This is a genomic window from Luteimonas yanweni, from assembly GCF_039548475.1.
GTDB lineage: Bacteria > Pseudomonadota > Gammaproteobacteria > Xanthomonadales > Xanthomonadaceae > Luteimonas.
In genome coordinates this window covers 56,093-113,763 of record NZ_JBCLVC010000013.1, presented here as the reverse complement: position 1 = coordinate 113,763, position 57,671 = coordinate 56,093, and the positions used below count along the sequence as shown (strand labels likewise).

45 protein-coding genes and 1 tRNA gene (2 of these 46 running past the window's edge) are annotated in these 57,671 nt (G+C 65.2%); 20 read left to right on the top strand and 26 right to left on the bottom strand.

The window, feature by feature from the left end; genetic code table 11:
• Positions 1-590, top strand: the 3' portion of a protein-coding gene (locus WCE39_RS08915) for a porin (RefSeq protein WP_343276332.1). The gene continues 583 nt to the left of window position 1, outside the view; the window shows 590 of its 1,173 coding nt (coding positions 584-1,173); its start codon lies off the left edge, out of view; the stop codon is at positions 588-590.
• Positions 591-625: 35 nt separating this feature from the next.
• Entirely contained in the window at positions 626-1,975 is a 1,350-nt protein-coding gene (locus WCE39_RS08910) for a ferredoxin reductase family protein (RefSeq protein ID WP_343276331.1), read from the top strand.
• A gap of 198 nt (positions 1,976-2,173) precedes the next feature.
• Here the strand turns inward: WCE39_RS08910 and WCE39_RS08905 are convergent, their stop codons facing one another.
• A complete protein-coding gene (locus WCE39_RS08905) occupies positions 2,174-2,716 on the bottom strand; it encodes a DUF924 family protein (RefSeq protein WP_343276330.1) in 543 nt (180 codons plus the stop codon).
• Positions 2,717-2,721: 5 nt separating this feature from the next.
• A complete protein-coding gene (locus WCE39_RS08900; protein ID WP_343276329.1) occupies positions 2,722-4,968 on the bottom strand; it encodes a TonB-dependent hemoglobin/transferrin/lactoferrin family receptor in 2,247 nt (748 codons plus the stop codon).
• Positions 4,969-5,157: 189 nt separating this feature from the next.
• On the opposite strand from WCE39_RS08900, the gene WCE39_RS08895 reads away from it, so the two are divergent.
• Complete coding sequence (locus tag WCE39_RS08895; protein WP_343276328.1) at positions 5,158-7,254, top strand: cytochrome D1 domain-containing protein; 2,097 nt, start codon at positions 5,158-5,160, stop codon at positions 7,252-7,254.
• 51 nt (positions 7,255-7,305) lie between these two features.
• Here WCE39_RS08895 and mnmG read toward each other — a convergent pair whose 3' ends face one another.
• Positions 7,306-9,219 (bottom strand): tRNA uridine-5-carboxymethylaminomethyl(34) synthesis enzyme MnmG, encoded by a 1,914-nt coding sequence (gene mnmG / locus WCE39_RS08890; protein ID WP_343276327.1) that lies wholly within the window; start codon positions 9,217-9,219, stop codon positions 7,306-7,308.
• Between the two features lie 409 nt (positions 9,220-9,628).
• Positions 9,629-10,438 carry a hypothetical protein gene (locus WCE39_RS08885; RefSeq protein ID WP_343276326.1) on the bottom strand — a complete coding sequence of 270 codons (810 nt, stop codon included), beginning with the start codon at positions 10,436-10,438 and terminating at the stop codon, positions 9,629-9,631.
• 126 nt (positions 10,439-10,564) lie between these two features.
• On the opposite strand from WCE39_RS08885, the gene WCE39_RS08880 reads away from it, so the two are divergent.
• Positions 10,565-11,521, top strand: coding sequence for a pyridoxal-phosphate dependent enzyme (locus WCE39_RS08880; protein ID WP_343276325.1), 957 nt, complete (start codon positions 10,565-10,567; stop codon positions 11,519-11,521).
• Complete coding sequence (locus tag WCE39_RS08875) at positions 11,518-12,141, top strand: YdcF family protein (RefSeq protein WP_343276324.1); 624 nt, start codon at positions 11,518-11,520, stop codon at positions 12,139-12,141. Before WCE39_RS08880 ends, WCE39_RS08875 begins: the two co-directional genes overlap by 4 nt.
• 5 nt (positions 12,142-12,146) lie before the next feature.
• Here WCE39_RS08875 and WCE39_RS08870 read toward each other — a convergent pair whose 3' ends face one another.
• From WCE39_RS08870 to bioB, 6 genes are all read right to left on the bottom strand, one after another.
• The gene (locus tag WCE39_RS08870; RefSeq protein ID WP_343276323.1) at positions 12,147-12,743 is read right to left on the bottom strand and encodes a hypothetical protein; all 597 of its coding nucleotides are present in this window, start codon (positions 12,741-12,743) and stop codon (positions 12,147-12,149) included.
• A gap of 203 nt (positions 12,744-12,946) precedes the next feature.
• The gene (bioC, locus tag WCE39_RS08865) at positions 12,947-13,843 is read right to left on the bottom strand and encodes a malonyl-ACP O-methyltransferase BioC (RefSeq protein WP_343276322.1); all 897 of its coding nucleotides are present in this window, start codon (positions 13,841-13,843) and stop codon (positions 12,947-12,949) included.
• Positions 13,840-14,736, bottom strand: coding sequence for an alpha/beta fold hydrolase (locus tag WCE39_RS08860; RefSeq protein WP_343276552.1), 897 nt, complete (start codon positions 14,734-14,736; stop codon positions 13,840-13,842). The genes bioC and WCE39_RS08860 overlap by 4 nt, the downstream gene beginning before the upstream one ends.
• Before the next feature lie 186 nt (positions 14,737-14,922).
• Positions 14,923-15,933, bottom strand: a complete 1,011-nt coding sequence (locus WCE39_RS08855; protein ID WP_343276321.1) for a multidrug resistance efflux transporter family protein — start codon at positions 15,931-15,933, stop codon at positions 14,923-14,925.
• A gap of 25 nt (positions 15,934-15,958) precedes the next feature.
• Positions 15,959-17,155, bottom strand: a complete 1,197-nt coding sequence (gene bioF / locus WCE39_RS08850; protein ID WP_343276320.1) for an 8-amino-7-oxononanoate synthase — start codon at positions 17,153-17,155, stop codon at positions 15,959-15,961.
• 9 nt (positions 17,156-17,164) lie between these two features.
• Positions 17,165-18,229, bottom strand: a complete 1,065-nt coding sequence (gene bioB / locus WCE39_RS08845; protein ID WP_343276319.1) for a biotin synthase BioB — start codon at positions 18,227-18,229, stop codon at positions 17,165-17,167.
• A gap of 49 nt (positions 18,230-18,278) precedes the next feature.
• Between bioB and WCE39_RS14295 the strand changes: the two genes are divergently transcribed.
• Complete coding sequence (locus WCE39_RS14295; RefSeq protein WP_452299574.1) at positions 18,279-19,142, top strand: double zinc ribbon domain-containing protein; 864 nt, start codon at positions 18,279-18,281, stop codon at positions 19,140-19,142.
• A 40-nt stretch (positions 19,143-19,182) separates the two neighbouring features.
• Here the strand turns inward: WCE39_RS14295 and WCE39_RS08830 are convergent, their stop codons facing one another.
• Both WCE39_RS08830 and ubiA read right to left on the bottom strand, forming a co-directional pair.
• Positions 19,183-20,877, bottom strand: a complete 1,695-nt coding sequence (locus WCE39_RS08830) for an MFS transporter (protein ID WP_343276318.1) — start codon at positions 20,875-20,877, stop codon at positions 19,183-19,185.
• A 114-nt stretch (positions 20,878-20,991) separates the two neighbouring features.
• The gene (gene ubiA, locus WCE39_RS08825) at positions 20,992-21,903 is read right to left on the bottom strand and encodes a 4-hydroxybenzoate octaprenyltransferase (protein ID WP_343276551.1); all 912 of its coding nucleotides are present in this window, start codon (positions 21,901-21,903) and stop codon (positions 20,992-20,994) included.
• 253 nt (positions 21,904-22,156) lie between these two features.
• Here ubiA and WCE39_RS08820 point away from each other — a divergent pair.
• The 5 genes from WCE39_RS08820 to WCE39_RS08800 all read left to right on the top strand — a co-directional run bounded on the left by WCE39_RS08820 (position 22,157) and on the right by WCE39_RS08800 (position 26,095).
• Positions 22,157-22,233 (top strand) — tRNA-Arg (locus WCE39_RS08820).
• 242 nt (positions 22,234-22,475) lie between these two features.
• On the top strand, positions 22,476-23,399 hold the full coding sequence (locus WCE39_RS08815; protein ID WP_343276317.1) for a hypothetical protein: 924 nt from the start codon (positions 22,476-22,478) through the stop codon (positions 23,397-23,399).
• Positions 23,400-23,432: 33 nt separating this feature from the next.
• Positions 23,433-24,212 (top strand): uracil-DNA glycosylase family protein, encoded by a 780-nt coding sequence (locus WCE39_RS08810; protein ID WP_343276316.1) that lies wholly within the window; start codon positions 23,433-23,435, stop codon positions 24,210-24,212.
• A 24-nt stretch (positions 24,213-24,236) separates the two neighbouring features.
• A complete protein-coding gene (locus tag WCE39_RS08805) occupies positions 24,237-24,893 on the top strand; it encodes a hypothetical protein (protein WP_343276315.1) in 657 nt (218 codons plus the stop codon).
• A 191-nt stretch (positions 24,894-25,084) separates the two neighbouring features.
• Entirely contained in the window at positions 25,085-26,095 is a 1,011-nt protein-coding gene (locus WCE39_RS08800; protein WP_343276314.1) for a DUF4365 domain-containing protein, read from the top strand.
• A 545-nt stretch (positions 26,096-26,640) separates the two neighbouring features.
• On the opposite strand, the gene WCE39_RS08795 is transcribed toward WCE39_RS08800, so the two are convergent.
• The 5 genes from WCE39_RS08795 to WCE39_RS08775 are packed head-to-tail and all read right to left on the bottom strand — an operon-like array spanning position 26,641 to position 35,473.
• Entirely contained in the window at positions 26,641-28,680 is a 2,040-nt protein-coding gene (locus WCE39_RS08795) for an AIPR family protein (RefSeq protein ID WP_343276313.1), read from the bottom strand.
• Between the two features lie 13 nt (positions 28,681-28,693).
• A complete protein-coding gene (locus WCE39_RS08790) occupies positions 28,694-29,674 on the bottom strand; it encodes a PD-(D/E)XK motif protein (RefSeq protein WP_343276312.1) in 981 nt (326 codons plus the stop codon).
• On the bottom strand, positions 29,649-32,342 hold the full coding sequence (locus WCE39_RS08785; protein WP_343276311.1) for a Z1 domain-containing protein: 2,694 nt from the start codon (positions 32,340-32,342) through the stop codon (positions 29,649-29,651). The genes WCE39_RS08790 and WCE39_RS08785 overlap by 26 nt, the downstream gene beginning before the upstream one ends.
• Before the next feature lie 46 nt (positions 32,343-32,388).
• Positions 32,389-33,894, bottom strand: coding sequence for an ATP-binding protein (locus WCE39_RS08780; RefSeq protein ID WP_343276310.1), 1,506 nt, complete (start codon positions 33,892-33,894; stop codon positions 32,389-32,391).
• Complete coding sequence (locus tag WCE39_RS08775) at positions 33,875-35,473, bottom strand: DNA cytosine methyltransferase (protein WP_343276309.1); 1,599 nt, start codon at positions 35,471-35,473, stop codon at positions 33,875-33,877. Before WCE39_RS08775 ends, WCE39_RS08780 begins: the two co-directional genes overlap by 20 nt.
• A gap of 55 nt (positions 35,474-35,528) precedes the next feature.
• Here WCE39_RS08775 and WCE39_RS08770 point away from each other — a divergent pair, with 55 nt between their 5' ends.
• A complete protein-coding gene (locus WCE39_RS08770; protein ID WP_343276308.1) occupies positions 35,529-36,020 on the top strand; it encodes a very short patch repair endonuclease in 492 nt (163 codons plus the stop codon).
• Positions 36,021-36,079: 59 nt separating this feature from the next.
• On the opposite strand, the gene WCE39_RS08765 is transcribed toward WCE39_RS08770, so the two are convergent.
• On the bottom strand, positions 36,080-36,361 hold the full coding sequence (locus WCE39_RS08765; RefSeq protein WP_343276307.1) for a helix-turn-helix domain-containing protein: 282 nt from the start codon (positions 36,359-36,361) through the stop codon (positions 36,080-36,082).
• A gap of 95 nt (positions 36,362-36,456) precedes the next feature.
• Between WCE39_RS08765 and WCE39_RS08760 the strand changes: the two genes are divergently transcribed.
• The 3 genes from WCE39_RS08760 to WCE39_RS08750 are packed head-to-tail and all read left to right on the top strand — an operon-like array spanning position 36,457 to position 38,921.
• Positions 36,457-36,693: a hypothetical protein gene (locus WCE39_RS08760; protein WP_343276306.1), complete on the top strand. Its 237-nt coding sequence runs from the start codon at positions 36,457-36,459 to the stop codon at positions 36,691-36,693.
• Positions 36,686-38,011, top strand: coding sequence for an Arm DNA-binding domain-containing protein (locus tag WCE39_RS08755; protein ID WP_343276305.1), 1,326 nt, complete (start codon positions 36,686-36,688; stop codon positions 38,009-38,011). Before WCE39_RS08760 ends, WCE39_RS08755 begins: the two co-directional genes overlap by 8 nt.
• A complete protein-coding gene (locus WCE39_RS08750; RefSeq protein WP_343276304.1) occupies positions 38,001-38,921 on the top strand; it encodes an HD domain-containing protein in 921 nt (306 codons plus the stop codon). The genes WCE39_RS08755 and WCE39_RS08750 overlap by 11 nt, the downstream gene beginning before the upstream one ends.
• Here the strand turns inward: WCE39_RS08750 and WCE39_RS08745 are convergent, their stop codons facing one another.
• Positions 38,922-39,149 (bottom strand): helix-turn-helix domain-containing protein, encoded by a 228-nt coding sequence (locus WCE39_RS08745; protein WP_343276303.1) that lies wholly within the window; start codon positions 39,147-39,149, stop codon positions 38,922-38,924.
• A gap of 113 nt (positions 39,150-39,262) precedes the next feature.
• On the opposite strand from WCE39_RS08745, the gene WCE39_RS08740 reads away from it, so the two are divergent.
• On the top strand, positions 39,263-39,871 hold the full coding sequence (locus WCE39_RS08740) for a hypothetical protein (RefSeq protein ID WP_343276302.1): 609 nt from the start codon (positions 39,263-39,265) through the stop codon (positions 39,869-39,871).
• 103 nt (positions 39,872-39,974) lie between these two features.
• Positions 39,975-40,277: a hypothetical protein gene (locus WCE39_RS08735; protein WP_343276301.1), complete on the top strand. Its 303-nt coding sequence runs from the start codon at positions 39,975-39,977 to the stop codon at positions 40,275-40,277.
• A 128-nt stretch (positions 40,278-40,405) separates the two neighbouring features.
• Here the strand turns inward: WCE39_RS08735 and WCE39_RS08730 are convergent, their stop codons facing one another.
• From WCE39_RS08730 to WCE39_RS08710, 5 genes are all read right to left on the bottom strand, one after another.
• Entirely contained in the window at positions 40,406-42,676 is a 2,271-nt protein-coding gene (locus WCE39_RS08730) for a PcfJ domain-containing protein (protein ID WP_343276300.1), read from the bottom strand.
• A gap of 133 nt (positions 42,677-42,809) precedes the next feature.
• Positions 42,810-43,844 carry a metallophosphoesterase gene (locus tag WCE39_RS08725; protein ID WP_343276299.1) on the bottom strand — a complete coding sequence of 345 codons (1,035 nt, stop codon included), beginning with the start codon at positions 43,842-43,844 and terminating at the stop codon, positions 42,810-42,812.
• Between the two features lie 12 nt (positions 43,845-43,856).
• The gene (locus WCE39_RS08720; RefSeq protein WP_343276298.1) at positions 43,857-44,069 is read right to left on the bottom strand and encodes a hypothetical protein; all 213 of its coding nucleotides are present in this window, start codon (positions 44,067-44,069) and stop codon (positions 43,857-43,859) included.
• 428 nt (positions 44,070-44,497) lie between these two features.
• Positions 44,498-45,850: a S1C family serine protease gene (locus WCE39_RS08715; RefSeq protein WP_343276297.1), complete on the bottom strand. Its 1,353-nt coding sequence runs from the start codon at positions 45,848-45,850 to the stop codon at positions 44,498-44,500.
• A gap of 382 nt (positions 45,851-46,232) precedes the next feature.
• The gene (locus tag WCE39_RS08710; RefSeq protein WP_343276296.1) at positions 46,233-52,484 is read right to left on the bottom strand and encodes a site-specific integrase; all 6,252 of its coding nucleotides are present in this window, start codon (positions 52,482-52,484) and stop codon (positions 46,233-46,235) included.
• Between the two features lie 635 nt (positions 52,485-53,119).
• On the opposite strand from WCE39_RS08710, the gene WCE39_RS08705 reads away from it, so the two are divergent.
• Together WCE39_RS08705 and WCE39_RS08700 are read left to right on the top strand one after the other, a co-directional pair.
• Complete coding sequence (locus tag WCE39_RS08705; protein WP_343276295.1) at positions 53,120-54,412, top strand: caspase family protein; 1,293 nt, start codon at positions 53,120-53,122, stop codon at positions 54,410-54,412.
• Positions 54,409-55,077: a hypothetical protein gene (locus tag WCE39_RS08700; protein ID WP_343276294.1), complete on the top strand. Its 669-nt coding sequence runs from the start codon at positions 54,409-54,411 to the stop codon at positions 55,075-55,077. The genes WCE39_RS08705 and WCE39_RS08700 overlap by 4 nt, the downstream gene beginning before the upstream one ends.
• A 26-nt stretch (positions 55,078-55,103) precedes the next feature.
• Here WCE39_RS08700 and WCE39_RS08695 read toward each other — a convergent pair whose 3' ends face one another.
• Both WCE39_RS08695 and WCE39_RS08690 read right to left on the bottom strand, forming a co-directional pair.
• Entirely contained in the window at positions 55,104-55,235 is a 132-nt protein-coding gene (locus tag WCE39_RS08695; RefSeq protein WP_343276293.1) for a putative transporter small subunit, read from the bottom strand.
• The gene (locus tag WCE39_RS08690; RefSeq protein WP_343276292.1) at positions 55,232-56,932 is read right to left on the bottom strand and encodes a sodium:solute symporter family protein; all 1,701 of its coding nucleotides are present in this window, start codon (positions 56,930-56,932) and stop codon (positions 55,232-55,234) included. The genes WCE39_RS08695 and WCE39_RS08690 overlap by 4 nt, the downstream gene beginning before the upstream one ends.
• Positions 56,933-57,227: 295 nt before the next feature.
• Between WCE39_RS08690 and WCE39_RS08685 the strand changes: the two genes are divergently transcribed.
• A protein-coding gene (locus WCE39_RS08685; protein WP_343276291.1) for a c-type cytochrome crosses the window boundary here: on the top strand, positions 57,228-57,671 show its 5' portion. Its footprint extends 72 nt past the window's final position; 444 of the gene's 516 nt are visible here — the first part of the coding sequence; it begins with the start codon at positions 57,228-57,230; its stop codon lies beyond the right edge, outside the window.

Below are 57,671 nucleotides of genomic sequence, written 5' to 3'. Positions count from 1 at the left end.
CCACCGGCACGCTGCGGCGCCCGCTGGACTTCGCCGACAGCGGCTCGCGCGCCGGCCTGTTCGTGGCGGCGGAATCGAAAACCGCCATCGGCCCCGTGGTGCAGCGCATGGTCACCATGACCTGGCTGCCCTCGGCGCTGCGCACGAACGGCCTCGCCGACCCGGCGCTCGAGGACTACCTGGCGGTGACCGCCAAGGCCGCCGCCGAGTGGCCGCTGGGCGAGGGCGGCACGAAGTTCCGCCTCGGCGGCGAGATCGGCTGGGCGGCCGACACCCCGCGCAGGCAGGCGATGAACACCGGCACCGGCGACGCCGACGCGCTGTCCTGGCAGGCCTCCTTCAGCCTCATGGACGTGCTGACCGACCATGACGTCGGCATCGTCTACGGCCGCGTCGCCGACGGCTGGCTGCTGTCGAGCGACTTCCGGCCCAACGACGAACTGCTGGAAGCGCGCTGGGTGTGGCAGGCGAGCAAGGCCTGGCAGCTCGACGCGCGCATCCGCCGACGCGAGGAACTCGACCTGCCCGCGAGCGCCGTCCGCCCGCGTCGCGATGACGACCTGTATGTGCGCGCGACCTGGAAATTCTGAGCGGAGTGCGGCATGAACCGTCGCCGGAGCAAGACATGCGCAACCTGAGACGCGCGCTGTGGGGAACGCTTGTTGTGCTGGTGGTCGCCTGGCTCGCGGCCGAGCCCACGGTCTTCCGACCCGGCGGCTTCTTCGCGCTGCGCGGCGCGATGGTGCAGCTGACCGGCGTGGTCGCGATCGGCTGCATGGGCCTGTGCATGGTGCTGGCGCTGCGTCCGCTGTGGCCGCAGGCCTGGCTGGGCGGTCTCGACAAGATGTACCGCCTGCACAAGTGGCTGGGCATCGCCGCGCTGGTGGCCGGCATCCTCCACTGGCTGTGGGCGACCGGGCCGAAGTGGGCGGTGGGCTGGGGCTGGCTTACGCGGCCGGCGCGCGGGCCGCGGGCCGTGCCCGGCGGCCCGGTCGCAGCCTGGCTGTCGGACCAGCGAGGGCTTGCAGAAAGCATTGGCGAATGGACCTTCTACGCCGTCGTGGTGCTGATTGCGCTGGCGCTGATCCAGCGCTTCCCGTATCGCCTGTTCCACAAGACGCACCGCCTGCTGGCCATCACCTGGCTGCTGCTGGCCTTCCATACCGTCGTGCTGATGCGGTCGGGTTACTGGCTGTCGCCGGTGGGCTGGCTGGTCGCGGCGCTGCTCGCCGCTGGCACCTGGGCCGCGCTGGTGGTGCTGGCGCGGCGCGTCGGCGCCCGCAGGAAAGTGCCGGGACAGGTCGACGCCATGCACTGGTTCGACGACGTGCACTCGCTTGAAGTCGAGGTCCGGGTGCGCGACTGGCCCGGCCACAAGCCGGGGCAGTACGCCTTCGTGACCGTGGACGCCTCGGAGGGCGCGCATCCCTACACGATCACGTCCAGCTGGAACCCGGCCCGGCCGGTCATCTCCTTCGGCATCCGCGAGCTGGGCGACCACACCCGTGGCCTCCGCGACCGGCTCGGCATCGGGCAGGCGGTGAAGGTCGAAGGGCCGTATGGCTGCTTCACCTTCGACAACGGACCGGCGCGCCAGATCTGGATCGGCGGCGGCGTCGGGGTCACGCCGTTCGTCGCCCGCATGAAGCACCTGGCGCGCGAACAGAGCGGGCACGGCGCGCCGGCCGACCGGCAGATCGACCTCTTCCACACGACCACCGACTCCGACCAGGAAGTGTTCGAGCGACTGAACGCCGACGCCCGCCAGGCCGGGGTGCGACTGCACATCCTGGTGGACGCACGCGATGGCCTGCTGACCGGCGAACGGCTGCGGGCCACCGTGCCCGACTGGCGCGACGCGGGCATCTGGTTCTGCGGACCCGCCGGGTTTGGCGAGGCGCTCAAGCGCGACCTGGCCGCGCACGGGTTCCCGGTGGAGAAGCAGTTCCACCAGGAGCTGTTCGCGATGCGTTGATCCGGCGAGGGCCGCCGATCGGGCACCCGATTGCACCCATTGGGCCGAAGAAGCGCGACGAATTGTCTGCGCTGGAGACGCCCGACGGGATGCCGCGTGCACGAGCCTGGGACCGGATACGCGCGCTGACTGGACGTGCGCTCGCCGCCGCTTGCCGTCGCAGCGCCGGCGTTCCGCAACAACCGGGCGCCGGCGGACTCAGCCGGCAAACCCGCCGTCGGCGATGAACGCGGCTTCCGCAGCGGTATCCTCGCGGCCCAGGACCCGGTTGCGGTGCGGGAAGCGTCCGAAGCGCTGGACGATGTCGTGGTGTCCCCGCATCCGCTCCACCTGCCGCGGCCCGATGCGCGCAGCCAGCTCCAACGAGTACGCCTGGTCGGCGGCGTCCTCGGAATGGGTGGACGGAAACACGAAGAACACGCGATACGCAGGCTCCACGCCCTCCATATGGCCGCGACGCACCGCTTCGCGCGCATGCAAGCGCGCCAGTCCATCGGTGGCATACATGTGCGCGGTGCCGCGGAAGGCGTTGCGCGGGAACTGGTCGAGCAGGACCATCAGCGCCAGCGCGCCGTCCGCGGTGTCGATCCAGTGGTCGCAGCGGCGCGCGGCCGCCTCCGTGTGCAGGTCGAGGAAGCGTTCGCGGAAGTCGCGGTCGAAGCCGGGATCCCTGGCCATCCACAGGCCCTCGGCGACCACGCGCGCCCAGAACGAAACAACCTCGCCGACTCCTGCATCCATCGTGTTCACCAGTCCAGCGAAATGTTCACCGCGGCGCTGCGTCCCGGCCGCGTGTGGAAGCCGATATTGTCCTCGTCGGCCGCCAGGCCGCGCACGCCGCTCCAGTTCCAGTAGCGGCGGTCGCCCAGGTTGAGCAGGCCGGCGTTGATGCGGATGCCGGGCCGTGGCTCCATCCACGCGTAGAGGTCGACGCGCGCGTAGCCGGGCGGCTCGAACAGTTCGCCGGCGCCGTGGTCGACGCGGTCCTGGCCACGCACGGCCACCATCGCGCCCTCGACGCCCCATTGCCCACCCGATGCCTCGTAGCGCAGGCCGAGCGTGGCGCGCGGCGGGTCGATACTGTTGAGCGGAACATCGCGACGGGTGTCGTCGCCCCGCGACCATGCCATCGCGCCGCGCAGCTGCCAGCCGCCGGGCAGCGCCTGATCGGTCCACGGCAGGTTCCACAGCAGGTCGCCCTCGATGCCGCGGATGCGCGCGCGGTCGCGGTTGACCGACTGGAACACCAGCGCGCGCGTGACCGGGTCGATCCCGAGGTTGGCGCGCGAGTCGATCAGGTCGCGGTAGCGGTTCTCGTACACCGACAGGCTCGCGCGCGCGGCTTCGCCCACGAAGCGCCAGCCAAGCTCCAGGCCCTCGCTGCGTTCCGGGCGCAGGTCCGGATTGGCGCGCACCTCGTAGTTGAACACCGGCAGCAGCAGGCCGATGTTGACGTCGCCGAAGGGCGGCGCGCGGAAGCCGCGGGCGTACTGCGCGAACAGGCTGTGGCCACCGTCCAGGCTCCAGCGCAGGGCCAGCCGCGGCGTCACCTGGTCGGTGTCGACGTCGACCGGCATGCTGTCCGGGAAGTCCTCCAGGTAGATCGCATCCGGATGCGCGCGCAGGCGGTTCCACTCCGCCCGCAGCCCCGGGATCACCGCGAAGCGTTCGCCGAAGGAGATCTCGTCCTGCCAGAACAGGGCCAGGCTGGTATTGCGCGAGTCGGGGAAGTCGCGCACCGGCAGCGGCTCGCCAAGGATCACGCTGCTGGTCGCGCCGGTGGCCAGGTTGGTCTCGACGCCGTCGCGCAGGCCGCGGTAGTCCTGGCGCGCGACGTCGATGCCGAAGACCTGCCAGTGGCTGCCGAAGCGGCCGGCGTGCCGCGACTGGCCAAGCAGGCCAAGGCCCAGGGCATTGCTTTCGTAGTTGAAACGGCGCCAGCGCCGGGATTCAAAGGGCGTGGCGGCATCCGGCAGCCGGTACTGGTCGCTGTCCTGCCGGACTTCGGTGTCCTGGTGGTAGAGCTGCGCCTGCAGCGACTGCAGCCAGCGCCAGCCGGGCTGCCATTCGCTGGCGATGCTCGCGCGCAGGCGCTGCTGGCGGTCGTCGGCGTCGAGCCGGTAGGTGGTGGCGTAGCGGCCGCTGCCGAAGCGCAGCGAATTGACCGAGGTCTGGCGCGACTCGCGGGTCCCGTCCAGGGTGACGACATGGCGACCCGCCGCGCCCGCGTCGCGCACCAGCTTGGCGAGCACGCTTTCGCGAACGAAGTCGAGCGGATTGGGATCATCCTCCGCACGCCAGGCGCGGTTGCCGGCCTCGTGCCCGCGGCGCTGCGCCGCGATCGCCATCGCCTGCCAGCCGTCGGCGCGGCCGCCGGCCCAACTGGCGGACAGCAGGCGACTGTCGTCGACGCTGTCATGGCCGATGCGAACGCCACGGTGCCGGTCGCCATCGGCGCGCTGCAGCAGCGCATCGGGATCGAGCGTGCGGAAGGCGACCACCCCGGCCAGCGCGTCGCTTCCATACAGCGTGGACGCCGGGCCGCGCTGCACTTCCACCCGCTCCACCGCCTCCATGTCGACCAGGTCGCGGCCGGCCGAGGCGAACTGGCCGATGCTGTAGTCGTCGGCCAGGGGGATACCGTCAACCACGATCCGCACCCGATTGCCGTCCAGGCCGCGGATCGAGAAGCCGCGGGTGCCGAAGCGGTTGCCCTCCGACACCACCTCCACGCCGGGCACGTAGCGCACCAGGCTTTCGGGATCGCGCACCAGGCGCCGGTCGAGGTCTTCGCGCTCCACAGCGGCCACGCTCGAGACCACCTGGCTGATCGGTTCGGCCACGCGACTGGAGACCACCACCATGGTGTCCAGGGTGGTGACGCGCTCGCCGTCGCCTGGCGAGTCGCCGGGTGCGGGATCTCCGACGGCCGCGGCTGCGGCGGATGCCAGCAGCAGGGAGGTCAGCGCAAGCAGGGGCACGGGCTTGGCCACGAATCGGCTCCGGAAAGGCGTGGATGCGAATGCGCCGCATTGTCGCGGCGACAGGACGGCCTCCGCATGACCTGCGTCAAGACGGGCATGTGTGAATTGATCCAGATCAATTACGCCGCTCGCGGCAACAGGCACGGTTCAGATTGGAACGTCCACTGATCGCACCCGCTGTCCGCCAGGAGCACGCTGATGAAACGTTCGACGATCGCCCTCGCCATTCCGCTCCTGCTTGCAGGCGGCACCTACCTGGCCGTGGGCCAGGGCGCCGACGCCGCACCCGGCGACGCGGTAGTGGACGGAGGACAGGCCTATCTGCAGAACTGCGCCGCCTGCCACCAGCCCGACGGCAAGGGCCTGGCCGGCGCGTTCCCCCCGCTTGCCGGCTCCGACTGGCTCCGGGGCAAGTCACCGGCCCAGGTCGCGTCCACGGTCCTGGCCGGACTTGAAGGCGAGATCGTCGTCAACGGCGTCACCTACAACAGCCTGATGCCGGCGCAGAGCCACATCAGCGACGCCGATATCGCAGCCATTACCACCCATGTCCTCAACAGCTGGGACAACCCGGGCGGCAGCATCACCGAAGCCGAGGTCACGGCGCAGCGCGCGGCGCTGGCGGTGAGCACCGACCCCGCGCAGGGCGAAGTGCATCCCGGTACCAGCCAGGCGCAGGCGGCCTACGAGGGTGCGCCATCGACCGTCAGCGGCAGCGACGTCACCCAGATCCGCACGCCGGGCGCGCCGGCCATGAGCGAGGCCGAGTTCACCGCGGCGAGCGAGATCTTCTTCCAGCGCTGCGCCGGCTGCCACGGCGTGCTGCGCAAGGGCGCCACCGGCAAACCGCTCACCCCCGACGTGACCCAGCCACGCGGCACCGAATACCTGAAGGCGCTGATCAACTTCGGCTCGCCCGGCGGCATGCCCAACTTCGGCACCGGCGGCGAGCTGACCGCGGACCAGGTCGACCTGATGGCCCGCTTCCTGCAGCACACGCCGCCGAACCCGCCGGAATGGGGCATGCCGGAAATGCTCGCCAGCTGGAAGGTGCTGATCCCCGAGGACAAGCGCCCGACCAGGCAGATGAACGACTGGGACCTGGAGAACGTCTTCTCGGTCACCCTGCGCGACGCCGGCGAGATCGCCCTGATCGACGGCGACAGCAAGCAGATCATCAACATCATCACCACCGGCTATGCGGTGCACATCTCGCGCGCCTCGCACTCGGGCCGCTACATCTACACCATCGGCCGCGACGGCAAGATCGACCTGATCGACCTGTGGATGAAGGTTCCCGACCGCGTGGCCGAGATCAAGATCGGCCTCGAGGCGCGCTCGGTCGAGACCTCCAAGTTCAAGGGCTACGAGGACAAGCTCGCCGTCGCCGGCGCCTACTGGCCGCCGCAGTACGTGGTGATGGACGGCCCGACGCTGGAGCCGAAGAAGATCGTCTCGACCCGCGGCATGACGGTCGACACGCAGGAGTACCACCCGGAGCCGCGCGTGGCCGCGATCGTCGCCAGCCACGAGCACCCGGAATTCATCATCAACGTCAAGGAGACCGGCCGCATCCTGCTGGTCGACTACTCCGACCTTGAAGCGCTCAAGACCACGACGCTCGACGCCGCACCCTTCCTGCATGACGGCGGCTGGGACTCGACCAAGCGCTACTTCCTGACCGCGGCCAACAACAGCGACAAGATCGCAGTGGTCGACTCGAAGGAGCAGAAGATGACCGCGCTGATCGACGTCGACAAGATCCCGCACCCGGGCCGCGGCGCGAACTTCGTGCATCCCACCTACGGGCCGGTGTGGGCGACCTCGGCGCTGGGCAACGAGAACATCACCCTGATCGCCACCGACCCCGTCAACCATCCCCAATACGCGTGGAAGGCGGTCGCTGTGCTCAAGGGCCAGGGCGGCGGCTCGCTGTTCGTCAAGACGCATCCTGCATCGACCAACCTGTGGGTCGATACCACCCTCAATCCCATCGCGGAGGCCAGCCAGTCGATCGCCGTGTTCGACATCAACAACCTCGGCAAGGGCTACGAAGTGCTGCCGATCGCCGAATGGGCGAACCTCGGCGAAGGCCCCAAGCGCGTGGTGCAGCCCGAATACAACAAGGCCGGCGACGAAGTCTGGTTCTCGGTGTGGAACGGCAAGGACCAGCGCTCGGCGATCGTGGTGGTGGACGACAAGACCCGCAAGCTGAAGGCGGTGCTCGACGATCCGCGCCTGGTCACGCCGACCGGAAAGTTCAACGTCTACAACACGATGAAAGACGTGTACTGAGATCTGCAGGGAGGAACGGGCGGGGCGGGAGCCGATCTCCCGCCCCGTTTTTCATGCGTGCTGCCTGCCGACAGCCTCGAGCGCGTGCATGCGCCGGGCGCGCTCCAGGTGCACCAGCAGCAGCGAGATCGCCGCAGGCGTCATGCCCGGGATGCGCTGCGCCTGGCCGATGGTCTGCGGCCGCACCTGCTCGAGCTTTTGCCGCAGCTCCGCCGACAGCCCGCGCACGACGGCGTAGTCGAAGCCTTCGCTGATCACCGCGTCCTCGCTGCGGCGCTGGCGCGCGATCTCTTCTCGCTGGCGTTCCAGGTAACCGGAGTACTTGGTCTCGATCTCGACCTGCTCGGCGACCGCGGAATCGTCCACCGCGGGACCGAACGACGGCACCGCGACCAGTTTCGCGTAGCCAAGCTCCGGCCGGCGCAAGAGGTCGAGGCCGCTGCACTCGCGGCTGATGTCGATACCCAGCACCGCGGACGCGTCGCGCCCGGCAACGTTGTTCGGCGAAGCCCACAACGCGCCAAGCCGCTGCGTCTCCGCGGCGACCGCATCGCGCTTGCGCGCGAACGCATCCCAGCGCGCGTCATCGACCAGGCCCAGCTCGCGGCCGACCGGCGTCAGCCGAAGGTCTGCATTGTCCTCGCGCAGCTGCAGGCGGTACTCGGCACGCGAAGTGAACATGCGGTAGGGCTCGACCGTGCCATGGGTGATGAGGTCGTCCACCAGCACGCCGATGTAGGCCTGGTCGCGGCGCGGTGCGAATCCTTCGTGCCCCTGCACCGCGCGCGCGGCATTGGCGCCGGCGAGCAGGCCCTGGGCCGCCGCCTCTTCGTAGCCGGTGGTGCCGTTGATCTGGCCGGCGAAGTACAGCCCGGCCACGGCCTTGGTCTCCAGCGTGGACTTCAGGCCGCGCGGATCGAAGAAGTCGTATTCGATGGCATAACCCGGGCGCGTGATGTGCGCGCGCTCGAAGCCCTGCACCGATCGCACCAGCTCCAGCTGCACATCGAAGGGCAGCGAGGTGGAGATGCCGTTTGGGTAGATCTCGGCCACGCCCAGGCCCTCGGGCTCGACGAAGACCTGGTGGCTGTCCTTTTCGGCGAAGCGCACCACCTTGTCCTCGATCGACGGGCAGTAGCGCGGCCCGGTGCCTTCGATCTGCCCGGAATACAGCGGCGAGCGGTGCAGCGCGCCGCGGATGACGTCGTGCGTGCGCTGCGTGGTCTGCGTGATCCAGCACGACACCTGCCGCGGATGGTCGGCGTGAGAGCCCATGAACGAGAACACCGGGCGGGGATCGTCGCCGGGCTGTTCCACCATCACGGAGTAGTCGAGCGTGCGCCCGTCGATGCGCGGCGGCGTGCCCGTCTTCAGGCGGTCGACCACGAAGGGGCCTTCGCGCAGGCGTTCTGCCAGGCGCACCGAGGGCGGGTCGCCCATGCGGCCGCCCGCATGCTGCGCCTCGCCGACGTGGATGCGGCCGGCAAGGAAGGTGCCGGCGGTCAGCACCACGGCCGGCGCCTCGAAATGCAGGCCGGTGTTGGTGATCGCGCCGCGCACGACGCCACCTTCGATCACCAGGTCGTCCACCGCCGCCTGGAACACCGTGAGGCCCGGCTGCGCTTCCACAGCGCTGCGGATGAAGGCGCGATACAGCGCGCGATCGGCCTGGCAGCGCGTGGCGCGCACCGCGGGTCCCTTGGACGCATTGAGTCTCCGCCACTGGATGCCCGCGGCATCGGCGGCCCGCGCCATGACGCCCCCCAACGCGTCGATCTCGCGCACCAGGTGGCCCTTGCCAATGCCGCCGATGGCCGGGTTGCAGCTCATCGCGCCGATGGTCTCGATGCTGTGGGTCAGCAGCAGCGTGCGCGCACCCGCACGCGCGGCGGCAAGCGCGGCTTCGGTGCCGGCGTGGCCGCCGCCGATGACGATGACGTCGTGGCGGTGGAAGTTGTGATCCATATCGCAATTATCGCGCTTGAAGGCGAACGCGACGCGGTCGCCGGGAAAGTTGGCACGCTACCTGCATCCGATACAGGCGCACCCGGGATGGCAATCGCCTAGGGGGGCGTGGCCGGAGATTGGAACAGGGCTGGCCAAGCGCATCCAGGGGAAGCGAAGGGGCCGAACGTCGGGGGACGTTCGGCCCCGTTTTTTTTGCCCGGGCTCCGGGCGGCGCGCCGCGCCTGGTATGGAGCCGACCCCCGGCGGGAGCGGAACAGGGGGGATCCGGGATCCCCCGCCGGGTGTCGACATTGGTCACCCCGGATTACGTCAGGAAGCGACGCAACCGGTCAGTCGGCCTAGCTTGCGACGACTGCGACCCCGACGCAAGCGCCTGGATCGCAGTAATGCGATGCATGCCCCGGAACTAGTTCTCCCGCTCGAGGCGTGACCGCGACGCAGGGGCCGGCCGGCTTGCACGTGGCGCCGGTGCCGCGCGCGGGACAGGCGCGGAACGCGGGGCGGGAGCGGAGCGCTGGCGGACCGCGGGGGCGGGGCGCGATGGGGTGATCCGGGCAGGGGCCGACGCAGGCGTGCGCGAGCCCGGAGCCGGACGCGCCATCGGCTGGGTCCGCGTTGCCGGCGCCACCCGGGCGCCACCAGCCGGACCCCGTGGCTGGCGAACGCGAAGGCGGCTGTCCGCCGGACCCGACCGCGGTATCGGCAGGGCCGGCGCGTTGCCGCCCGCCGGCGGACCCACCGGCCGGTCGCGCCTCGGGGCGTTCAGGCGGTCGCGCGGAACACCGGCGCGGTTGCCCGGGACACCCGCGGGCGGCCGCGCGGCGGCCTGCTCGCGAAGGCGCTGGAGGTCATGGCGGGTGCGGTTGGAATCCGTCGACGCCGGCGGCGGATCGTCGGTCGGCGGCCGGTGCGGCGGACGATAGGGCGGGCGGTAGACGTAACCCGGCCAGCCATACCAGCCGCCGCCGCCATACCAGGGATAGCCGTGGTGCCCGTACAGGCCGCCCCGGTAACCGAGTCCGCGGTAGTAGCCGAGTCCGCCGTACATGGACCCGTAACCGTAGCCGCCATAGGGCGCGTAGTAGCCATCGTCGTAATACGACGAATTGCCGTAGTAGTAGTCGCCGTAACCGTATCCGGCGTAATCGCTGTAGCCGTAACCCGTCGCGCAGCCCGTCAACAGGGCCAGTACGAGGGCGATGAGGATCTTGCGCATGTCGCTTCTCCCCCCAAGGGTGATTGCCATCACAGGGTCGGCCCCGACCGTTGAATTGGGGCTTAACCCGGGCGGATGGCGCCGTCCGCTGCTGAACCCGTCGTTCAAGTCCGCTAGTCTGGACGCATGCCTCCCGTCCCGGCCACTTTCAACGACGTCCTGGCGGCGGCGGCGCGAATCGCGTCCCATGCCCACGTGACGCCGGTGCTGCGTTCGGCCTGCCTGGATGCCCTGGCCGGCTGCAGCCTGGCCTTCAAGGCCGAGCACCTGCAGCGCAGCGGCGCGTTCAAGTTCCGCGGCGCCTGCAACGCGGTGTGGTCGCTGTCCGACGAAGACGCCAGGCGCGGCGTGGCCACCCATTCCTCCGGCAACCACGGCGCGGCGCTGGCGCTGGCCGCAGCCGGCCGCGGCATCGCGTGCCATGTGGTGGCGCCGGCCGACGCGGTGCGCGCCAAGCTTGCCGCGATCGCCGGCTACGGCGCGGTCATGCATCGCTGCGCACCCGGCATCGCCGCGCGCGAAGCCGCCTGCATGGCCGTCGTGGACACCACCGGCGCACGCCTGGTCCATCCCTACGCCGACCCCGCCGTGATCGCCGGCCAGGGCACGGCGGCACTGGAGCTCCTGGCTTCGGCCGGCCCGCTGGACGCACTGGTGGTGCCGGTGGGCGGCGGCGGCCTGGCAGCGGGCACCGCGCTGGCGGTGGCGGCCAGGGCGCCGGCGTGCCGCCTTTACCTGGCCGAGCCCTCCGGCGCAGCCGAAACGCAGGCATCGCTGGCCCGCGGCGAGCGGGTCACCGACTTCAGTCCCGACACCCTCTGCGACGGCCTGCGCGGCACCCTGGGCCAGCCCGGCTTCGAGATCCTGCGCGCCCATGGCGCCGAGGTGCTGGTGGTCGACGACGCCGACACCGTCGCGGCGATGCGCCTGCTCTGGCAGCGGATGAAGCAGGTGGTCGAGCCGTCCTCGGCGATCACCCTGGCCGCCGTGCTCGGCCACCGCGAACGTTTCGCCGGCCAGCGCGTGGGCCTGCTGCTGTCAGGCGGCAACGTGGACCTCGACGCGCTGCCGTGGGCCGCATGAGGCGCCGCAGGCACCACGGCCGGGCACGGCGGCCGCGGCGCTGGCTGCGCTGGCTGCTGCGCGTCGCGCTGCTGGCCACGCTGTGGCTGCTTGGCGTGGCGGCGTGGATCGTGTACGTCGGCAGCCGCGACCAGGCCGGCGCGGCGGACGCCATCGTGGTCCTGGGGGCGGCGGCGTACGACACCCGCCCGTCGCCGGTGTTCACCGAGCGCATCCGCCACGGCATCGACCTGTACGAGCAGGGGCACGCGCCGGTGCTGGTGTTCACCGGCGGCTACGGCGACGGCGCGCGCTTCTCCGAATCGCAGGTCGCGCGCACGTTCGCGCTCCGCGCGGGCGTGCCGGAACAGGCGATCCTGATCGAGACCCTCTCGCGCACCACCTGGCAGAACCTGGCCCGCAGCCGCGACCTGCTTGCCGACCACGGCCTGCAGCGCGTGATCGTAGTCAGCGACCCGCTGCACATGGCGCGCGCGCTGCGGCTGGCGCGCCAGCTCGGCATCGATGCCGTGGGCTCGCCCACGCCCAGCACCCGGTTCCGCAGCTTCCGCACGCAGTGGCGCTTCCTCGCGCGCGAGGTCTATTTCTTCCACCGCGACCTGGTGGTCTCGCCCGACTGACGGCCTCAGCCCGGGCTGCCGACCAGGGTCAGGCCTTCGCGCAGCAGCCAGCGCGTGGCTGCGGCGCGATCGGCCTGCGGCAGGCCGTCCAGCACGCCCACCAGCCAGCGGAACGACCGGCAGCGCGCCTGTCGACTGGCCTCGTCCCTGCCCTCGCTGGCCATGCCGAGCATGAAGCCTTCATGCAGGAAGGTGGCGCTGACCGCGGCCGACTTCAGCACCTGGCGGGCGTGCACGGGGTCGTAGGACTGGACCGGACCCTGCAGCCCGGTCAGCGCGATGTCGGTGAAGGCCAGGGCGAAGCGCTCGCGGCTGGCATCACCCAGGCGGTCGACGGCGCGCTGGAAGGCGGCCACGTCACGCGCGGCGTCGGGATCGAACAGCGCGCACAGGGCGCCGGACTCGGTGTCGGAACGCGAACTGGCGTGGACGGCCTTGAACAGGCGGTCGATGGCCGGGTCCGGCGCGCGCAGCAGGACGTCGTCGCCCAGTGACAGCACCGCGGCGGGATCGAGCTGCGACAGGTCGATCGAATAGCGCTGCGCGGACGCCGGCAGCGCGACGCAGGCCGCAAGCAGGAACGCGCATATGGCGGGTAACACGCGCCGCGCGCGGCGACGCGGATGCCGGCGCAGGTGCCCAGGCGCGGGCGGCGCCGGCGGCGGGATGCCGGCGTGGGCGGAATCGGGACCCGGGGTCGCGGGAAGAGTCTGGAAGGCAGTCGACATGGCGCGAGTGTAGGCAGCCGCGTGCCGCGCTGGATGAACCGCAACCGCCGCCCACACGGCACATCGACGGGCGCTGCTCAGCCCCGGCGCCGGCGCACCGGGATGCCTGATGCAGGGAAGCGCGCCACGTCCTCGCCACCTTCGCGGATCGGCTGGCCGTGCGCCGGAGCCCAGGCCATCGCAGTGATGGTTTCCCAGGTGGCGGGCAGCAGGCTGTCGTCGCCGCGCCACTGCTCGTAAGCCGCCCGTGCGGCGACGAAGCGACCGCGGCCGGTCAGCTCGCGGCGCCGCGTCGCCAGGGCATTGGTGGCGCCGAGCTCGCGCAGGCCTCGCATCAGGCCGGCCATGTCCGCGTGGCCATGCACGTCGACGTCGCGATCGAGCACCGGGTCGCGGAAGCCGGCGCGCATCAGCGCGTCGCCGAACTCCGCGATGCCGGCGAACGGCGACACGTGTGCGGCGTCCTGGTCGGCCTCGGCAAAGGCCGCGCGCAGCTCGTGCAGGGTGGCCGGACCGAAGGTCGAGCACAGCAGCATGCCGCCGGGACGCAGCACGCGGCGGAAGCCGGCGAACAGTGCGTCCAGGTCCTCGACCCACTGCAGGCACAGGTTGCTGAAGAGCAGGTCGACGCTGTCGTCGGCCAGCGGCAACGCGCGGGCGTCGGCGCAGACGCGGTCGATCGGGCGCTGCAGCGGATTCCAGCCGCGCCTGGGCGCGACCTGGCGCAGCATCGGCAGGGCGAGGTCGATCGCGACCACCCGCGCCTTCGGCCAGCGCTGGCGCAGCGCGACCGCGCCGGTGCCGGGGCCGCTGCCCAGGTCGACGATGTCCGCAGGTGCCTGCTCGCCGAGATACTCGAGCGATTCCAGCAGGCGCGACTCGACCTCGCGCTGCAGCTCCGACGCGGCGGAGTAGCTGCAGGCCGCGCGCGAAAAGGCGCGGCGGACCTGCTGGCGGTCGAATACGTGGCTCATGACGTTCCCGCCTGCGGGTCGACGGGTACGACCGCTGCGTCAAGTCGTGCCTGTGCGAGGAAGCCGGCGATCGCGTCGGCCACCTCGTGGGCATGGGTCAGGAACGGCGCATGGCCGCCGCGTTCGATCTGGACGAAGCCGGCGCCGGGGGTGCGTCCGGCGGCGGCACGCATGGCGCGCGGATCCACCACGCGGTCGCGACGGCCGGCGATCCACAGGCTCGGCACCTGGAGCCGCGGCAGCAGCGGCCGCTGGTCGACCTCGTGCAGCAGGTCGAGCCCGCGCGCGAGCGCGGCCGCCGGCGGCTCGCCGCGCGCGAACACCTCGTTCCGCAGTGCCCGCAGTTCGCCACGGGAGTCGTCGGAGCCAAAGGCTTCCAGCGCGATGAAGCGTTCGAGCGTGCCGTGGTAATCGTTGCGCAGGCCGTCGGCAAAGCCGGCGAAGATCTCCGGCGACATGCCGTAGCGGCCCGCGTCGACGGTCGCGGCTGCAGTCGCTCCCACCACCGTGGGCGACGTGTCACTGCCATCTGTGTGAGCGGCCACGGCCGCGATTCCTGCAGCATCGCGCACAAAGCGCGGTGCCGAGCACATCATCACCAGCCCCGGTACCCGTTCCGGTCGCGTCGCCGCTGCGCGCAGGGCGAACATGCCGCCCAGCGACCAGCCCAGCCACGGCGCCACCGGCACGCGCGCAGCGACGGCCTCGACCACGGCCCCGGGTTCCAGCGGCACCGCGCTGTCGCGGCTGCGGCCGTGGCCCGGCAGGTCGACCAGATGCAGCTCGAAGCGATCGGCCAGGCGTTCCACCAGCGGCGCGAACACGCCGCCGTGCATCGCCCAGCCGTGCAGCAGCACCAGCGGTGCGCCGCGGCCTTGGACATCGATGTGCAGGTCGGCGCTCACGTCGCCGCCGGCGTCTGGCGGCGCGACTCGTGGGCGTCCCGGGAAGCGGGCATGGGATTCTTCCGGATGGGCAATGCGGTGAACCGGCAAGTCTGGAAACCGTGCCGCACGCTGTCAACCTGGAGCAGCGCGCCCTGGTTGACGGCCAGCGGGCGCCACGCCGCGATGACCTGCTCAGGCACCCCGGTCCGTCCGCAGCGCCCGCGTTGCCCGCTCGCTGCCCGCGGCCGGCCGCGCCACCACCCAGGCGAAGCCGATGATGCCCAGCACCACCACCGCCGCGCCCGCCAGCGCCATGCCCCGCGGCCAGTCCTCGCCCAGCAGCAGCACGCCCAGCAGGACGGCAAACAGCACTTCCGAGGCCTGCATGGCCTCCACCGCGCCCAGCGCCAGGGGCTGGGTGCGCACCATGCCGGTGGCCTGGAAGAACAGCACCATCGCGATCACGCCCGCGAACAGGGCCACCGCTGCGCCCAGCCACAGCTGCGCCACCGTCGGCGCGCCCTGGGTGGCAAAGGCATACAGCGCCAGCAGCCACCACAGCGGCTGGCTGGCGAGCGTCATGCCGAACACGCGCTGGGTGGCGTTGAGCGACTGCCCGGTGTCTTCGAGGTGCAGCAGGAGCATGCGGTTGCCGAGCGGGAAGGCGAACGCGGCCGCAAGCAGGCAGGCCAGCGCGATCCAGCCCGCCCGGTCCAGCGCGCCGCTCGCGTGGCCGAACTGCATCAGCAGCACGCCGGCGAAGATCACCGCCGCCACCGCCAGCCCGGCGCGCGGGATCCGCCGCCGCGCATCGCGGTACAGGAACGGCGCGCACAGCATCCCGGCGATCACGGTGAACTGGAAGGTGCCGGCAACCAGCCACGACGGCCCACTGGCGGCGGCATAGCTGAGACCCAGGTAGAACACTCCAAAGCCGATCAGCGAACTGCGCAGCCACGCGCGGGGATGCGCTGCAATCGCGCGCAGCACGGGCTTCGCGCCGCCCTGGAAAGGCATCAGCGGCAGCATCAGCGGCAGCGTGAACAGGTAGCGCAGCGAGGCGATCCACGCCCAGTGCATGGCCTGGTCGGCGGCGGCGCGGTTGATCACATAGGTCAGGGTGAAGAACAGCGACGCGCCGAGGGCGACGCCGATGGCGGCCAGGGCGCGGCCCGGGGCGGGGACAGGACTCTTGGTGGACACGGTTTGCGGCGGGTGCCGGGCGCGGTCAGGCCGCGCTGGCATCGACATGGTCGCGGCTGCGGGCAAGGGCGGCGACCAGCGCGTCCACCTGGTCTTCGTCATGCGCGGCGCACAGGGTCACGCGCAGGCGCGCGCGGCCTTCGGGCACGGTCGGCGGGCGGATCGCGGCCACCCGGAAGCCCTCGGCCTCCAGGCGCGCGGCCATGTCCAGCGCGCGCGCGTTGTCGCCGCAGGGCACGGGCTGGATCGGGCTGTCGGAGGGCGGCAGTTCGAAGTCCGCCGCCTGCATGCCCGCGCGGAAACGCTGCACCAGCGCACCCAGCTTCTCGCGCCGCCAGTGTTCGCGGCGCGCCAGCTTCACCGAGGCCAGCGCCGCGGCGGCCTGCGGCGGCGGCAGCGCCGTGGTGTAGAGATAGGGGCGCGCGGTGCCGGCAAGGTGCTCGATGAGATCGACGTCGCCCGCCACCACGGCGCCGTAGCCGCCCAGGGCCTTGCCCAGGGTGACCAGCTGCAACGGCACCTCGGCTACGCCCAGGCGCGCCTCGGCCACGCTGCCGCGGCCGCCAGGACCCAGCACGCCGACGCCATGGGCATCGTCGACGTACAGCAGGGCCGACTGCATGCGCGCGGCCAGGGCCAGCTGGCGCAGCGGGGCGACATCGCCGTCCATGCTGAAGACGCCGTCGGTGGCGAGCATCGCCGCACCCTCGGGCACCGAACGCAGCTGGCGCAGCGCGCCCTCGGCGTCGGCGTGCGGATAGCGGCGCAGGCGGCAGCCGGCCAGGCGCGCGCCGTCGATCAGGCTGGCGTGGTTGAGCCGGTCCTGGACGCTGGTGTCGCCGTCGCCCAGCAGTGCCTGCTGCACGGCCAGGTTGGCCACGTAGCCGCTGCCGAAGACCAGCGCGCGCGGCACCTCCAGCCAGTCCGCGACCTCGCGTTCCAGCGCCTCGTGCGCGACATGGTGGCCGCTGACCAGGTGCGAGCCGCTGCCGCCGACGCCGTCGCGGGCGGCGGCGCCCTGCATCGCATCCACCACCTGGAACTGCTGCGACAGGCCGAGGTAGTCGTTGCCGCAGAAGTCCAGCAGCCATCGGCCGTCGATCTCCATGCGCACGCCGTCGCGGCGGCCGACCACGCGGCGACTGCGCACCAGATCACGCGCCAGCGCTTCGGCACGCTGCGCCTGCGCGCGGCGGCGGAGGTCGGGGCGCTTGGCAGCCATGGCGCGCTGCTAGGCCGCGCAGGTCCGGGCCGGCGGGTCGACGATGTCGGCGTGCACCGTGCCGCCGTGATCGTGGCCCTCGGCATCCACGCGGACCTGCATCGCGCGCAGGCCCAGGCGGTCGAACAGCGCCTGGTCGTGGGCGACGTCGGGGTTGCCGGTGGTCAGCAGCTTCTCGCCGTGGAAGATCGAGTTGGCGCCGGCCGAGAAGCACAGCGCCTGAAGCTCGTCGGACATCTGCTCGCGGCCGGCCGACAGCCGCACCATCGACTTCGGCATCAGCAGGCGGGCGACGGCGATCGTGCGCACGAACTCGAAGGGATCGAGTTCGGCAGTGCCGTGCAGCGGCGTGCCCTCCACCTGCACAAGGCGATTGATCGGCACCGAGTCCGGGTGCGCCGGCATGGTCGCCAGCGTCTGCAGGAAGCCGGCGCGCTGGCGGCGGGTCTCGCCCATGCCGACGATACCGCCGCAGCAGGTCTTGAGCCCGGCGTCGCGCACGTGTTCCAGGGTGTCGAAGCGGTCCTGCAGGTCGCGGGTGCGGATGATCTGGCCGTAGTTCTCCGGATCGGTGTCGATGTTGTGGTTGTAATAGTCGAGGCCGGCGTCCTTCAGCGCCTGCGCCTGCGTGCCGGTGAGCATGCCGAGCGTGGCGCAGGTCTCCAGGCCCAGCGACTTCACGCCGGCGATCATCGCAGCGACCTTCGGGATGTCGCGGTCCTTGGGCGAGCGCCAGGCGGCGCCCATGCAGAAGCGCGAGGCGCCGGCGGCCTTGGCCTGGCGGGCCTTCTCCAGCACCGCGTCGGTCTCCATCAGCTTCTGCGCATCGACGCCGGTGTCGTAGCGCTGTGCCTGCGGGCAGTAGGCGCAGTCTTCCGGGCAGCCTCCCGTCTTCACCGACAGCAGGGTGCTGACCTGGACCTCGGCCGGATCGAAGGTCTGCCGATGCACGCTGGCGGCGCGGAACAGCAGTTCGGGCAGCGGCAGGTCGAGCAGCGCCTCCACCTCGGTGCGGGTCCAGTCGTGGCGCGGGGCGGCGGCATCACCGGCGCGGAATTCACTGACGGCGGGCATGGCGTGTTCCTGAAGGCGCTTGCGGAGCTGACCGGGCAGTCTGGAAAGCATGCCCGCACCTGTCAACCTCGCACAGGCCGTTCCGGTTGACGGCTGGCTGGCGCGGTTGGGCCGCGGGCTATGGGCCCCGCGCTGCCTGGTATGCCGGGAACCGGCGGTGGACCGCTTCGACCTCTGCGCCCGTTGCGAGGCCGCCCTGCCGTGGATGCCCCCCGCCTGCCTGAGCTGCGCTATGCCGCTGCCACCGGCGGCCGCGCGAACTGCCGCACCTGCGGGTACCGCACCCGCCGTCCTGGGCAGGATGGTCGCTGCTGCTCCCACAGTTCCGGGCGCGACGATCACCGCTGCTCCCACAATACCGGCCGGTTCGCCGCGCCCTTCGCCGCCTCGGCTGTGCAGCGCCTGCCAGCATGCTCCGCCGCCGCTGACCCAGACCCATGCCACCTTCCTTTACGGCTTTCCGCTCGATCGGCTGCTTCCCCGGCTGAAGTTTCACCGCGACCTCGCCGCCGGGCGCCTGCTGGCCCAGGCCATGGCCGCCAGCCTCTCCCGACATGCCCTGCCGGATGCGCTGGTGCCGGTTCCGCTGCACCGCAGCCGCCTTCGCGAACGCGGATTCAACCAGGCCCTGGAACTCGCGCGCCCGCTGGGACGGATGCTCGGCGTCCCTGTGCGCGGCGATTTCCTGCTGCGCACGCGCAAGACCGCTCCCCAGTCGCGGCTCGACGCGGAGGCGCGTGCCGGCAACCTGCGCGATGCGTTCGAAACCGGCGTGCGGGCCACGCCGCCGCCACATGTCGTCCTGGTCGATGACGTCATGACCACCGGCGCCACCCTGCACGCCGCCGCCGACGCCCTGTTCGATGTCGGCGTGGAGCGGGTGGACGCCTGGATCTGCGCCCGCGCGCCCTAGGTGCGTCGCGCCGCAGCGGCGGAACCCCGGGATGGGGGCCCTACGTACTCCGCGGATCGGCCACCGGCTCCGTGAGCGCCTGCGGCCCGGACGTCGGCACGGTGTGCAGGTCGCTCGGCTGGCGCTCGATCATCCGGCGCACCCGCGGGCCTTCCGGCCCGCGGTGCAGCGCGCGCAACTGGGCGGGGATGGTCGCGTCGTCGTGGGTCAGGCGGCTGTTGTGGCGGACGTATTCGAGCCAGGTCGGGGTCGCATAGCGTTCGATCCAGACCTGCGGATCGGCAAGGTCGCGCAGCACGCGCCAGTTGCGCGCGCCGTCGCGGCGGCGGATGCGGCGGCGCTCCGCCATCGCGTGCAGGAACTCCGGCACGTCCTCCTCGCCGATCAGGTATTCGATCGTGATCACCACCGGCCCGGTGCGCGGCTGCACCGGCACGGCGGTGGCGGGCTCCTTCCAGCGGCTGAGCGGGTCGAGGTTGAGCTCGGTCAGCCTGGCCAACGGGCGCCAGAAGCCGAGCAGCGCGCAGGCGACCATCACCAGCGCCGCGCCGAACAGGCCCGTGCGCACGCCGCCCTGCTCGGCGAGGAAACCCCACAGCCAGCTGCCCAGCGCCATGCCGCCGAACGCCGACATCTGGTACAGCGACAGCGCGCGCGCCACGACCCAGCGCGGGGTGGACAGCTGCACGGTCACGTTGAACGTCGACAGCGCCAGTACCCACGACGCGCCGCCCAGCAGCAGCGCCGCCATCGTCAGCAGCAGCCAGCTGCTCATGGCCGCGACCGCCGCCGCAAGCGCGAAGGCGACGCAGGCCCAGCGCACCAGGCCCTCGTTCGACAGCGCGCCGCGCAGGCGCGTGCTGCCCATCGCGCCACCGATCGCGCCCAGGCCGAACGCGCCCAGCAGCAGGCCGTAGGTCAGCGGGCCGCCGACGATCAGGTCCCGGGCGACCAGCGGCATCAGCGCCATCACCGCGCTTGCGCCCAGGCCGAAGACGAAGGCGCGCCCCAGCACCGTGCGGATGACCGGGGACATCATCACGTAGCGCACGCCCGCGGCCATCGCACTGCCGAGCGCCTCACGCGGCAGCAGCCGCGGCTTTGCTTCAGGCCGCCAGCGGGCGAGCACCACCACCAGCGCGACATAGCTCACCGCGTTGACCGCGAACGCGGCGGCAGCCCCGGCCGCGGCCACGATGGCGCCGCCGACCGCCGGCCCGACGCTGCGCGCGATGTTGAAGCCCATGCTGTTGAAGGCCACCGCGCCCGGCAGCTCCGCGCGCGGCACCATGTCGCCCACCGAGGCCTGCCAGGCCGGCGCGTTGAAGGCCGCGCCGCAGCCGATCAGGAAAGTGAAGAGCAGCAGCAGCCACGGCGTGACCAGCCCCGCCCAGGTGCAGAGCGCCAGCGCCACCGATACCAGCAGCATGAACACCTGCGCGCCCAGCATCATCCGGCGGCGATCGTAGTTGTCGGCCATCGCTCCGGCCACCAGCGAGAACAGCATGACCGGCAGCGCGACCGAGGCCTGCACCAGCGCCACCATGTCGGCCGACTTCGCGATCGAGATCATCAGCCAGGACGCGCCGACCGACTGGATCATGCCGCCGAAGTTCGATGACGCGCTCGCGAACCAGACCCGGCGGAAGATCGGATAGCGCATCGCCGACAGCGCCGAGGGGCGCGGCGCGGAATCGGGCGGGACGTCGGGCGGAATGTCGGGGGTCTGCGCCATCAGTAGCCTGGCCGGGAGGAGCGGCGGCTATTGGGCCAGAGTCGATGCCTCGGCCGCGTCATGGTCGCGCCGGCCCCCTTGCGGTCAAGGCCAAGGCCGATGCCGGCGCCGCGGTCACGCTCCACCGCGCAGCGCGAAGTCGGCGGCGATGCCGGCGAACACCGCCATCCCGACCCAGTGGTTGTGCAGGAAGGCCCGGAAGCAGGGCCCGCGCTCGCGGTTGCGGCAGATCATGAACTGCCAGGCCACCAGCACGAGCGCCACCCCCAGGCCCGCCCAGTACCACGTGCCCATCCCCGCCTGGCGGCCGACCAGCGCCAGCCCGAGGAAGGTCAACGCGTACAGCACGCCCTGCGCCACCAGGTCCATGTCGCCGAACAGCACCGCGGTCGACTTCGAGCCGACCTTGATGTCGTCGTCGCGGTCCACCATGGCGTACCAGGTGTCGTAGGCCGTCGACCACAGGATGTTGGCCGCGTACAGCACCCAGGCCACCGGCGGCACCTCGCCCTGCACCGCCGCGAAGGCCATCGGGATGCCCCAGCCGAAGGCCATGCCCAGGTAGACCTGCGGCAGGTGCGTGTAGCGCTTCAGATACGGATAGGTCGCGGCCAGGAACACGCCCACGAAGCTCATCAGGATGGTCAGCCGGTTGAGCGTGAGCACCAGCGCGAAGGCCGCCAGCATCAGCACCGCGAACAGCGCCAGCGCCTCGCGGCCGCGCACCGCCCCGGTGGCCAGCGGACGCTCGCGGGTGCGCTCGACGTGCGGATCCAGCCAGCGGTCGGCGTAGTCGTTGATGACGCAGCCGGCGGCGCGCGTCAGCCACACGCCGGCGCTGAAGACGAACAGGATCCACAGCGGCGGCACGCCTTCGGCGGCGATCCAAAGGCCCCACCAGGTGGGCCAGAGCAGCAGCAACCAGCCGATCGGCCGGTCCGCGCGCATGAGCTTCCAGTACAGGCCCAGGCGCTCGCGCCAGGTGGGCGCAGCGGGCGCGCGCGCCTCGAAACGTTCGTAGGACATGGCGGACATGGTACCGCCGGGGCGCCGCCGCGGCCGCTGGCCCAGCAGCGCGACGGCGTCTCGCCGCAGCCGTGTCCGGGCCCCTCGCTTCAATCCGCCAGATAGTGGAAAATGGCGGTCTGCGCGCCTGTAGCTCAGCCGGATAGAGTAGTGGCTTCCGAAGCCGCTGCTCATTGGTCGGCAACAGGTTCCAGAGTGTCACCGGGCCACTACTCGAAAGTGGCTGGCCCGAAGCAGAAAGTCCTTACAAAACGCGCCTGTAGCTCAGCCGGATAGAGTAGTGGCTTCCGAAGCCATTGGTCGGGGGTTCGAATCCCTCCAGGCGCGCCATCTTCCCTGTGACGAAAATGGGACGCTGCTGGGACAGCGTTCGCGAAGGCCCCTCCCCGGCTTGAGTACAAGCCTCCGGGACAGCGGCGTGCCTCCCGTCCTCCTTTAGTGACTGCCGGTCTTGGGCGAACGCCTTGGACCATGCCGGGCTGCGCCCGCTGCGCTTGTGATTTCGTGATTCAACACTTGCACAATCACTAGGAGGTGATATTGTGTTGTCACGACATCACATGAGCAGCCCAATGACCTACTCACCCGACCTCCTCGACCGCGAGGTCCGCCTCGCCATCACCCACCTTGCCCTCCTGACTGAATGGGCCATCGGCGAAGACGCCAGTCTCCGCATGCTCGACCTGCCAGGGGACAGCCACTTCCCCGATTCGCGCCACCCGGACGAGCTGCCGCCCGTCACCGACTACGAGATCGGCCGCCGGGTATCCACGCTCGAGTCCTATGTGCACGCACAGCGCTGGGCCGACACCGTCGCCGCTGACATCCAGCAGCTCCGCTTCGTGGTCGAGGGCGTGTTCCCGCCGTCCGTTGTGGCCGAGTACGAGGCCGAGAAGGCGGACGGCGAGTGGGAGCACGTGCCCGCCCCCTTCGAGGACGGCGCAGGCGACGTTCCGCTGGGCTATTTCCACAGCGGGCTGATGAGCCAACTGGTCGACCTCGCCGCCGCTCGGCTCAAGGTCGACCAGGACGAGCCACTGACGATGGGCGAGATCGCCCTGCTCACCGGCAAGCGCGACGCCACGGTGACGACCACCGCGTACAGGAAGGTGTTCCCGACGTACGAGCACGACGGGAAGCGCTATGCCGCAACCGCCGACGTCCTTCCTTGGCTGATCCAGAACGGCTATCTGCCGACACAGGGCAAGGACGAGCCGATGGACTCCGCACCCACCCCGGAGCATGTCGAGGACTACCTGTTCGTTCCCGTGGCCCGCGACGGCTCGATCTTCGCCCCCTCCTGCGCGTCGGGTGGCCGGTTCACGGTCGGCGAGAAGGGCAGCGAGACCAGGTTCGACAGCTACATGGATGCCCTGGAGGCACTGCAGCGGATGCCCACGCCGCGCTGGCGCAGGCCCGGACCGAAGGGCGTTGCCGGAATCGTCGCCGGCGTGCGCTTCGAACGGCTTGCACGCAGCCGCGTCGAAGCCGCCTGACCCTTCTCCCGAGAATCCGAGACAGATCCCATCATGAGCACCACCGACCTGTTCCACCGCTACGCCGCAACCATCGCGAACCTTCCGTCCAACTTCGACATCGAGCAACCGCTTCCCGCTTCACTCCGGGTCACCGGCGATGCGCGCCACGGGATCTACTACGCGCCCTTCGACCATATGAACATCGGCGCCAAGGTGGTTCTCGTCGGCATCACGCCCGGACGCGTCCAGGCGATCGAAGCCATCAGGACGGCAGCGCGCTGCCTGCAGGATGGTCTCGGTGAAGCCGAGGCGCGCGCCCGAGCCAAGACGGCCGCAAGCTTCGCGGGACCGATGCGGAGCAACCTGGTGAACCTGCTCGACCATGTCGGGCTGGCGGAACGCCTGGGCCTGCAGTCGACCGCGGAACTCTGGACGACACGGACCGATCTGGTGCATTTCACGTCGGCGCTGCGCTACCCCGTCTTCGAAGGTGCGAAGAATTTCAGCGGCTCGGGCCTGCTGCGCAGCCCGCTCCTGCGCGAGCAGCTCGAAACCTGGTTCGCATCGGAGTGCGAGGCCCTGCCGAAAGCACTCTTTGTACCGCTGGGCTCAGCTGCGGAGGCCGCCTGCCAGCATCTGGTCACCTTGGGCAAACTCGACGGCCAGCAGATCCTCAGCGGTCTGCCGCATCCCTCGGGCGCGAACGCGGAGCGCATCGCCTACTTCCTTGGGCGCAAGGCGCGCGGACTGCTGTCGTCGAAGACGCGTCCGGAACCGCTGGACGCGGGGCGGGAACGCGCAACGGCTATTGTTGCTGCCTGGAACGCATAGGGTCCGGATGAAGGGGAGGGAACCATGCCTGTCATCACGTCCGACACGCTTAAAGCCCGGCACCGGCTGGTGCGCGACGACCAGCCTGAAGGCCTTCGCGTGCGCATCCATCGCGCCATCAGCTGGCTGGCACGCGCCGAGCAGGAGGCCGACGACCCGGACGCCGCCTTCATCTTCCTCTGGATCGCGCTCAACGCAGCCTATGCCCACGAGTTCCGCTTCGAGGAGCGGGAGCTGGTCCAGATCAGGCGCTTCATCGCCGTACTGGTGGAGCATGACCTCGAGCAGCGCCTGCACGCGGTCCTGTTCCGCCAGTTTTCCGGGCCAATCCGGACGCTGATCGACAACAGGTTCGTGTACGAACCATTCTGGCGCGCACTGCGTGAGCACGATGGCAGCGGGAGGTGGGAGCGGCAGTTCAGCGACAGTCGGGAAATTGCAATGCGCGCGGTCCTGGACAAGCGCGTCGACGTCCTGCTGCAGGTGATCCTTGATCGGCTCTACATGCTGCGCAACCAGCTGGTGCATGGAGGAACTACATGGGCCAGCAGCGTGAATCGGGCGCAGCTGCGGGATGGTGTCGCCATCCTGGGTACGCTGGTGCCGGTCATCTTGGCGTTGATGGTGGAGATGAAGGACGTCGATCTGGGCCAGGAGATCTTCCCGGTCCTCAACATCTAATCAGGGCCGGTCGCAATTAAAGGCTGCTTTTGGCCAGAAGCGGACTGGCAAGACGATGCGGTCAAGACCCTATTTTCAATAATGGGGTGCGACACCGAACCAAGCCCGGATCTAAGCGGGAAGCAGCTGTCAGGCAATCATGCCGCGGCGCCGATAGAATACTTCACAGATCTCGTCGACAGGGAAATGACGTGGGCAAGGCACTGAGAGATACCAATCACATTGGCCAACTTGGGATTAGCTGGCTTCAATGGATTATTGAAGGGCAATGGGCGTGCGGCGTGGAAGTGGTTTCTGCACACAATGATAACAGCTTGGACATCCTCATCCTTCTCAAGAGGCGCGATGGGAAGAAGGGCTATAGAGGTGCTACCGGAGATGTAATATTTGCCCAAGTGAAAACTGGATACGTTAAAACGGTGCCGACTGGTCCATACAAGATCCAGCTCGGAAAGGATTACGTCGCCAGCCATCGACCCCGATGGCTATCGTTCCCGGGTCCCGTGATCATGATTAACGTTATCCCACCTAAATCTCAAGGAAATAACCCGACTGCATTCTGGGCTGACCTTAGGAATCCTTTAAGCTACGCCGGGTCCGGAAATATGATTTTTGATCCAAAACGCACCCTGGCCGGCCTGGTGGGGAAGTCCGCTATGTTCAATCTCTGCTGGCGTTGGACCGAGTTTCGGAAGTTGCCACGCATAGAGGCACCGCGGGGATTTGCATGGTCGCAAACTTTGCCAGATCAGAATGTGGCTGTACACGAAAGCATTCATGAGCGTAGCAAGAAATTCTATAAAGACTGGATGAACGAATCCAAGATTAGTCCCACGTCATTTGGTGGTGTCAGGATTACTAACCGCGGTTGGCGGCATATGACTAGAGCTGGTCGAACGAAGTCAAGAATACTCCAGTCATTGCTGTTACTTCCGAGCGCAAGCAGGCTACTTGAGCCTCATCACGGGATCGCCAAGAAGCGCCTGACCCCATCTGAAAAATTGCCACTTCCTAACGGCCAGGTCCGCGAACGGTTCTATGAGGGAGTTACGGCAAGAATCACGTTCTTCCAACGTCACGAGGCAATCGTTCGGGTGGTGCTAGAGCGAAACATTTTTACGACCGGGAATGGAAAACCATCTAGTGACGAATCGACTCTTTACTCGATCTATGAGATAGCTCGTCGCCGATCGAGCGTGTAAATAGTGGAGGGGGCTGTTCGAGACAGACCTAGAACTGTTACCGAAGCAACATGCGCTTTCCCCTTCTTGCGGGTCAGGGCGCACCTGAAACCGTCTTTACTAGGCCCCCTCCGCCTCTGAGCTTATCGCAAAAATGCAACATGCAGGAGAAGTGGAAGAGGCGCGCCGGACAGTGACTAGGTCTGCTCCGACGCCGATGAGAAGCTTTAGGCTCAGACGGCGCTATTCACGGGTGGGATTTGTCGGATCTTCTAAGCATCTCGGGATGAAATAGCTCATCCGTTCCGGCCTCTCGCGAGTCTGACCTTACCTCGACAGACAGTCTGGCCAGCGCAGAGCGAACAGTTCGATCAAGGCGTAAGCTTCCCCGTCAAGCAGACATTTCAAAAGTAGAACCTTCGGCGGCTTGACGATACTCGACCGGGGTCATGTCGCCGAGCGAGTCATGGGGACGCTCCTCGTCCATGACAAAAAATCCTTTCCTGAGTCGCTGATCACCGTCGCTGTGGGCGAATCGTTCTTACGAGCACCATTCGAAATTGTTCTCAAACAAACCCGCCATCTACTGCCTTTTCCCACGCCTCCTTTAGCTTCTGCAGGCGAAATCCCTTGAACCCAAAGCTGTGTGCAATCGCAGCGCGCTCTACCAGCTCTCTCTCTCCGGACGTGAGCACGCCTTGCTCCATCTCCCAGGCAATCAAACGCTTCCATGTTCCATCAGTCCATAGACCATGTGCTCGCTGTGCCCACGAGACCGCCTTAACTTCGGTCATATTCTGTTTCTTGGCACAGGCCACAAATTCATCGCTAAGCACGATGTCGGACTCCTGCACCCGGATCCAGCATGCTTCTCTCTTGGCCCATTCCGTAACGAGTCGATTTCGCACCTGCTCTGCCGGGATGTCCTGAAGGTAGGGTACGACCTCTTCCGCAATGCGAAGGGCCTCGTCGATAAAATAGGCTGGGGCTGCTTGTGCCTTCCATGCCGCATCAAAGTCCATTACACGACGAATCCCGCCGAGTCTGTCAGCGATCAGAGCAATCGTGTAGGTGACAACCTGTCGAAGCATTGAGCCTGGATACCATTCCTGACTTGGTACGGCGCCGTCCAAAGCACGCGTAAGAATGGCCTTGCCAACAACAGACTTGTAGTAATCGTTGTCGAAAGCCTCCGGGCTCTTGGACCACTGGTCACCTATGATCTTCGCAAAGGCGGCCGTATTCTTCTGGGCACCTGCACATACGCTGTGAGGCACGGAACTCCACGTCACCTCGTAACGCGCAATGTCAGTTTTCGTAATTCTCTGCTTGCGCGGATGGATAAGCTCCCAGGTCTTGGCAGCAAGCCCCTTCTTTCGCTTCAACTCAACGTTGTAGCTACCTTGGGTTCGTTCAAAGAACCAGTAGCTTCCAACCTCTCCAGCCTTGGTCGATGGAGCCAATACCTGGCGTGAGATCGTCTCGATTCGTTTGAAGTACGGATGTCCTGCGAACAAGTCGGAGGCCGACACAGCGTTCTGCGCATTGGCAAAGCGTGCGATGTCGTGCACGGCCTCTTCGAAGCCCTCTTCAGGCAGCTGAGACAGCTTCATCTGCACGGACACCTGGTCCAGCGGATATCCGGCCTTCCGTGCCCAGTAAAGGGAGGCAGTAGTTTGGCCTCCATTGACGACCTGAAAATCGGTGGCCGACGTAATCATTGTCAGCCCGGAATCGCTTGTCTCCAGTTCCAGGCCGGAAACCGTCGCCGTCAATCCGTTGTTGTACGCGAAGAACATGGATGGGTTCTCCCGCAGCGTCTGACGGATACCCTTGTTGACCTTTCGGCCCTCACCCAGGAACGCACGAACGTTCTGTTCAAGAATTCGGCCGCCAAACCGGTCGTAGAGACTGGCCAGGACGTCACCCGGCATGACGCAAAGAAACGACTTGTACTCGGCACCCACGGACAAGGCCGGCAGCGCGGGGATCCCGGACCCATACTCCTCAGTGAAGTTGATCGTGATCGCCTCCCGCCCGGAATTGGACATGTCGGCACGGGAGAGTCGTGCGATGTCCCAGACTTGGACTTCGACCTCCTTGGTCCCGAGTTTGGGAGCCTGGATCCGTCCCAGCTTCGTTCCGACCGGTCGATCGGAGACAACGTAGATCCGGGCCTTGGTGAGCAGTTCGTTCGAGAAGCTGAAGATCTCACGGGAGAGGGCATGCGCCTCATGGCTCTCGTCCCAAAGGGACGCCACATCGCCGTAAACACTCCCTTGGAGGAAATTGTGAACCTGGTCGATCAGGCTTCTCAGTTCGTCCGTCCTGAGCGCTTCGGGCTCCTCGGCACCTGAATAGCTTGCAACGATCAGGCTGAGTACGCCGTCGGCCTCGGAAAGGCTGTAGCCATCCAATCTGACCTCGGATCGCTTCCACCATGCATGTGCCCTGCAGAGACCGTAGTCGGTGAACTCCTCGCCTGTCTGAAGGATCTCGCAGGCGCGCTCAATGAAACGGGTACGCTCATAGTCCGAAGCTGTGACGGCACCTGCCTGGATTTCGACCAGAAGATCGGCACGATAACGCTGAATCTCTTCTTCCATCAGTCCGCCCCCCCTAGCGGTTCTCAATCATCCCTGCCAAGTCGACCGCGAATGATCCGAGCGCTTGCAATCCAAGGACGTAGCTGCCGTCGATAATCCTGGGATCAGTCTCGGAGCGCGTAAACCTCGGAAAGCCATCGGTTACGGCAAACGCAGAGATCGAATGGATGACGAATCTATGGCGGTCATAGTTCCGCGACGCCACGTAACCCCATTCCGCGAGCTTCCGCTGGGCATCCTCGAAGACCTGGCTTCCGCATGCCTCGGCTTCATCAAGCAGCCCAATCACGAAATCGTTGAGCGACTTCCCGCCATCCGCTTCACTGGCAGGAAGCAGTTCGACCACAACGAGCCCAAGACCACCACTCTGGGCCTCAAGCTGATCAAGCGATGAGATTCTTACTTGATTCCTGGCACCAGCCACGCGACTCTTGACTTCGATGGCGTAGCCATCGAGCACGAAATCCTGGGCGTGTCGCATGGGCGCAACCCACGCCGTAAGCGCGGACTCGAGCCCAAGCTTTCCGGTGAGCGGACCATGAAGCAGCGCCAGCTCGCCGACAAGGCCGCGCATTTCCTCATCGGACAGCTCATTTCCTTTGGCCAAGCCGAAGAGTGACTGCCAACGGCGCAACCGACTGAACAGCCTGAGCGCTGATGCACCACGGTCATCGGACTCGCCGGAGTAGGCCAGCACGTCCTCACACAGCCTTAGGAATACGTCTCGATCCTCAGGCACCCGCAGGTGAAGCGAAACGGCGGCAGTCTGATCCGGTTCCTCACGGACAGCGATTCCAAGTCCCCTGAGCTTCGGAAGTTCAGCTGGCAAGCTGTCCAATGGCACCTGCTTCACAAGCAAGGCCGGCGAGCCGTCTGGATGGATCATCCAGAAGGTGGCGAGCGGATGTCCCACCACGGCGCGCCGACCCACCCATTCGCCTCCTTGGGGCGATAGGGTGGTCCAAGGGTCATTCCTGGCTTTCGTCGTCATCATCGTCCCCCTCCGCGTCCGGATCGCCGTACATCTCACGGAATGCAATCACATTCGCGGTGTAGACCACTTTCTGCTCCACCTGTCCTTCCTGCAGCCCCGGGAAGCTGATTCCGTAGGCGGCGTGCCGCTCCGACTTCGGCGCATTCCCTTCCGGTTGTTCCACCTGCATATCCAGAAGGTGGATCATCAGCAAGGGTCGCTGGCGCACCTCACGATACATCCGGTCAGGGATGCTCGCGTCTCCCTTTTCCGAACGCCAAGCCTCCTCGACGGCCTTCCGCTGACTGGGCGTCAGCCCAGCCGCTTCCTGACCACGTGACGCAACACGGCGCTTGTTCTTCGAGACCGAAAGAGCAGTGTGCGCTCCCGCACCGCGCACATTCGCGGCGCGCGCCTGGAGGCCGACCTTGATGCCCGCAATATCGATCGTACTCGCCTCATCGGCACGAGTATTCGACGCCACCAGGACGTCCCACAACTCGAACCCCCGTTTCGTCGCATAGTCGATGAGGGGAGTTGCGGCCATCTCAGGATTCCCCGGCGGCAGCACGAAGCCACCGATGAACTCCAGCACCTGATCCTGGGGCACGTCCTGGAACACTATGGATGCCTTCGGACCAGGATCCTCCCGAAGAGGCAGGCGCGGAAGACCTGACTCGGCGAGACGCCTGATGAAGGTGCCGGACCGCTCCCAGTTACCTCCCACCGACTCACCACGTGCAACAACAAGGGACGACTCGACAAGTCTGGCCGCCAAGCCGACCTTGCGCACGATCTCCTTGGCAGTTCGCATCTTGTTGCGCGCCGTCACAATGAGTGATCCCGGATGAGAACGCACGGCAAGCCCAAAGTCTATCGGCCGGAGTCCGTAACGCTCCATCTTGGCGATCTCGTCGCGAAGCTCCTCGCTGGCCGAAGCTATGTAGGCATACCAATCGAACGCGTCGGACTTGATGAACAGTCTGCAAAGGTCCTTGTAACCATCGCGATAGCCGAACCAACGCCCCATCTGAAGAAGCGTGTCATACATCTGGGTGTTTCTCAGGAAATAGCTGACAGTCAGCCCCTCGAGCGTGAATCCTCGGGACAGCGAGTTTCCGCCCACAGCGATTACGTTAAGGCCTGTATCCGCATATCTTCGATAGTCCAACGTGCCAGGACCGGATCTGGCATTGACCTCAACCACGTGCACACTCGCCGCAGCCTGATGCAATGCCTTCTGGACACCCCCCCAGGACTCTTCGGTTGACGATCCGTAATGCTCGAACCATGACTCATGCAGCGACTTCATGATCGGATCACGGAGCGCGACACTCTCTGAGAGACGATGCCTGTTCTCAATGGCGGCCGCGACGATATCCATACGCTGGCTGATCAGGGACGCCACGCGACCTTGGACCCCAGTGAAGCGCGACACGTTCACCAGCATGGAGTGATGCTTGCCTCCCTGTCCGCGCAGGATCCTGATCGCCTTGGATACCAGAAAGCAGTTGATTGCATCTTCCAGGCTCTCTGGGAGCGAGTCGATCTGTACATCGATCTTGTGCTTTACCGGGAGCCACTCCTCCGCATCCTCAAGAAGAACAGAGAGGTTCCGACCTGACTCCTTGTCGTCAAGGAAGTAGTCCACGGGGCCCACGTAATTTGAAGGAGCGTCAAGACCGATGATGAAGTCCCTCGGGAAAAGATCCTCCTTGTGCAACTCATCATCATTTTCCGGATCAACGAAGATGTTTGCGAACGGGGTCGCCGTGAACCCGATGTACGTGTTTCTCGTTGAACTTGCCAGAAGTTGCCGGATGAGCGAGTTGATCGTATTCGGAAGGCTGGGGTCCTTGGACGTGTTGATCGACGCATTGTCCGCCTCGTCGTCAATCACCAGGATCGGCATGGTGAGCACATCGCCGGCGGAGCTAGTGCTTCGCAACCATTCGATGAGGTTGGTGAGAATGGACTTGTTCTTCTTGATGACGAAGATTGCGGGCTGCGAGAGGCTTCCGATCGGTATGCCAAGGCCATCTGCGCGGGGCTTTGTGAAATCGTATGCGCGGCTCGTATAGGCAACGGCACTGAACGACTGGTCGATGTTTCCAACCCCAAGCCAAGTGGCGTTGGTGTTGCGACCAAGCAGCTGATCCGAATCGCGGCCGACAAATCCCTCGTCGATCCGCTCTTGCGTCTGCGAACGCAGATTGCTGTGCAGTCCGGCGATAAGGATGATGAGCTTGTAGCCGGCGTCGGCTGCCTTGTTGATCAATCCAATGTAATTGGCGGTCTTTCCGCTTTGAACATGCCCTACAACAAGCCCACGACGACTCCATGTACCCTCCTCAACTGGATTTCCGGCCAGGTCGAGGGTCCTGTCTGAAATCTCATCGATTCCATCCACCACACGCTTTGGAAAACCGAAGTGGACCCGAAGAAGGTCGTTGTATCGACGCCAATACTTGAAGTTGATCTCATGGCGTCGGCCGTCAAGCCATGGTTTATGACCGACACCTACGATGGTATGGGCGGGCCCGAGCCTGACCATGAATTCATGCTCGAGCTGCTCCACCACTGCGTTGATCTGATCTTTGGAGGGCCGTCCGGGAAGCAGCGGCAAGGCCGCAATACGCTCGACCAACTCCCGAACCTCTTCTCGGGATTTGATGTCGCTTGTGGACATGCCTGTCCGCGCAAACGCAAGGAGTACATCCTGGGTCATACGATCCTCACTGATCGTCAATTTCTCGGTACTTCTCGACTAGGTCCCGCACCCGCTTGTCGTCCTTGAACGGGGCAGCACCCTTGATCTGGTTGTAGATGATTCCCGGAAGACGATCGCTGTTGGGAGCCAGGACATCCATGTAGGCCAGCAACAGCTGCTCCAGTTCCATCTCGTCAAGATCGCCCTGACGAACATCCTGGGGATGCGAGCCGACGTCGGAGAACATCGCCTCAAGTGGAAGGCTGACCTCGATTACCGCCAGGATCGATTCGACTTTCGAAAAATCCTCGTCAGCTGACCGGATTCCTTCGATCAGGGGATGCGTGCGATTGATTACGTAGCGGATATGCCCACGCTCCTCAATCCGGTCCCACATGGGAAGAGTCGCGTCCTGAACCTGCTTGCGTCCACGGTATGTGTACGGCCGCTTGGCGCTTTGCGTCATCCTCTCCACCAGCGGCCGGAGCCTGGATCTCACTGCGGATGGCGGACGAATCCTCGATTTTCGAACGTCCACGCCCCAGAAGGAGTCCAGCGATGTCGGCACATCCACACGGACGCGCAGCAGCTTGGACATCTCCGACCGTTTGCCAAGGCCGAGCCACGTGCCGCCGCTGATCAGCCTCTTCGCCCGATAGATGTAGAGACCTTGGGTCTCTGCCAAGGTCGAGCCGAGCGCCATTTTCTCGAGCTGGGAAGGTGTCAGCCTGGAGTGGTGTGGCAACGTGAATGCCTGTGCCGTGATCTGCAAATCGCCGGCCTTGAGACGAGCGACTTCATGGCTGTCCGCCGTCGGGGACATATGGAGCGCGAATGGGTCGGCTGCCTCGATCGGGTAACCGTTGATGGAAATCTCGATTGGTGCCAGATCCAGGTCGAACGGTTCGGGCCTGATGTATCGATGGAAGGTGAGGGCCAGATGGCGACGTGCTTCCGCGAAGAGTTCATTCAAGGCCACTGACAATCTGGCCGGGGAAGGATCCTCGGAATCGAGTCGATCAAGCGCTTGCCAGAGTACGAGCGTTCCTGTCGGCGGGAGCGATTCGATGCCGGGAAGCTCTTCTATTTCACGGGCATCCAGCCTTTGAAGCAGCCATTCGTCAGCTTCCACAACACGGTCAAGATCCCACCGGCGTCCGTGTGCTTCACCATCCTTGCGACTGACAACCGTGAGCCTTCTGCATTGGGAGAACGACGCAGTCTTCAGGCCAAGACCGAAGCGCCCCAGGTCCCCCTCTTCCCTGGAAGCCAGTGGACTCTTGCTTCCATGCCGCATCGAGGCAGTCAGCTCGTCGGGCCCCATCCCATGGCCGTCGTCAACGATTGCCATGTACGGCTGATTCTCGGCATCCAAACCGTTGAGGATCTCGATTCTTCTGGCGTTTGCGGAGATGCTGTTGTCCAGGATATCCGCAAGGGCGCTGTCGAATGAGTAGCCGATATCGCGCATCGACTCCAACAGCGTTCCTGCGCTTGGGCGCAGTATCAACTCACGTTCTTGATTCACCATGCGACCCGCCCCCTACGGGATCACTTGACAGGATATTCCACACGACACCCGCAATCTGCCGGGCTATCCCAGGCGGAACGGCGTTCCCAACCTGCACATACTGCTGCGTCCTGTTGCCAAGGAACAGGTAGTCGTCCGGGAACGTCTGCAATCTCGCAGCCTCACGGACGGTCAGGCTGCGGCATTGCGACGGATCCCAATGAATGAATGCGTGGCCATCCTTGGAGAGGTGGCTTGTAACTGTATTGGAGGGCCTGCCGCGCACCTGCACGCGGAAGCGGTCTGCAAAGGCTCCCGTCTCCCAGTTGACGTGGTCGGGTGCCAGACGTTTCGGGAACTCGCTGCTTGTCGGGGAGCGCTTGAAGCTCTCCGCAAAGGCCGCGCAGAACATGTACCGCCCCAGATCCGATTTCATGTGGCCGCGGGTTTCATGGTTCAGAACGACCGACTGTGCCGGTGACTTCAGGCTTTCAGCAAGCGCGCTTGTTTCGCCGGTGTACCCGATGGCACGTCGAGGAAGTTTGTGCGCTGGACTCAGGTTTTCGAGACGTTTGGAGACGTCCGGGTGGCTGTTTCGGATGAGCTTCGCGACCCGGTCCCGCTCGGATTCCATCGCTTTCCGCCACTTTTCTGGGTCGTCCGGCTGACGGCTGAGCCCGCTTCGGAGCTTCGGCAGGCCTGCGAGCGCAGTCGCGATGGAGATCCCTTTGCCTTGGACGACGGCAAGTCCAGGGATGGTGCCGATTCCTGGATGCATCACGTCCTCGCGTACGCCCATGATGATGACCCTGTGGCGCGCCTGCGGTACTCCGTGATTCTCACAGCGGATGATGAAGCCGGCCGGATCCTTGGCGACGAGTTCGGAGGTCCGCTCTCCTTCATTCACATGGATGGGAAGCAACACATAGCGCTGTCGGCTTGTGCCTTGGTGTGGCGATGTGGCGAGCGCCGCGGAGGGGTCTTCGAGATCGCGCATGATGGCGCCGAACATCTCGCGGTTTCCAACCTTTGAGGTAAGGATGCCCTTGACGTTCTCCATGATGAATACGGCCGGCGAGAAGTCCGCCAAGATGCCGAGGTACTGCTTGTACAGGAAGTGTCTGGTGTCGCCTTTCGTCCTGAACCCTTTGACGTTCTTCTGGCGCGCCCGGCCCACCAATGAGTACGCTTGACAGGGCGGACCGCCGATCAGGATTAGCTCGTCGTACTTGCTTCTCTCCGCGGCAATCCTGTCATTCAGGATGCGGTTGTGCTGGTCTACGCCCAGAGTGAGGTTCAATGCCTCACGCTCAGCCTCGTCCCACATGGCTTTCCACTTGCCCCTGCTGAAATGGTCGCCCGGGGGCCCATTCTCGCCCTTCGCGGCCAGCTCCAGATAGGCGAGATATTCTGGCGGAACGCGTCCTTCCTCACGCGTCAACAGACGATAGAAGGCGCGCAGACGGAGCGTCGAGTGGGCGGAAGGCTCCATCTCTGCTGAAACGGCAAGCTCGAATGGATGGCGGCCGGAGCCCGGGGATGCCTCGAAACTGCTGAACCCTTCGCCAAGACCGCCCGGGCCCGCAAAGATGTCGATCACGCCTATTCTGCTTTGATTGTGCCTATGTGCTGCGGACAAGACTGGACTCTTCAAAATGGTTGATGTGATGAGCGCCGAAAGGCGTTCGCTCCTAATGTCTCGTATCCGGGACAAGGACACGTCCCCGGAGGTCAAGGTCAGGAAGCTCCTCTGGAGCGCCGGACTCAGATATCGGCTTCACACAAAGGGACTCCCCGGAAAGCCGGACCTAGTCTTCCGCAAGTGGCGCGCCGTGGTCTTCGTTCATGGCTGCTTCTGGCATCGGCATTCCGACTGCCCGTTCTTCCGGCTGCCCAAGACCAGGACGTCCTTCTGGGACGAGAAGCTGCGCCGGAATCAAGAGCGGGATGCCGCCACCGTTGCCTCATTGGCCACGGCCGGCTGGCGCGTCGCGGTTGTATGGGAATGTGGGGTGCGTCTGGACGCGCAAGCCGTCGCGCAAGATCTCGCCGCCTGGATAAGGCAGGGAACCGGGTGCATCGAACTGGCAGCCCAAACAGGCTCCGTTCAATGCAGCCGACTTCTGCCAACGCCCCCGCCCCCTTGAACACCTTCATTCCTGCTCTTGCCCTGCCTGGGCCGTTTGCACGCTAGGTCACCAGCGTCTCAAGAAGCGATATCCGGATGTTCCGTGTGGCCATCCGGTACGTGCTCGACCAGCTCCTCGATCCGGCACCCGAAGTACGTACACAGCTTGTCCAGCACATCGGTCTGGACATTGGCCCCGTGCTGGTTCGCCAGTTTCGAAAGTGTCATGCGATTGAGCCCGGTCGCTGCAGCGATCTCCTGCAACTGAACGCGCTTGCGTTCCCGGAATTCGAGATCGGCAATCCGCTCTTTGAGCTTAAATCTTAACACTAGCTGAATCTCGATAGCGAAAATAATCAAACGCTCTTGCTTTTCATCATTCGATGGCTAGTATCTGCGTCACGTGATTACTTAGATGATCACTGGATAGCAGATTCATGCACAGGAGAGCGATGATGAGCGCGACGTACCTTACCACCGAACAACTGTCCGAACGCATCCATTACGACGTCCGGACGATCCGGGATCGCCTGAAGGACAGCGTGCTCCTGGAGGGTACCCACTACATCCGGCCGTTTGGCGGCCGGAAGCTGCTCTTCCTGTGGGAAGCGATCGAACAGGACATCCACCGCGATTCAGCCGCCCGCTCGCCCCTGATTCCGATGGCCAACGGCGGTGCGGCCCATGGCTAGGATCCGTGTGCGCCCGGAAACGGGGAATCTCTACATCGACTTCTTCGTCCGTGGCGAGCGGTTCCGCGAGCAAACGGCCTTGCCCGACACGCCGGGAAACCGTCGCGCGGTCGAGGCGCTAGCCAAGCGCATGACGCGGGCGATCGCCACTGGCACCTTTGAGTATCGGGCCTTCTTTCCGGACAGTCCGCGAGCCAAGCGATTCGATTCCGACATCGCCAAGGCTCGGAATTTGACCGGGTTGCCCCCGTCAAGCGAGGAGCAACCCAAGTCAACAGTCCTTCTGGGCGAGTTCGCGGAAACGTGGTTCACCGAGAACCTGCCCCGCTGGCGGGACACCCATGCGGACACCATCCGGGGAACACTGGACCAGCACATCCTACCGACCTTCAAGGATCGCCAGCTGGCCGAGATCACCCGCGCAGACCTGCTGGCATTCCGGGGCGAGCTCGGGAAGCTGATGAAGAAGAACGGCGAGCCCCTTTCGCCCTCACGCATCAACCACATCATGACGCCGCTGCGCATGCTGCTGGCCGAAGCGTCCGAGCGGTACGAGTTCGTGACTCCGTTCCGCAACATCAAGCCGCTGCGGTTGCCCAAGCTCGACATCCAGCCTTTCTCACTGGAGGACGTCCATCTCATGTTGGACACCGTGCGAAAGGACTGGCGACCGTACCTCACCGTGCGCTTCTTCACGGGCATGCGGACCGGCGAGGTCAACGGACTGGAGTGGAAGCACATCGACTTCGATCAGGATCTCATCCGGGTGCGGCAGACGATCGTCAAGGGGAAGCTGGAAGGGACGAAGACCGACGGCTCCATGCGGGATATCCCGATGGTCCCGGCCGTTCGCGCCGCCTTGCTGGAACAGCGCAAGCTGGTTCCCGAGGGCTGCACCTGGGTCTTCGCCCAGCGCAACGGCGAACCCGTCAACCTCGTCAACTTCACCAACAGGGTGTGGCATCCGCTCCTGCGGCACCTTGGGCTGGCGGCCCGCCGGCCTTACCAGACCCGGCATACGGCAGCCACGCTGATGCTCGGATCCGGCGAAAACCCCGAGTGGGTGGCCCACATTCTCGGCCACTCCAACACCGAGATGCTGTTCCGCGTTTATTCGCGCTACGTGCCCAACCTGACCCGCAACGATGGCCGCGCATTCACTGGCCTGGTCAGCGCCGGCGCCATCACCCCCACCGAAAGCCCACCGCCGGACGACGCGCTTCCCGCATCGCTGACGATGCTGAGCAGGCAGCAGCTTGAAGCCTTGGTGCGCTCGCTTGGCAGCCAGACCAAGGAGGACCGCTCCCATGTCGACTGAAACCATCCGCCCCGAGGTGTTGGTGTTCCGCGGCATCCTGCTCGGCACGCTGGACCAGTACACCTCCGACCGGCCCGACCGGGTCTGGCGGCTGTACGACGAAGCGTCGTTGCCGATCGACTGCCTGATCCCCTCGGCGGACCTGCTGCACTCGCTGTTGTCGCAGCCGCTCACCACGTTGAATCTGCAGCTCGCAGGCTGGTTCGGCGACTCCGACGCCAAGGCCAGCCCGCTGCCGGTGCTGGCCGCCGCCTGGGCGGACGACCGCCCGGACCACTCGCTCTATCTCCTGCCCCTGGACACCTGCCCGGTCGAGGGCACCTACATGGGCATCCTGGAGCTGATCGAAACCATCGACACGCCGCCGCTGTACCGCATGCTGTGGCGGATCTTCCGGGAGCGCGAGATCGTCGCCCGCTACTGGACGATGCCGGCGTCCGCCCGCCACCACCACGCATTTCCGGGTGGGCTGGCCACCCACAGTCGCGAGGTCGCCCTCGACCTTGCCGCGCAGGCAGCCGTGGGGCCGCACGAGCGCGAGCTGTGCATCGCCGCGGGCCTGCTGCACGACATTGGCAAGGTGTGGTCCTACACCCCGGACATGTTCCTCAACCCGGCTGCGCGTGCGATGGGGCATGAGCTCCTGGGTCTGTCGCGGCTCGAGCGGGAGTTGAAGATCCTCGAAGGCGAATGGCCGGATGGCGCCTACACCATGCGCGTCCTGCTCAGCGGCTGCGGGCGCATGCGGCAGGACGGCTCGATGCCGTCGGCGCTTGTCGCGCGGCTGAGGGCGGCAGACCAGCGCAGCTGCGAGCTTGAACGCAACCGCAGGAATCCCGTGCACGCCTGGAAGCCAAATCGATGGCTGCCACCCGCGGAGTCCGATCCCGAGGGACCGGGCGCGGCCTGACTACTGGCCGGCCTCGGCTTCCTTGAACACTTCCCAGATCGTTGTCTGCAGCCCCTCGCAAACCCGCTCGAGGGTATCCAGCTGCAGGTTCTTCTCCCCGCGCTCGATGGCGCTGTAGTAGGTGCGGTGCATGCCGATCTCGTCGGCATAGCTTTCCTGGCTGAAGCCCAGCGCCTCTCGGCGCTTTCGGAAGGCTTTGCCCAGGAGCTGGGGGAGTGTCGGGGTCATGGTCGACACCCTAGAAAGCAGGCACTTAAAGCTCTACAGTCCTTTGGGCAGTCTACTTATAGATTCCATCCGGCGGGCGCCGGAACCACCCCGTGTATGAAGGAGACACGCAGATGAAGCACAAGCTCGTACTGGCCGCGGCCGTGGCCGCCACCCTGGCAGGATGTGCGACGACCACTCCCACGGTTGAACGGGAATCGGCGTACGCCATCTACCGGATCGTGCCCGGTCCCGATGTCACTCCCGCACAGATGTCGCAGGCGATCCAGACGGCACTGCAGAAGAACAACAGCAGCGTGCAGGTCAACCGCGGCATCCCGCCGTCCCCCCTTCCCGAGACCCCGCCGCGCTTCCAGCTGGTCAATCCGTTCGGCGGCACCGGGTTCGCGGCGCTGGCCGCGCAGAGTGGCGCAAGCCTCCAGATGGCCACCTGCGAGGGCGCTCTGGTCACTGCCATGGCGCAGGACACCAGCATGTCCGACTACGGCGAGGGCACCCGGTTCACCACCTGCCTGTGGCAGTACCAGGATGGGTACCACCTCGATATCCACACCAGCTTCACCCGTAGCTCCGGCGGGTTCAGTCCGGACATGCTGGGCGCAATGCTCGCGCGCAAGGTCGTGGGCGACAGCAGCCAGTTCATTCCCCGGACCATCAACGACCTCGTGGCGGGCCTCGAGTCGACGGGCTCGCAGGTCACGCTGGTCGAGAAATACCCCTGAGCGGCCACCGGCGGAACGGCTGTCCCGGCACGCCGTTCCGCTGTCGCGGCGAGTGAGAACCGGAGCGGACATACTCTGCTCCACAGACTCGGGAGCCAAGTCGATGAAGTATGGATTGATTTCCCAGTTTCCCGCGCAGATCGCGCGGCTGCTTGGACTCGTGCACTCCGTTGAGGCGGTGCGCCTGGATGGAGAGCCTCGCCCGCAATGGGCGTTGCTGGTCCGGGGGCGGGGCTTCACCCGGCTGCTTCGCGACGAGCCGCTGATGTCGCCCTACCTACTCCGCACCGTTGATCCGACCATGCCCCGACCGATGCGGTTCCTGGTGCGCCAGGCGGCCGAGCGATACGCGCAGAGCGTTGGGTTGATGAAACAGCAGACGTCCTGGGCCATCAAGGACACCTGAGGGGTCCTGTCCGGGCGCCGCAGGGCAGCTGGTGCGCAGCACATGATCAATGGGAGAACACGCATAACGCTGCCAGACGAACGGACCCGGGCGTTGATCTGGGCCGGCGGCTTCCTGTTCTCGGCTTGCTAGGCCTTGTTGTCACGCTCGCGCTTGAACACGTATCCGTCGTCCATATCCCAAATGGCGGTGGTCGCATCATTCACTTGCGCAACGCCATTCCTGTCGACTGCTTCCAGCTTGCTTGGATAGGGGCCCTCGAGTCCGGCGTCGTGAAGTACGTAGTAGGAATTCTTGTAGCGATAGACTGAAACGCGACCCGCACCAGCGCCGAGTCCGCCACTGTCCCAGTCTTGCCAGAACACTTCTTCGCCATGTTCAAGGAGGTTATCCAACTCATCATCGACGCTGGTGCCATCTTCTTCGTAATCGAGATCCCGCGTGCTGATTCGATACGCGTAGCGCTGGTCATCGGACAGGCCGATCGGCATGTGCTCAAACCTTGAGCCGAGCAGCCTCATGGCACGCTGAAACACCCGCAGGGGGTAGTAGTTGTTGGCCCCATAGCCAGAGATCACGACCTTGGGCAGATCCAGTCCACGCAGCACTGCGGCCAAGGATGCATCGAGCGACACCCTGCCTTCATGTCCCCGCCCGGACAAGTTGAACGCACGGGCCTTCCGCTCTTCGTCTGCCGCCTGCATGACGAGCCTCCTGATCTCTACATTCACTTCCTTCGCGCTCATCTTCCGGTCCGTCCGCGCTGCTCGCGATACGCCTTCCACCATGCCAACCTCCTCCTGCCTTGGGTGCTTGGCACCACCCATATCCCGCACAACCCCACGTGCCAGTGCAATGAGCTTCGGGGGCAAGGACCGATTCCGCGGCCCCTTGGCCTCCGCCAGTATCCAGGTCCCGGTCTTCGGTCGCTGTTGAAGCCGGACCGTCCCGATCCGGCGGTCCGTTTCCTTGTCACGCAAACCAAGGATCCTGCATCTACCTTCGATGCAATCACGCTCGTACGCGGCGACGCAATGATGGAGTTCGTGGCCCTCGCTGGCCAGTGACAACGAGTCCTCGATGGGAACCACGCGCACGCCATCTACTTCGAGCTCCTCCAGTCCCGTTGACCAATAGTTTGGATACGCCTCCGACAGGAGATTTCGAAGCGATGAGGCATCGGCCAGCCAGTCCATGCGCGTCCGCGCCTGAATCCAACGAATGGCCACTTGCCATTCATTTTGCCGGAACGAGCGCAGGCGATCTTCACCAGCAGCCTCCGCCTCAGTCCATCGCCTGATTGCATCCAGGCGCAGGCGAGGCGAGAAGCCAAGCCCCGGAACCAGCCGAAGGATTCCTTGCGCGTCGTTCCCATGCCTTGTGAAGATGCTCTGGGCCAGGTCAAGCCACGCCTGACGGGGCAGCATCAGGTCAGGCGGCATCCCTCGATGGAAGCTCGCCCATTGAACGGCCAGCGCCACCAAAGCCTCACCTCGGACACCCAGGGCGTGAAGGTCGTGAAACGTGCGCGGGCTGGCCCTGACCAATCGCTTCCAGTCCGCACGACTGGCGCCACGTGCCGTGACAGCCCGCTTCAAGGCAGCCATTGGCGGCTCCCTGTGCCAGATCCTCTTCCGCACAAGTACCCCCATCAGCGGCAGAAGGGCTGGCGCGCACTGGGCCACTCGCTGGAGCTGCCAGAAGTGGCGGCCGCAGTCGTTGAACCAATGGACCTCCACGTTGCAGGTATCCGTTGGCGGCCCAGCGATGCGGCAGATTCGAAGAAGCTCACGATCCAAGCCCAGGGCGCGCCGCATGGCGTCGGCCATGCGGCGCCGGTCGACGTGGCGGCGGACCAGGCCCGTCAAGGCGGTGATGGCCCAGGTGCGAAAAGTATCCTGTCCCACAAAGGTCACATGGCGTCGCGAGCCGACGCCTGCCGGCCGGTGGCGATACGCCTCCCACATCACTGGGACCAGCGAGGCCGCGTGCCCGGGATTCGCGTCGAACCATGCCTGCACCCATTGGTATGAGCGTAGTGGCGTTCCCAGATCCGTGATGCAGGATTTCATGTTGCCGTCCGCGTCACGGAGCAGGGATACCACTTCCCGGCGGTCGCGCCGCACCAAGTAGGTGATGAAGCCCGCGAACCCGACTTCATGCCCCAGCGGATGGGTACGGACCTGGAGCCCGCGGCCCAGGTCGGCAAGCAGCCCTGCGGCCAGTCCGAGCAAGGCGCCCCTTGCATGAGTCTCGATGCCATTTATGGTCAGCCGACCGGGCACCCTGATGCCCGACATCCATCGCTCAAGGTCTGGAACCCCTTGGGGAAAAGCCTGATGCGGCTCATGGCGTGATGTCAGGATCGCGTCGGAAAATATCGGGTGGGTCATGGTCATGATCCTTGAACCGGATGACCGGACTCGCCGCAGCCGTTGGCCGCAACGCTTTAGCTGGATTTGGTGAGTCGCCCGCAAGTGGTCCGTAAATCGGCGACGCAGGAGCCCCTCCTGCCGTGGTTACAAGTTGTCCTCAGGAATCCAATACGATCTCGCGCTCAGGCCAACGAAGTGCACCAAGCTTGCCTTCGTAGCCTGAAGCGCCCATCTGCCTCTCCTTCCAGCGCAGGCCAACGCACCAGTCGATGCACATTGCATTGTTCCGCGGACCCAACCACTGGAATGGCTCCGAACCTGCGAACAGGTTCGGGCCCCGCGCGCGGGCCGAAGCCTCTTCCTCGCTGAGCGGCCAGCGCCAGTAGTGACCGAAGACTACGGCTGGCGCATCTTCATACTCGTTCCACCATGCAACCCGTTCGGTCATGCGCCACTTTCCGGTCGCGAAGAACGGCGCGGGTGCCTGGCGCTCCAGCCCGCTGGTTGCCGCCTTCATGGGGTGGCTGGACTGCTTGATGGAGTCGATTGCCGCGATCCCCTCAAGCATCGGTACTTCGGCGCCTGGTCGAGTCAGGTGGCTCCCCCAGTCCGCGAGCTCCTGGAGCCGTTGCCCGTACCTTCCGCTCTGCTCCAGCAGATTGGCAATGTCATCGGAGAACGTCTCGTAGGCCGCCGAGGGGCGCTGATGCGAGAGGCGGAGCCTTTCAATGGCCTGCTCGTCCCAGCAGGCATGCACGATCCGGAGATCCGGCCGTTCCAGAGCCACGGGAAGGGTGTCGAACCAGGCCAGGAAGTGATTCCGCTGGCTGGCCGTGGCCCGTACGCACTCCCTGAAGTGCCCGGCAGCCAGATCGTGGTCCTCCCTCTCCGGATGGAACCAGCCATTCCCCTCCTTCTTCTGGCCGCGCAGCAGGTTGAGCTCGTGATTACCCAGGATGCACTGTGCCCGTCCGGCGACCGCCATTTCGGCGACGCGCTCCACGACAGCTGGACTGTCAGCCCCCCGGTCTACGAGATCACCCAGGAAGACCAGCCGGCGACCCGCCGGATGCTTGCCGTTTGGCGTGTAGTCCAAGCGTGCCAGCAATGCATCGAGCGCGGAAATCTCGCCGTGGATATCGGCAACGATGTCGATCGGGCCATCGAACAAGGGTTGGACATGTTGTTGCATGGCCTCCCCCCCTTACCGTGCTACGCGCGTAGCGGCATCAGAGGCCGCCAGCCGGACCGACATGGCATCGGCGTTCAAGGCCCCCACCGTGCCCAGTCCCCGGGAAAGATCCCGCAGGGCTTCCTGGAGGCGCTCCTGCAACCCGGCAAGTCGGCTGACGTAGTAGTCGCGCTGCGCCTTGTCGAGGCTGGCGACGAAATCGGAATCACTCTTGAATCCCATCATGGGCATCTCCCGTATCAGTTGACGGCACCAGCAGGCAGCCATCCACGGGGATGATCCGCTTTAGCTGCATTTGTATCCCGCCCGCAAGCTGGTGGCTCAAATCGGCGGCGCAGGCCATCGGCCCGCTAAGGAATTCTACACCAATCCGAGTCTCACGGACTACGACTTTCCAAGAAGTCGGCATTTTCACTACCGGCAGGATCAGGGTCCAATTAGCCGACACATTAGATGGGCAGCGGGGCGGGAACGGCCTCGGCGTCAGCGCGAACCTAGCCTTTCGCAAGCCCTTGAGGGTCCGCCAAACGGCCTTCCGGGTAGCCGCATTTGATCACGCCAAAAGCAACTGTCGCTGCGCAAAGGCAGCGGAAAGGAACCGGATCCGCGCACTTCCTCCGCATCAACGTGGCTGATCCCGACTATCAGTGAACCTAATTGTCACACGCAGATTCCATGAGCGCTTCTCCAACACTTCCTGGAAGAACACGAGTGGCACTTTCGTTCGCGGGCCCTCCACGCTTGTATGTCCCATCAATGTCATATGCAGCGACATGGATCATGCGCATCAACCGATCCTTACAATCAAACTGATACTGCTGGAGATACTTGGTGTTCTCGACTCTGCGCCTCTCTTCATTAGAAACAGGGTAAAACTCAAACCACGCAACAACGTGCGCCCCCTTGGTCTGAATTGAGTGTTGATCGATGCTAATGCGTCGGTCATGGTCCTCGTCAACCACGAGCCACCTCTCACCTTCCCTCACCTGCAGGACGTACACAGGCTCTGCCGCCGCGTTTGCTGGAAGTCTTTCGGCTGTGGTGTAAGTGATTACTCCTTCATCATTCCGATACTTCCAGGCAACAGCACGACGCGCACACTCCTCGCCGCGACGAACCACGCAGAAATCGTGACTCTTCCAGTATGTAAGTCTCCCCATGTACTCATCAGTTACCACCACTTTGTAAACGCCGCTTTGCCAGTCCTGGCTCCTGCCGAACTCAGCGACCCCGACGCTTGACCCTCCGTGCAGACGAATCGTTTTGGAGTCAATGGCAATATCTTCGCCATCGACTTTCTTCGAAAGGCTTGCGGTAACCAGCACTGTTTCCGGACGATCGCCCGTTCCAGCCCTAACACCTACAAAAACGCGGTCGCTTGGGCCGAACTGAAAGACTTCCTTCCCGTCAGAGCTCAATACGAATGAATCAGAGATCCTTTGAGTTGAATGAATCCTGCTTTCCGCCAGACGAGCGATCGTGTCGCTATCAATCGGAACCTGAGCTACCTCAGTCACCCATTCAACCGGAAGGGCAAAATTTATCTGCTGACTATCCCTGAACTGGAAAGTTGTGATGCCAATCAACCGTCCCTGCGCATCAAACAGGCCACCGCCACTGGATCCGGGTGATATTGGTGCCGTCACTTGAAGCAACGACCTTCCCCCAGCCGGCCTGAGGCCAGAAACCACACCTTCCGAAAGGGAAAGCTCAAGCCCTCTCGGGGCACCGATCGCCACCACACGATCACCAACACCAATCCCATTGGTGCTTCCGAGAATAGCCGGAACCCCAACGCGACCCAAAGGCGACGCAAGCCTCAAGATGCAGATGTCTTTATCAATATCCGCGCTGGTGACATTCGCTGAATAGATTGCTCCGCCATGGACAACCTCGACCCTTCGGCTTCCTTGAACCACATGGCAGTTCGTTACGATGACGTCCTGATCAATGGCAACACCACTCCCCTGATGCGATTCAGAAGCGCTTTCGGCAAATCCGTTCACGACTACGATGCTCGGCGATGACTTCTCGAACACAACCTTCGGGTCGTACCCGCTGGAAGCTGACGCGCCACTTGATGCTTGCCAGACTAGCGTCAACAGTAGAATCGAGGCTATGTAAGCTTTCATTTGAACCGCACCCGCTCCGCTTTAATCATCGATCAGTAATGTTGACGGCACTTGGGCGCTTGAAGAGCGAACGCACAAACCAGAACCATCAATCAAGCACTTGGTTCACCGGAGACAGCGAATGGCCCCATCGGACTCGACAACACTTCTTCACGCTGCATCTGGAGGGGCTCATGAATCTGCTTCTTCTTGAAGATTGAGAACATTCACCTCTCCACTGGAAGGCATAAGGCCGATACGCGGCCATCTCCAGATATCAGTCAACCGCCTTCTCTTCGACAGCCCTATCGCTGTGGTCGCCGTACTCACGCATCTGTGCCGTGACATGAACAACCGTCAGCGACCATGCGATCAGGTGATTCATCGTTTCCTTTTTTCCGGTACGACGCAACACGATCAGCTTTTCGAACCCCGTTTCATCGGAAGGCGCCCGAATCATATGCGACGGCTCTACCCCCAGCCTGGAAAGCAGATTCACCATCCGATTGACATCTGGCGCCGGCCAATCGATCTCGTCCCTTCGACTCTTGTTCGCCCACATCATGTACGTTGCGGAGAAAGAGAGGATTTCGGCCTTGTCCGCGTCGCCCCCCTCGTCCATCAGGGCAAGCAGCTTCCCCAACACAGCGGCCGACTGAAAGCGCCTGGCGCTTCGCGAGCTCTGCTCTTGCGCGCCGGCTGGAAGCAGACTGAACCCCGTCCTTTTCTTGATTGCCACCCCTATCGCCAATAGGCGATCACGATGGACGGAGGTCAAACCATGCAACATTGCTGCCCGGTCGGGTGACAGGCCCTTCTGAAGGTCGCGAAGCACACGATCCATCAAACGTGCGCTAATCGGCACTGAGGAAAGGCCAGCATTACCACGAGGCAGCGATATCAATCCGCTTGCAGGCGTCGGCTGAGGCATCCCCTCCACAGACTTCAACCAAGCTGCCGCCTTGTCAGCTGATGACCGGTCAGCCGAGGTCGGTCTGGCACGCTGAATGATCTTGTCTGCTGTCGCGATCTTGACCCCAAGGGCGACCGCGCCAGCATGACGGGTCTCGTAGTGCTTGATCGATGCATGCGCGCGACTAAGCGTCACCCACGGCATGTGGAAGTAGTTGACGACCGTGGTTGAGTTGCGCCTGTGGCCAAGTCGAATCGACTTCTGTCGAACATGAATCGGCAGCACAACTGCCACCGGTTTTTGTGGCCGAACGAAACGGCGCACCTTTGCGCGAGAACGACGCAACTGATCCAAGTCACCCTCGGACATCCAAAGATCCACCAAGTCTTCACTGGCGACCAGGTGTCGCACTCGATGCACTTTTGAGCGGCTTCCTATCGATTCACTTAGTGCGTCCAGCGTGGCATCACGCAGGAGCACCGAGGGAACTCGTATCTTTGGCTCTCCGGGCTTCCCGAAGATCGGCAGCGTCTTCTTCCACGACGTAGCCAAGCGACACTTTTCAGCCTCGATCCAGTCGCTCACGACCCTCCTCTCGCGCCTCGAAAGCTTGTTCGTACAATCGATGATGCGACGAGCCGCAGGTGTCTTGAGCCGTCGATATCGTGTTGACCTCGCGAACACTACGATAGCGTCATGCCGGGCCACAAGATCCTTGAATCGCAGGGCAGCCAACTCATTGTGTCTACCGCCGGTCGCCTTCAGCAGCAGGGCAAACACAAGCGCCTGGCGGTTCAATCGCACCTCGTCCGGCTCTCCCATGTCGGAAACTGGCAATTCGAAGCGAGCCATACGCCGGAGGCCATGAACCAGCTCCTGCGGCTGCACGAGGTCTGCATCCACCTGGTGCTCCGGCAGATCGAAGGCTCCCTCAAGGTCTGAAAAGTCAACCGAGTCAAACCCGTAGGATCTTTCAAGGTACGCGTGAAAGTTAGCGAGTTCTCTGGCAGCCAGCGCTTTCACGCGATCTGACATCTTGCGGTCGATCACACCCTGATAGAGATCCAGATATTCGTCTGCGTCCAGTTTCCCGAAATCGACTTTTCCGCACAATCCGACAAGATCCGCGCCGAACGTCGTGATGTATCCGTAGACCGTGCTCCACGCTGGGTGAGATTTTTCTGGCGTGCCATGGCGAGTCAGTTGCGATGCGTAAGACGCAATACAAGCCACTAGCGGATCCAAGTCACTCTGTGAGATGAATGCCTCTAGTTCGCGCAGCAATGGAGTGCGGAAGGAGCCAATGTTTGCCTGACTGAGTGACGTCTCCGTCAGCACGAAATCCTTCGGCCCATCACCGATGTACAGAACCCGGCGCAGTTTGTTGTATTGCTTCATCGTGGTGCTTGGAGGACCCCTCCTGCTAGCCACTAACGGGGTGGTGGTCTGGGCGCTTGTTTCTGCGTCAGATGTTTCCTGGGATCCGTACCCTTCTTCAATGAATTGACGCTGTCGTGCGGCAGTCATGGAGACGCACCCAGCCCTTGGATCGTTAGCCAGGCGGGCCAACCCGGACAGCTCCACCAGGTTCGATACGCTGACCGTTGCGCAGATCCGCGCCAGCAGACCCTTGCTTTCCCCAACGAGGGAGTCCGGGAGCATGTCGGCCAGCACGTCATCCAATCGATCAGGATTCGGAACCTCCTCATTGGGATGTCTCTTCTTCAATCTCGCGACGGCAACCGCGGCCAGCCCGCGGATTCCACTGACGCCGATGCGGCTATTCGTCTCAATGAGCAGCAGGTCTTCAATCGTTGGGCTGGTGGTTGCCGAATTCCTGCCGTCCAGAATGGCCCGCAAGTGATCTTGGTCTGATTCGAAGGAATATATGCATAGGGCAAGTGATGCGATGCCAAAGGCCCATTCACTTTCAGAGAACACTGAATCACTTGGGGGCAGTGGGGGGATGGACGCGAACGCTTCTCGCATGGCGCGAACATGGACGGTTGCGCGGAACAGGCCGCTGAAGAATGGCGTTGGTTCCATGCTTGACGTTGACAGCCATGGACAGGGAACGGGACAGCTCCAAGCAAGTTTCTTTTGAGCAGCCTTCAGGTAGCGATGCAATGCGTTGTGTGCGGCCATCATCAAGCTTCGGTCACTTCCTGAAGATTCCTGGACCTTGAGCTCTATTTGCTCCACGTCCTCAATCGACAGTTCGACGTGCATGTCGTTGGCCTCGTCTTTTTCCTTCGAGGCAGATCTTGGTGCGAGCTTCGCGAGTTCTGCATGCGTGGGGATCTCATGCTCCAGCGTGTCCTGAAGTTCCTGGTAGGCGACCTGTTCGCCCCTCTCCTTCATGCTGCGAACCTGGGAACGGAGTGCTTGCCGCTGCTCGAGCTTGAACTTGCTCGATTCGGTCTTCAGGGCACTTCGCTCGATCTTCCAGTCCTTGAGCGGGCCTGCTTCAAGGATTGTTTTTCCTGGATCGTCCTTCTCTGCGAGTCCCTTTCTTACTACCCAGCCGGAGCGGCGGGCCAACTTTCCCATCGGCCGTGCCATCTGCCTCGATAGCTGGGCCGGCTCCAAGGGACTCTCGCTGGAGTAGGGATATCCGACAGCCTCGAGGTGCCCCAAGGTGATCGCGAGATGGTCCGCTTCGATTCCCTCCTCGCGCCCTCTGCTCGCAATCCATGTTCGCCCCCAATTGAGGGGAATCTTCTGCCAGTTATCCGGGAGCGTCTGACGCCATACCTCGAAGCTCAACTCCAGCGGTGATCCAGAGCCGTCCAAGGTGAAGAACAACGGCGCCTCACCACGAAGAGCCGCACGGATTCGCTTCGACGTATCGAGGTTCTGGCGGTGGACTACGGCCAAGGCACGCAGGTGTCGAACGTAGTAGTCGATTTGCTCGGCGACCAGATCGGCCACTGGAACATACCGAACGAAATGTGCGGGGTCACATTTCTTGTCCTGGAATACCGCAGCAGGTTGGTCCGTTTCAAAATCGAACCGCATCAGTTGGTGCAAGGCTGCCGTTGGTCGATGGCCGGCAACACCCATAAGCATGCAAAGAATGTGGTTGATGAGTACATTGTGGTCGGATATCGACGACCCGGCTTTGGCATGTCTTGAAGGAGCATTCATCGCCACACTGGGGCTACGGGCCAAGTCACGTACTGCTGATTGCTTGACCAGCAGTTGCGAGCCAACGCGCACGTTCTTGTTGTTGATCGGCGTCGATTCTCTCGCGTGGTCACCGAATACTGGCCACACCGCCTTCTTGAACGAAATCTCCAGATCCTGCGCACTGGCGTTGTAGTAGAACAGGGTTGTTTCTGGGCGGCCGAGTGAGCTGCCACACAGGACCATTGTCTTGGCTGTGTCCTTGGTGAGGTTCCGGATGCTTGCCTGTGCGAAGTTTCGTATGCGTGGCAGCGATATTCCCGAGCAGATCACAGCCTCCATGCCTGCAACGTACGTACTTAGGAGATCCTGAAGTACTTCAGGTTCCCATTGCCACGGATCGTCATTGATAACGCGAAGCGATTCGATCCACTGGCATACCGTCGGAGGGAGTGGCAGTTTCAGAGAGGATGCCGTGGGCTCAAGGAGCGTCTTTCCTGGTGAACCCTCGGCATTGAACGCACTCTCAGGCCGGATGACAGGCAGATTGAGCTGCCCCTGTTGCAGCATCAGAACCGGCCTGATCTTCGCGACACCTTCACTGAGGCGGCTATCAGCCGTTGCGAGCGTCTTCGAATCCAGCCCGGTAGCCAGCATCAACGCAGCGATGATGCCTGTTCGGGCCTCCCCAGCCTGGCCAGCCTTGATGGCACTGCCGATGTTTTTGGTGATCAGGTCGACACACATCTGCGCTTCGGGGTCTGAGAGCGACTCGATATGACTTCTGACCAATAACGGATTGGACCCCCAGCTTCTTTGCTGGATCCATTGGATCTCGTCCTTGATCGATATTGCCTTCTTCCTCGGATCCTTCCTGCGGTAGAAGGATTGCTCAGGTTCCGCCTCGTCCGGAGGCTCGCCTTCCAGTGGCTTCTCTCGGGTTGGCATTCTGATTCGGGTGCGACGAACAAGTGACGGCTGCCTCTTGGTGCGCTGCCGATTGCCGTGGCCCGGCGTGCTGGATCCCTCCTTGGTACGGCTCCTATCGCGGGGCTGATCCTCGACATACTCCCCTTTCAGGAGTGGCAGATATGCATCCTTAAGAAGTCGACCTGCGCCTGGGTCGATTTCGTAGATACTTGGAATAAGAGATTCGAGCGCTGCCGCCAGCGCTTCCTGAGTGTCAAGCCTGCCTAGCTGGTCCAGGATTGTTTCGAGTGGGTGTGTCTGCTTTGGCTCAAAAGGCTGCTGGTTGCCGTCGGATTCGACGTCGACTCCCCTCTCCAGCTTCTTGATCAGGCCACTCAGCGCAGCCTCGTTGTCTGGGCGCTGGCCTGGAGACCAGTGCATGCGCCCGACGAGAAGCAGGCCACGAAGGTGCAAGAGTCCCCAACTCCGATCACGACTCGGTGGCGGGAGGAGTGCTGGAGGCGGCGCCGGCGCCAAGGGCTCTATGGACTGGCGTTGACGCCATTTGGCCGCCCGCTCTAGCGCGTACCGAAATTGTTTGCCATGCAACGCCTGTCCGGCTGCCTGCAGGCACCGCAAATCCACGCGGCGGCTTAAGGACGGCCTGAGCCAAGCCAGCGTGTGGGACAGGCGGTGTGTGGCCTCGAGCAAGTGCCAGGAGTGCTCCCCCCTCCAAAGCGGTGCGAGTGCCTTAATCGCTTCTGTGTGGCTGTCAGACTGCAGCACAAGGGCCATTTCTCCCGCCAGATCATCAGCGGTGAACTTCCGAAGCTTGGGTCGCGGGATCTCGAACGGGATGGGTGGCGGCGGGGATGACACACGGGATTCAGGATCCTGATCTACCCCGAGGAGGCTTGGCGGACCTTCGGCAGGTATCCAAGACCAGGGCTGCCGGCACAGCAAGGGGAGGTAGGTCGACCGCAGGAATTCACTAACTCGGGGATACAAGCCCCATGCCTTGTCTACAGCCGTCTTGAGCGCTTGGGCAAGCGCCTCAGCCGACTGCGGCCTTCCTAGCTCACTACCTAGTACGTCTTTGAGCGGGTGCCGGCGCCCCTTCCGCTTGACTGTGCCGCCAAGGTCACTGACAAGGAGCCCGTCGACGGCGTCCAGAAGCGCGGCCAGCTGGTTCTGAGCGGCGATCTCCTGTGGAGCTTCCAATCTGCCGAGGAGGAGGAGCCCCTCCATCTGGATTAGGGTGCTGGGTTTACGCGCTGTCGGGTCGGCATCCTCCCACGCGAGCTCCCCATCGGGGTCGTGCGGGCGAGCGCCTGAGATTGCATCGACGACCTCTTGACCCACCCACCTGTCCACCAGCCAAGGAAGCCTGGCGAGCAGGTTCGCGATATCAAGGTAGAAGCGGATCGGGAACTGACCCGACCAGCCAATCCTGGCGAGTTCGACGAGGGAGTCACGATGCCTGGCGGCACCGGGCGCTGCCTGTACGAACGCTTCTGCCACCTTGGCAGCCTCGAGCAGATCGGCCTGTTGGATTGCTTGACTGGAGAATGTCCCGGGCATGCGAGGCTTGTCCTTGGCCTGACATCAGGAGGCTAGCCATTACTCAACTAACATGCTATACCGTGTGCTAGATTTTTGGACAGACTCAGCGGGTAGTGATCAGCATTGATGGGCGCAGATAGGCGTGCCGTATCAAGATAAATACTCTGTATAACAGTAAGTTAGCGACTGCAAGACGTAGATTAAGACAATCCAACGCGCCTTAGAGACCATCTTCAGGAGTGGCTTCCGAAGCCAATCCCTCCAGGCGCGCCATTTCCCGTGGCCTCGTGGGACGAAGCGCGCTGCTGCGCGAGCAGCTGGGCACCTGGTTCGCCACGGAGTCCGAAGCCCTGCCACGGGCGCTCTTCGTCCCGTTGGGCTCCGCGACGGAGGCCGCGTGCCGGCACATGGCGAGCCTGGGAAAGCCCGGCGGACAGCGGATCGTCAGCGGCCTGCCGCACCTTCGGGCGCCCATGCGGAGCGCATCGCCTGTTTCCTCGGGCGCAAGCAGCGCGAACTGCTGTCGTCGAGGACGGCTCCGGAGCCTCTCGACGCGGGGCGTGAACGCGCGACGGCTGTGGTCGCCGCCTGGAGCGCATAAGATCCGAGGGGGATCGGCCCCGGACGAGGGGCACGGAACAGGGGAAAGTTTCATGCAGGGACGTTCATGGCTGCTGAGCGCGGCCGGGCTGGTCCTGGGGTGCCTGCTGGCATTCCCCGCCGACGCCGCCGGCAGGCGCGTGGCGCTGGTGGTCGGGATTTCGGCCTACCCGGGCGCCGACCGCCTGGATGCGGCCGTGTCCGACGCCCGCCTGGTCAGCCGGCAGCTTCGCGGCATCGGCTTCGAAGTGACGGAATCGACCAACGGCAGCTATCGCAGCCTGGGAGAGGATCTCGCGGACTTCGCCGGCGCGGCGGCCGGGGCGGAGGTCGCGCTGTTCTATTACGCCGGCCACGGATTCGAGGTGGGCGGCGAGAACTTCCTGATGCCGGTCGACATCGGCCAGCCAATGGCCACCATCGACCGCGCCGCGGTGCGCATGCGCGGGCTGCCGCTGTCGACGGTGCTGCGCGACCTCCGGGCCGCGAACCCGCATGCGCTGGTGGCGGTGATCGATGCCTGCCGCGACGCGCCCACCCGTGGCGGACTGGCGCGCGGCATGGCCGTGACCGGGACCGGCGACGGCACGTTCCTCGCCTTTTCCACCAGCCCGGGGCAACGCGCGATCGATTCCGCGGCAAGCCTCGGCCATTCCAGCCGCAACAGCCCGTTCGCACTGTTTTTCGCCGAAAACCTGGCGGAGCCCGGACTGGGCATGCTCGACCTGATGCAGGCCACGCAGTCGCAGGTGGATGCGCTCACCCGCGGCCGCCAGCGCCCGTGGTTTTCCAGTGAACTCAACGGACCGCTGGTCCTGCACAGGCGCCGGGCACCGTCCGTCGCCGGCCTGCCGCTGCCGGGACAGCCCGGCACGGCAGCGGGGCCGGCCGGGATGTGCCCGCCCGAGCGCGCGGAAGCGTCGCGGTTGTGGAACAGCGAAATGCGGGCGGTGCTGCTGGCCGCGCAGGCGCTGACCGCCGACAGTCTCCCCCGGCTGCGCCGCGAGGCCGAGACAGGCGACCTACGCGCGCTCACCGTGCTGGGCAAGGCCTTGAGCAGCGGCACCGGCGTGACGCGCAACCGCGTGCAGGCCAGGCGGCACTGGCTGCGCGCCGCGGAATCCGGGCACGCGGTGGCCCAGGCGATGCTCGGGGAAGACCTCCACCATGACGCCACGGACGAACGGACCCGCCGCGAGGCGCGCAAATGGCTGGAACGCGCCAGCCAGGCCGGCTTCGCCCGGGCCACGCTGGACCTGGCGGGCCTGCAGGACAACAACCAGGACATGGCCGGCGCGTTGATGCTGGCCTTCTGCCAGGGCACCCAGGGGTTCACCGCGCCATGACCCGGGCAGCGCGCACCGGGATGAAGCGCTGGTGGCCGTGGCTGCTGGCCCTGCTGTTGGCGGCAACGGCCGCCGTCGCTATCTGGTGGCTGTTCCTGCGCCCGGACATCATCTACCGCGGCCCGCCGATCCCGGTCGCTGCCGGCACAGTTCCCGAACGCGAGCTGGTGCTCATGGAGAGCACGCCCGGAGAGGACCAGCTCGACTTCCTCAGGCGCGTGGGCCGGGTGCTTGCCGACCATTCCGACCGCACCAGCCACGAGGCCTGCGGCCTGGTTTGCCAGAACCGCGACTCCAGTCGCTTCGCCGTGCAGGTGGTGACCAACGATGCCCACATCATGTGCGCGATGTGGACCACCTGCCCGGAGGGCTATATGCACGCCGGCACGAACATCCATTCGCATTGCCCGGGCAAGCGCGTCCTGCGGGCCAATGCGGCGGACATGGCGATGAGCGGCAACCGGTACAAGCTGGGCGACCGGCTCAAGCCCTGCGTCGACGACCGCTTCTCGGCGATGGACTTCGACGCCGGCCCCGGCTACCTCGCGACGCCCCGGCGGCTGCTGTCCCAGACGGGCAGGAAGCAGCTGGCCGACCTCGGTCCTTTGCCGCCCGACGCCACGCCCGGCCCGGCCGTTGCCATCGCGGAGCAGGCGGCGCCGTAGGCTCCGCCGCGGCGCGCGGCGGAACCTCAGACCAGGTCGTCCCCGCTCCGCTTCGCACGCCGCACGTCGCGCCACACGCCGCGGCCCATGATGAACATCATCACCGCCACCAGCACGGGCCACACCAGCACGTAGGCAGTCATCAACAGGTCCCTCATCGGGTCACCTCCGGGGCCAGCGCCGGCCGTGGGCCGGCATCGCCGCCTGGGCGGGCGTCATCGTCAACGGTGTCGAAGTTGCGCACGCGCCTGGCGATCAGGTCGAAGTCGAAGTTCTCGCTGCTGCGCACGCTCAGCGCGGCGCACACCACGGTACTCACGCCGTATGCGTTGAGCGAACTCAACAGCACCGTGTAGTCGCGCAGGAACCCGATGGTGAACGGCGACAGCGCGAGCGCGGCCAGCGTACCCACGGCCAGTCCCGCGCGCTTGCCGAAGAAGCCGAAGGTCATCAGCCCCAGCACCACGCCCGCGCCCACGGTGGCGAAGACTTCAAGCAGCAGCGCGAACGCGCCCGCGATCGGGACCAGCTCGAAGCGCGCCACGGTGAACACCACCAGCGACACCAGCACCGCGGTGGTGAACGCACGGTTGTTGACCTTCTTCCAGTAGAAGCTGGCAATCACCGGGAACACGATCGAGCCCCACAGCGCGCCCACGAATACCAGCAGCGAAAGAATGTCGATCCGGAAGCTGGCGAAGACCAGGCCCGCGGTGGTGGCCACGATCATGGTGATGCGGCCCACCCACAGCATGGTGGCCGGGTTGACGCGGCCGCGCGCGAGGTTCTTGCCGTAGATGTCGGTCATCATGATCGACGACAGCGCGGCAAGGTCCGAATCGGCGGTGGACGACAGCGAGCCGATCACCATGATGAAGAACACGCCGATCATCACCGGCCCCAGGTAGCTCGACGCCATCTGCGGGATCAGGTTGTTGTGGTCGCCGCCGGCGGGCTCGATGCCGACCATCAGCGCCACCACGCCCAGCATGCCCAACCCGATCACGGTCGCGCCGTAGCTGATGGTGGCGGTCAGGAACGTGGGCTTGATCAGGTCCTCGCGCACCGCGAACAGGCGCTGGGCGATGGTCTGGTTGCCGATGGCATAGGCCAGCACCGCCACGAAGTACGGCGCGCCCTGCTCAAGGAACGCGGTCTTCGAGAACATCGACGCCTGCTCGGCGCTGAGCCGCTCCCAGCCCTGGGCCACGACCTCGATGCCGCCGGCGTTGAAGAACACCAGCGGGATGATCAGCGCCGCCGCGCCCAGCATCGCCGCCACCTGCACGACGTCGGTCATGATCGACGCGCGGAAGCCCGACCACAGCGTGTAGGACAGCGTTCCGATGCCGGCAATCATCACACCGTGCACGAAGTCCAGCGGCGACAGCATCGCCACCAGCGCGCCTGCGGCGGTGAAGTTGGCCATCAGGCTGATCACGCTGCCGGCGATGTTGGAGCCTGCGAGGATCAGCTGGCTGGAGCGGCCGTGGCGCGCGTGCATGATCTCGGCCAGGGTGTGGGCCTCGGGCGCGACCTCGCGGAAGCGGCGGCCGAAGGGGTAGATGAAGAGGATCATCAGCGCGCCCCACAGGCCGTAATGGATCGGCCCGGAGATGCCGTATTTGTAGCCCGACGTGGCCGCGGCGTAGAACGAGGCCGCCCAGATCCAGGTGGCGGTCATGCTGGCGGCGGAGATGCCGAAACCCACCGCGCCGTTGGAGTTCATGTAGCCGTCGACGTTCTCGTCCTTGCGTGCGATGCGCGTGGACATGAGGAACGTGCCGCCGTAGAAGGCCAGCATCAGCAGCAGGACGGTGGGTGTTTGCAGTTGGTAGAACGTGAGGTCGGCCACTGGCGGACGGATGCTCCCTGGTTGACAGCCGCATGGGCCGGAACGGGACGCAGCACGCAAGACATCCTGCCGGACGGCAAGCGTCCGGGCGAAACCCCGTCGGGGAGGAAAAACTGGATCAGCTGCGCCATGGGGCGTCCCCGGAATCGCCAAAGTTGGCGGTGACATCGGGGCGCGGCGAAGCGGGGATTGTACCAGCCGGCACCCGCTGCGCCGGAACGCTGCGTTGCAAGCTGACTGTGCTCTATAATCCGGCGCAGCTGTGGCCGCCGGCCACGCACGCCAATGGTGTTCCGTGCGCAACTACGACCTCGATTTCCTCAAGCGATTCTCCCTGGTGATCGGCTTCCTGACCGTGGTGACACTCGGTCTGATCGTTCTCTCCTACTTCGTGCACAAGTCGCTGCCGACCGAGGTCGATCCCTCGACCGCCAGGCACACGGCCAACCGGCTCGCGCCCGTCGGCGCGGTGTACGCCGGCGATACCGGTGCCGCCGCACAGGCAGCCGCGGCGGTCGCCGCAGCGGCCGCAGCCACGGCCGACGTCGCCTATGGCGGCACGCTGGACGGTTCGGTCATCTACGGCAACCTGTGCGCCGGCTGCCATACCGCCGGCGTCGCCGGCGCCCCCAAGCTTGAAACCGGGGACTGGACCGCGCGCATCGCGCAGGGCACCGAGACGATGCACCGGCACGCCATCGACGGCTTCACCGGCGCGACCGGCATGATGCCGGCCAAG

What these genes read in the sequence shown, in the direction of transcription:
- WCE39_RS08910 (WP_343276331.1), top strand. Translation starts at nt 626, where the DNA reads ATGCGCAACCTGAGACGCGCGCTGTGGGGAACGCTTGTTGTGCTGGTG.
- WCE39_RS08905 (WP_343276330.1), bottom strand. Translation starts at nt 2,716, where the DNA reads ATGGATGCAGGAGTCGGCGAGGTTGTTTCGTTCTGGGCGCGCGTGGTC.
- WCE39_RS08895 (WP_343276328.1), top strand. Translation starts at nt 5,158, where the DNA reads ATGAAACGTTCGACGATCGCCCTCGCCATTCCGCTCCTGCTTGCAGGC.
- mnmG (WP_343276327.1), bottom strand. Translation starts at nt 9,219, where the DNA reads ATGGATCACAACTTCCACCGCCACGACGTCATCGTCATCGGCGGCGGC.
- WCE39_RS08885 (WP_343276326.1), bottom strand. Translation starts at nt 10,438, where the DNA reads ATGCGCAAGATCCTCATCGCCCTCGTACTGGCCCTGTTGACGGGCTGC.
- WCE39_RS08880 (WP_343276325.1), top strand. Translation starts at nt 10,565, where the DNA reads ATGCCTCCCGTCCCGGCCACTTTCAACGACGTCCTGGCGGCGGCGGCG.
- WCE39_RS08875 (WP_343276324.1), top strand. Translation starts at nt 11,518, where the DNA reads ATGAGGCGCCGCAGGCACCACGGCCGGGCACGGCGGCCGCGGCGCTGG.
- bioC (WP_343276322.1), bottom strand. Translation starts at nt 13,843, where the DNA reads ATGAGCCACGTATTCGACCGCCAGCAGGTCCGCCGCGCCTTTTCGCGC.
- bioF (WP_343276320.1), bottom strand. Translation starts at nt 17,155, where the DNA reads ATGGCTGCCAAGCGCCCCGACCTCCGCCGCCGCGCGCAGGCGCAGCGT.
- bioB (WP_343276319.1), bottom strand. Translation starts at nt 18,229, where the DNA reads ATGCCCGCCGTCAGTGAATTCCGCGCCGGTGATGCCGCCGCCCCGCGC.
- WCE39_RS14295 (WP_452299574.1), top strand. Translation starts at nt 18,279, where the DNA reads ATGCCCGCACCTGTCAACCTCGCACAGGCCGTTCCGGTTGACGGCTGG.
- WCE39_RS08830 (WP_343276318.1), bottom strand. Translation starts at nt 20,877, where the DNA reads ATGGCGCAGACCCCCGACATTCCGCCCGACGTCCCGCCCGATTCCGCG.
- ubiA (WP_343276551.1), bottom strand. Translation starts at nt 21,903, where the DNA reads ATGTCCTACGAACGTTTCGAGGCGCGCGCGCCCGCTGCGCCCACCTGG.
- WCE39_RS08815 (WP_343276317.1), top strand. Translation starts at nt 22,476, where the DNA reads ATGACCTACTCACCCGACCTCCTCGACCGCGAGGTCCGCCTCGCCATC.
- WCE39_RS08810 (WP_343276316.1), top strand. Translation starts at nt 23,433, where the DNA reads ATGAGCACCACCGACCTGTTCCACCGCTACGCCGCAACCATCGCGAAC.
- WCE39_RS08805 (WP_343276315.1), top strand. Translation starts at nt 24,237, where the DNA reads ATGCCTGTCATCACGTCCGACACGCTTAAAGCCCGGCACCGGCTGGTG.
- WCE39_RS08795 (WP_343276313.1), bottom strand. Translation starts at nt 28,680, where the DNA reads ATGGAAGAAGAGATTCAGCGTTATCGTGCCGATCTTCTGGTCGAAATC.
- WCE39_RS08790 (WP_343276312.1), bottom strand. Translation starts at nt 29,674, where the DNA reads ATGATGACGACGAAAGCCAGGAATGACCCTTGGACCACCCTATCGCCC.
- WCE39_RS08785 (WP_343276311.1), bottom strand. Translation starts at nt 32,342, where the DNA reads ATGTCCACAAGCGACATCAAATCCCGAGAAGAGGTTCGGGAGTTGGTC.
- WCE39_RS08780 (WP_343276310.1), bottom strand. Translation starts at nt 33,894, where the DNA reads ATGGTGAATCAAGAACGTGAGTTGATACTGCGCCCAAGCGCAGGAACG.
- WCE39_RS08770 (WP_343276308.1), top strand. Translation starts at nt 35,529, where the DNA reads ATGGTTGATGTGATGAGCGCCGAAAGGCGTTCGCTCCTAATGTCTCGT.
- WCE39_RS08760 (WP_343276306.1), top strand. Translation starts at nt 36,457, where the DNA reads ATGAGCGCGACGTACCTTACCACCGAACAACTGTCCGAACGCATCCAT.
- WCE39_RS08755 (WP_343276305.1), top strand. Translation starts at nt 36,686, where the DNA reads ATGGCTAGGATCCGTGTGCGCCCGGAAACGGGGAATCTCTACATCGAC.
- WCE39_RS08750 (WP_343276304.1), top strand. Translation starts at nt 38,001, where the DNA reads ATGTCGACTGAAACCATCCGCCCCGAGGTGTTGGTGTTCCGCGGCATC.
- WCE39_RS08745 (WP_343276303.1), bottom strand. Translation starts at nt 39,149, where the DNA reads ATGACCCCGACACTCCCCCAGCTCCTGGGCAAAGCCTTCCGAAAGCGC.
- WCE39_RS08740 (WP_343276302.1), top strand. Translation starts at nt 39,263, where the DNA reads ATGAAGCACAAGCTCGTACTGGCCGCGGCCGTGGCCGCCACCCTGGCA.
- WCE39_RS08735 (WP_343276301.1), top strand. Translation starts at nt 39,975, where the DNA reads ATGAAGTATGGATTGATTTCCCAGTTTCCCGCGCAGATCGCGCGGCTG.
- WCE39_RS08730 (WP_343276300.1), bottom strand. Translation starts at nt 42,676, where the DNA reads ATGACCATGACCCACCCGATATTTTCCGACGCGATCCTGACATCACGC.
- WCE39_RS08725 (WP_343276299.1), bottom strand. Translation starts at nt 43,844, where the DNA reads ATGCAACAACATGTCCAACCCTTGTTCGATGGCCCGATCGACATCGTT.
- WCE39_RS08720 (WP_343276298.1), bottom strand. Translation starts at nt 44,069, where the DNA reads ATGATGGGATTCAAGAGTGATTCCGATTTCGTCGCCAGCCTCGACAAG.
- WCE39_RS08710 (WP_343276296.1), bottom strand. Translation starts at nt 52,484, where the DNA reads ATGCCCGGGACATTCTCCAGTCAAGCAATCCAACAGGCCGATCTGCTC.
- WCE39_RS08705 (WP_343276295.1), top strand. Translation starts at nt 53,120, where the DNA reads ATGCAGGGACGTTCATGGCTGCTGAGCGCGGCCGGGCTGGTCCTGGGG.
- WCE39_RS08700 (WP_343276294.1), top strand. Translation starts at nt 54,409, where the DNA reads ATGACCCGGGCAGCGCGCACCGGGATGAAGCGCTGGTGGCCGTGGCTG.
- WCE39_RS08695 (WP_343276293.1), bottom strand. Translation starts at nt 55,235, where the DNA reads ATGAGGGACCTGTTGATGACTGCCTACGTGCTGGTGTGGCCCGTGCTG.